This window comes from Collinsella sp. LCP19S3_B11, from assembly GCF_052121915.1.
In the GTDB taxonomy this organism is placed as follows: domain Bacteria; phylum Actinomycetota; class Coriobacteriia; order Coriobacteriales; family Coriobacteriaceae; genus Collinsella.
Genome location: NZ_JBQKDI010000015.1, coordinates 1 through 55,255 on the forward strand (window position 1 = coordinate 1; position 55,255 = coordinate 55,255).

Below are 55,255 nucleotides of genomic sequence, written 5' to 3' on the forward strand. Positions count from 1 at the left end.
AAGCGCTCCGAACAGATTGGAGCCCATCGGCCGAAAGGCCTGGCGTTAGCATGTCGCGATTCAATCTCGAAAACAGCATTGCCCAGTTGACAAAACTATAGGAACACCCCCTAAAACCAAACGTCAGTACCTCATTATGGAATAACAGACCTGATGGGTTTGCCCCATGCTTACAGGAAAGCGCCCGCCGACCATGGCAGCCGACGGGCGCTTTCCTGAAGTACACCGTTGAATCGCACAGAGGGGAGGAATGCGAATCAAACTCAACAGGGCAGGCTTTTTCATCGCCTATTGCCTGCTCCGTTGTTGAATACAATATAGTTCGCCTTTGTTTACTTTACAGCGTCAAATCGTGCCGCCATACCTTCTCCATAAGTTAGCCACGGTAAACCTACCAAATAGGGACTGATTTATTTTGGCAGGTTTTTTCTGGGGAAACGTCAACGGCGCCGGCGTTCCACCGCAAAGGGGACAGGCACCTTTGTAGTGGTTTTAGCGCGAACGAGTCGCTATAACCCAGCCGGCCAACGACAAGCGGCCAAGTCGACGTGCATGGGGTCGACAAACGTCACGCCCTCCCCCAGCAGAAGTTCGCGCTGAGCATCGGGGCCGCCAAACGCAAAGCCCTCGCAAATGCTGCCATCGGCAAACACCACACGATGGCAGGGAATCTGACCAGGGCGCGGATTGCTGTGCAGGGCATACCCCACGTACCGCGCACTTCGTGGACGGCCGGCGAGCAGCGCCACCTGGCCGTACGTGGCAACCATCCCCTCAGGGATCTGCTCGACTACCTCGTACACCCGCTCAAAAAAGCCCTCAGACGCCATCGATGCTCCTTTCCGCCCGCAACAGCATAAATCAAATGATCCCTCGGGGACGGCAGGGTTGCGGATCATTTGCGGCCTCCGTGCGGCCGATGGTCCGCAAGCCCGTCATCGCCGAGGGATCACATGGCATGGCAGGTAGCGTTTGCCCAGATAAAACCTGCCAAAATAAACCTGTCCCTTTTTGGCAGGTCGGTTAGCTGGCAGGCTGGAAGAAGGCTACGGCTACGGCACCGGGGCCTACATGGGTGCCGATGGTGGCGCCGATGGTGTGAACGGGCAGCTCGCCCTCGGTGTGGCCAGCCCACAGCGCGGCGCTGTCCTCGATATACTTCTTGAGCACCGCATCCGAAAGGCCCGTATAGCCGAGCGCCAGCGGCATGGAAAAGTCGACGCCGCCCGCCTGTTCGACCTTTTGGTTCAGCAGGTTGCGACCGTTCTTGGAACCGCGCGCCTTGCCCAGCTGCACGATCAGACCGTCCTCGGCAGCCACCACGGGCTTTACGTTGAGCAGCGTACCCACGGCGCCGGCCGCAGCAGACAGGCGACCGCCGCGCACCAGGTACTCCAGCGTCTCGAGCAGGCCGATAACCACCACGCGGTCGCGCACGGCCTCGACCGCCGCCGCGATCTGGGCCGCGCTACGGCCCTCGTCCACCAAGCGCAGGGCATACTCGACCAGCACGCGCTCGCCCAGGGTGACGTTGTTGCTGTCTACCACGAACACATCGCCGCCCGAGGCCTCGGCAAGAGCGGTGCGGGCACTCTGATTGGTGCCGGAAAGCTTAGCGCCCACGGTAATAATCACGGCCTCATCGCCGGCTTCACGAACCTCGGCGATAGCCTGCGAAAACGCGTACGGGTTGACCTGGCCGGTCTTGGGCAGCTCATCGCGCTCCACGAGCATCTCGTAAAAGCGCTGGTGATCGATATCGACGCCATCCATGTACACATCGGTACCAAAGGTGACGGACAGTGGCAAAACAGCCAGTGCCGGGTGCTCCGCCGGCGACATATCGCTTGCGGAATCGGTAATAATGCGGACGGACATAGCGAATCCTTTCTTGCGCAGGTCCCGCGCAGGGAATTTTGACAGCAATGCCCCGGCACGGTATACGCGCTCAAACGGGACGATGCAGTTGTTAATGGGAAGCAAATGCCTAGGCTGCCCTACAGCTCGCGCAGGGTGTCGAGAATCGTACGCAGCGACGCGTACATCTGCTCGCGCTGCTCCACGCCCATGGCCTTGCCGGTGGCGTCGAGCACCTCGCGAATAATGCGATCGGCCTCATTCATGCTCTCGCCGCCCAACGTGGTCAGGCGAACCGGGGCACGATACTTAACGGCGGCATCGCCCGAATCGTCGACCTCGACGTAGCCGCCCTCTTCCAGATGCGCCAGCGTGCGCGAGACGGCAGCGCGGGTCACGCCTGCCATGCGGGCGAGGTCGGCACCAGTCAGGCCGTCCTTGCTGCGCTCAAGATAGTACAGGCACATGATATCGGAACCCTTAAGGCCCAGCCTTGCGCCCTCAGATGCCTTAATGCGCTGGATCTCCTTGTAGAGCCCGCTAATCAGTCCGACAAAGTCCTCAAAACGTGTCTCGTCGTTCTGCTGCATGGGAGACGACCGCCTTTCGCTTGCATGATGCTAACGGGTAAACATCTTAGCCGCATGCCCGAACCCCCGTACCCAAATATCCCAATTGTTAACTCATCAACATAAAAACCACCACAAAGGGGACAGCACCTTTGTGGTGGTTTGTGTGGTGGTTTGGCCCGAGCTAGAGTTCCACGCGCGGGTTATCGCGGGTCACAAGCGTCTTAACGACAACCGTCGCTCCCAGATAGCGCTCGAGCAGCTCGGCTAAGCGATCGATCGCGGCCTGACAGTCCCCCATTCGCTCGGGCTCTACACACTCAATCGCCAGGAACGCATCGGCAGAATCGTCGGACAGAGCCGTTCGAACGCCGTCGCGCCAGTTCCAGCAGCGGCACACGGCGCCCGCATCATCGATGTAGGCGAGCTCGCCGGGCAGCGTCGGATCATCTGCCTCCTCGCCAAGCGGCAAGAACGCATCGCCACCGTCGGTCACCTTCAAGCGAAGGTCTCCCTCAATCGCGTGCAAATCCTCGCCTCCCACGGGCAGCGCGTAGGTCAGCGACACCGTGTTGTAAATATCCACCGCCGGTGTGATATGACCGACCGGTTTGCCCTTGAGCACGCGCTTGAGCAAGTTCTCGATCGAGCAGCGGGCGCCCTTTTTGGTCTTGAACAGGCGATAGGCCTCGCGCCATGCCTTGACCGGCGCGTTCTCGCTGATGGTATCGCTTGTCAGATGACGCTCCGCATCGATATTGGCGCGATCGAGCAGCGCCGCAATCGCGTCCACGTCCTCTTGAGGAATCTGAGCCGCGGGCTTCATGCCCTCCACGACCACAACACCGACCGCCGCCTGTGGAAATAGCTCCCAAAATGAATCCTCGGCAACAAAGCTCTTCATACGTGCTCCTTTCGCAATTCGCGCCAACGCGAGCGCCTAAACAAAAAGCGCCCTTACAACGGCCACCTTCAAAGTCCTACGGTGCCGTCACAAGAGCGCTTACGCTGCCCCCATCCGGAGAAGGGGACGATATGTCAGGCGCATTGTAACCCGAGTCATCCACACGAGCAAAACCACCACAAAGGCGCCTGCCTCTTTGTGGTGGATATGAACTCGAGGCGACGCTAGTGGCGGAGTCCCAGCAGGCCGCGGCCGCGATGACGGGCCTCGGCGGACACCTGAGCGTGCGGGCCGGCGGCCTTGACGGACTCGGGCAGGTGCGAGTACTTCTTCTCGAAGTTCTCCTCGAACATCACCGCCAGGTTGTGCGCGGCCTCGTCGTAGCGCGCTGTGCTCTGCCAGTACTGGCGCGGCACCAGGATGCCGTCCGGCACACCGTGGCACGTAGTGGGAATGTCGACATTAAAGATATCGTCGTGCAAGAACTCGCTGTCCTCGATGGTACCGTCGAGGGCGCGTGCGACCAGGGCGCGCGTGTAGGCAAGCTCGATACGATGGCCCACGCCATAACCGCCGCCAATCCAGCCGGTGTTGAGCAGATAGACGCGGGTGCGACCGTCGGCGATACGCTCGCCGAGCATCTTGGCATAGACCATGGGGTCGAGCGGCATAAACGGCTCTCCGAACAGCGAGGAGAACGTGGGCGTGGGCTCGGTGACGCCGACCTCGGTACCGGGGATCTTGGCGGTGAAGCCCGTCACAAAGTGATACATGGCGGCATCGGCCGTCAGGCGCGAGATAGGCGGCAGCACGCCAAAGGCATCGCAGGTCAAAAACAGCACGACGCTCGGGGTGGTGCCCATGCCCTTGGTCCACGCGTTGGGGATATGCTCGACGGGATAGGCAACGCGCGTGTTGTGCGTGATCGAGACGTCATCGTAGTTGGGCTTGCGGTTCTCGTCGAGCACCACGTTTTCGCAGATCGCGCCAAAGCGAACGGCATTGAAGATCTCGGGCTCGTGAAACTCGTCCAGGCCCTCGCACTTGGCGTAGCAGCCGCCCTCGATGTTGAAGATGCCCATGTCGGACCAACCGTGCTCGTCGTCGCCGATCAGCAGGCGCGTGGGATTGGCCGAAAGCGTGGTCTTGCCGGTGCCGGACAGGCCAAAGAACACCGCGGTCTCGTGCGTGACGGGATCCATGCTGGCCGAGCAATGCATGGGCAGCACATCGTCCTCGACGGGCAGCAGGTAATTCATGACGCTGAAGATGGACTTTTTAATCTCACCGGAGTAGCCGGTGCCGGCAACCAGAATCACGCGCTCCTGGAAGTTGATGACCACGGCGGCGCTGGAGTTGAGGCCCTTGATGGCGGGGTCGCACTGGTACCCGGGTGCCGCGAGCACGCAAAAGTCCGGCTCGCCGGTGCGCGCAATTTCGCGAGCGAGCGGACGGGCGAGCATCTGCTTAATGAAGAGCGCCTGGCTCGCGCGCTCGCAGGCAACGAGCAGGCGACGCGTGTGGTTGCGGTCGGCACCCGCCATGCCGCGCGTGACGAACACGTCGCGCTCGTTGAGGTAGTCGACGATACCGACCTTGATGGCCTCGTAGCTCTCAATCGAAAGCGGGCGGTTGACGGCGCCCCAGGCGATCTTGTCGTGAACATCGGGGGTGTCAACGATAAAGCGGTCGTTGGGAGAACGGCCGGTGCGCTCCCCCGTCTCGATTACCAGCGCGCCGTTGGATGCCATGCGGCCCTCTTCACGGCGGATGGCGTGCTCGACGAGCTCCGCAGCAGGTAGATCGACCAGCAGACGCGGCTGATTCTCGGCGGGATCTTCGACCAGCGTAATACCAAAGTTGGACAGAACTTCTGCAGGGGTAACACCAGGCATGGGGCCTCCTTTAAAAGCGCGTCACGCGGGCGCGGCGCGCACTTTACTCACGTAAAGTTCGTTGTACCCGATATGCAAAAACGTTTTTGTGGCAAGGGCGGCAAGCCCGCCCAACGGTCAAAAATCCCAGGCAAGCGGCCTAGTCATTGGGTAGTCATTGGGGACGTTCTTAAACGACGAGTCGTTGGGGACACTCTTGAACAGGCAACATTCAAGGAGTGTCCCCGGATGCCAGCACAAAAGGAACGTCCCTAAGTGCCAACTATAGCGGCAAGCCTTGGCCGAGCATGGCGATGGCGCTCATAAGGATCAGCATGCCGGCGGCGTAGGGCAGGACCGCGCCCAGGAGCTCGGCATCCTTGCCGCGCACGTGCACGGCGGCCAGGCCGATGGCAAGCGTCTGCGGCGAGATCATCTTGCCGGCGGCGACGCCAAGCGCGTTCAGCGCGACCATCCAGTAGTCGCTCACGCCCAGCGCGGTGGCAGCCTGGCTCTGGATGGGACCAAACAGCATGCCAGAAGACGTGCCCGAACCGGTCACGAATGCACCGACCGCGCCGATCCACGGAGCCAGAACCGGGTACAGGCCACCGGCGACCGCAATGCAAAACGCACTGATCGAAGAGATCATGCCCGCATAGCCCATAACCTTGGCACAGCCCAGAACCGAAAGCATGGTAATGACCGTCGGCATCATCTGCTTGACGGTCGCGGCCAGTACCTTGCCCATCAAGCGCAGCGAAGCACCCTGAATGGCGCCGCCGACAAACGCCGCCAGGAAAATCCAGACGCCCGGCGTGTTGATCCACGAAAACGTGAGCGTGCCGGGGTTCTCGCCGCAATACACCTGCACCTGGCTCGCAAACGGTGCGAGCGCAGCATGCACGGCAGGCACCAGGTTAGACGTTCCCAACAGCAGCACAAAGATCAGGATGAAGCACGACCAAGCCGAAAGCGCCGACTTAGCGGTGAGCTGCTCGCCGGCCTCGATATTCATGTGGAAGCGTGCGTCCAGATGCCCCGACTTCTCGGCACGCATGGCAAGCGCAGCTGTCAGCGCGAGCGAAACGATGGAACCGACGACGACGGCAAGCTCGGGACCCACAAACATAGCAACGACAAGAGCCGCACCGGCAAAGGACACGCCGGAGAGCACGGCGATGCCCGCCACGCCGTTCAGGCGCTCGGCAACGCCCGCAACATTACCCTGGTCATCGGCGACACGACCCGCAACCAGCACGATAAACAGCGGCATCATCACAAAGAAAGGCGCCAGCTGCACCATCTGAACGGTCGCCAAATGCAGCGGGTCCAGGCCCACCAGACCGGCAACGGACACCGTGGGAATGCCAATGGAGCCGTAGGGCGTGGGCACGCCGTTGGCCAACAGACAGATGAGCACGGCGGGCACGGCCTCAAAGCCCAGGCCCGCGAGCATGCCGGCGGGAATAGCAACGGCGGTGCCAAAACCGGCCATGCCCTCCATAAAGCCACCAAAGCACCAGGCCACAAGCAGCGCCAGCAGACGGCGATCGCTGCTGATGGAGGTGATCATGCCGCCGATCACGTCCATGGCGCCCGTGCGAACGCACAGGTTATACGTGAACACCGCGGCGATGATTACCAAAACGATGGGCCACAGGGCCATCAAAAAGCCTTCGAGCGAGGCGGTCGCGATCTGCGCTGTCGGCAGGTGCCACCATGCGAAGGCAAGCACGCACGAAAGGACAAACGATCCGATGGCGGCTTTCCAAGCTGGCCATTTAAAGCACAGCAGCATCACGACAAGCCAAATGATCGGCACAAGAGCCAGCAAGAATGCGGCGACGTCCATAGGTAGAAGCTCCTTGGTACCGCGCGGGCGGCATCGGGATATCACATAACTTCAACAGGATACCGCACGCTCACCGACAATTTACTGCCGCCCCCCGAAAATATTGAACAATCCGTTCAAAAACATGAGTGACACCGTCGCGTCTATACTAGAACGCAGCAATAGAAAGGACCCGCCTTGAGCATCTCGCCCCTCGATAGCATCCGCCGCGCCATCGCCCGCCGCAACGGCATCGCCAACCCCACTGTATCGGGCGGGGCGCACGGACAGGGCGGACGCATCGAGAACGGCCTCTTCCCCGCCTCGCACACCGCCGAGGAGCTCGCGCGTATCCAGGAGCTGAGTCAGCGCAACGCCGGCGGGCCAAATAGCGGCCAAGCCACGCGTCGTCGGCGCGAGCGCGATCGCGAGCCCGGTCCCGTCCGCCGTATGGTCAACGCCTGGTGGAACCGCCTGCTCGGTGCCGTCTACGGCGGCGGTTTCTCCACGCAAGAAGCCGAATACGAGGAGCACGCCACCAGCCGCGACTACCTTTGGAATACCCTCGGCACCGCCGTGTGGGGCATGGCGTTTCCGCTGCTCACTATCGTGTCCACGCAACTCGTGGGCGCCGAAGAAGCCGGCAAGTTCTCCATCGCCTTTGTCACCGGCACGCTCATCATGATCGCGTGCAACTACGGCGTGCGCAATTTTCAGGTCTCGGACATCGACGAGAAGACGTCCTTTGCCTCCTACCAGCTCAACCGCTGGCTTTGCGGAGCGATTGCGCTGGCTTGCGGCCTCATGTACAGCAGCGCCCGCGGCTATGACGCGCAGATGGCGACGATCGGCCTGGGCGTCTACCTGTATAAGGTAATCGACGGCGTGGCGGACGTGTACGAGGGCCGCCTGCAGCAGGCCGACAAGCTCTATTTGGCCGGCATGAGCCAAACGCTGCGTTCCGCCGGCGTCATCGCGGTCTTTAGCGTGGCGCTGTTCCTTACGCGCAGCATGCCCATCGCGGCCATGGCCATGGGTGTTACAGCGATCGCCTCGCTTGTGCTGGTCACCGCCCCGCTCGCCCTGCTCGAAACCGAAAAATCGCGTCGCGTGAGCATACGCGAAGTCGGCCGCCTTTTTGCGCAGTGCGCCCCGCTCTTTGGCGCGCTCTTTTTGTTCAACCTTATCGAGAGCATGCCCAAGTTTGTGATGGAAGGCACACTGGCCTACAAATATCAGCTGTATTTTAATGCCCTATTCTTTCCGGCGCAGGCCATTTTGCTGAGCATTGGATTTATCTATAAACCGCAGCTCTTGCGTTTGTCGAGCATTTGGGCTAACCCGCGCAAGCGTCGCCGCTTTGACTTAATTATTGTCGCCGTCATGGCGCTGATCTTGGGTTTCACTGGCGCATGCGCCGCGTTTATGGCAGGCCCCGGCATTCCCCTTATGAGCTTTATGTACGGCCTCAACTTTGAGCGCTACCGCACATTGGCGCTGCTGATGGTCGTCGCCGGCGGCATCACCGCAGCCATCGATTTTATCTACGCCATTATCACAGTGCTGCGCCACGCCGACGATGTCACCAAGATCTACCTCATTTGCTTTGCCGTGAGCGTGGTGCTCCCGATGATCCTCATCAACCTACTGGGGCTGATGGGTGCCGTCGTGAGCTACCTGCTCATCATGGCCCTACTGCTGGTGCTATTGATTGTCGAGTACGCTCACATTCGCCAGCGCATAGAACGAGCCCGCAACCCGTACGGTGTCTAATTAGCTGCCTCGGCCACCGGAATTTGCGATGGAATTACCCGGGCTGGGGTCTCGTTGCGGACAATATGCATCACGCAAAACTAAGTGAGTAGACTTTTACCGAATCCCCGACCACGCCGACAAAGCACAAGTCTGTGACCTGCGGTTTTATTGAGGCAAATATGTTGGGTGCTCGGCATTTCCAAAAAAGTCTACTCACTTAGCCAGCGGGCAGCCAAATGATTATGTAATCCACGTCCCAGAAAAATCATTTGATGGGCAGAAGGGCAAAAGTAGTCAAAAAAGCCCCGTCCCAAATTAGCTACCCTTTGCACCGATTATTCGCCGGGCAGAATGTTCGCATAGAACTCCGCACCATCATCCAGGCGCAGGATGCCCACGCGGCCGAACTCGGAGCCGGTGGCGGCGGCACAGTCGATGTCGATACGGTCGGGAACACCGGCGGTATCCTCGCCACCCAGGCGCACAATCTGCCCGCGGCCCGACTCCTCATCGAGCCCTGCCAGGCCGCCAACCTCGCAATAGCGCCCCAGCGACACCGTGGGCGTGTGGCCACTCACCACGACCGGACCCTTGCCCTCGGCAGAAAGCAGCCCCGTCGGGGCATCCCAATAGCCATGCCGAATCCACAGCAGGTCATCGGACGACTGCACGGCGAGCATTTGCTGCAGCAACTCGCTATCGGCATCGACCGCTCCTCTGCCGTCACCGCAATCGACACCATGTTCAAGCAAAAACGCACGCGCCGCCTCGGTCTGAATGCCGGCGTGCACCAGCAAATACGGACGCTCAGCAGTCTCTGCCACCGCATAGAGTGGCAGGGCGGCAGCCCAGCGCACCAGCTCCTCGTATGCCTCAAACTCCATTTCGTTGAGCTGTTGGCGCGTGGTCCATCCGCCGTTGATGTCCCAGGTCTCGGCATCGAGCGGGTCCTGGCCAATGATCGCGTCGAGCATAATCTGCTCGTGGTTGCCCTTAAGCACGCGAGCGTTGGGCAGCGATCGCACCAAGTTGATGACGCCGACCGGATCGGGACCGCGGTCGATCATGTCACCCAACACGTACAGCGTGTCGTCGGACGTTAGCGAGATCTTGGAAAGGGCCTCGTCCAGCGCGCGCACGTGCCCGTGAGCATCGGATGTCACATAGATCGCCATGGAACGCCTTTCCCTGCATTACGGCCGAAGCCCGGAGCCACAACTAAAACTTCAAGTTGAACTTAAACGTTACCCATTGTACTCCGTTGCAATAAAGCTGGGAAGGGCCACGCGTCGCCAACGGTCGTTAGCAGCCGCACGCCCGCGCGCGCAGTTCACGGTGCACCGCCGGCAGCTGCTCCCCGACCAACGTCGCACACGCCGCAGCCTCGTGTCGAAAATGCGCACGCCCGCAATCCGTTCCCATAAACCCACCACCTTTGGGTACAAATAACCGCAGACAACTGACCGTGCCACGCCAACCACCCAGAAGCGGACACTATCCATGAACCAGATACTTCTTTTTATAGGCCTCGTCATCATTTTGTGCCTGACCATCAAGCCCGTCGGCAAAAAACTCCCCTTCCCCACCCTGCTCATCTTTATCGCGCTGGGCATGCTGCTGGGCGTCAACGGTCCGGCGCACATTGACTTTAGCGACTATGCGCTCACCGAAACCGTCTGCAGCACGGCGCTGCTGTTCATCATGTTCTACGGCGGCTTTAACACCAATATCGAGCGCGCCAAACCTGTCGCCGTGCCCGCGGTGCTGCTGAGCACGCTCGGCGTCGTCGTCACCGCCGGCATCACCGGCGCCTTTGCGCACTTCGCACTGGGCTTCGACTGGATCGGCGGCCTGCTGCTGGGCTCGGTCGTGGCGTCGACCGACGCAGCGAGCGTCTTTAGCGTGCTGCGCGAGCACAGCCTGTCGCTGAGAGGTGGCACTGACTCGCTGCTCGAGGTCGAATCGGGCTCCAACGACCCCGTCGCTTACATGCTCACCGCCGTGCTTGCAACCCTTGCGGCCGGCGGCGACATCAACATCCCCGTGCTGCTGGCCAAGCAGATCATCCTGGGTGTGGGCCTGGGCCTTGTCATCGGCTGGGCATCTGGCCGCCTGATCGAGCGCGCACACGCAACGGCCGAGGGCGCGCAGACCATCTTTTTGTTCGCCGTGGCGATCGTCGCCTACGCGCTGCCGAGCTATCTGGGCGGCAACGGCTTTTTAGCCGTGTACCTTGCCGGCATTGTGCTGGGTGCGAGCGACATCACCGGTAAGGTCGAGCTGGCGCACTTCTTTGACACCCTCACCGAGATGGCCGAAATGACCATCTTCTTTTTGCTCGGCCTGCTCGTGACGCCCGCGCGCCTGCCGCAAGTGCTGCTACTGGGCCTGGTACTCATGGCGTTTATGCTCTTCGTAAGCCGCCCCATCGCCGTCGGTCTGCTGCTGGCGCCCTTTAAGACAAACCCCCGCCAGGTGGCGCTCGTAAGCTGGGCGGGCCTGCGTGGCGCGGCTTCGGTCGTGTTTAGCCTCTTTACCGTGGTGGCCGACGTTCCCGGCGGTCACGACCTGTTTGACCTGGTGTTTGTAATTGCCGTGTCGAGCATTGTGGTGCAGGGCTCGCTGCTGCCGGCGGTGGCGAAGAAGCTCGACATGATCGATGCGGCCGGCGACGTGCGCTGTACGTTTAACGATTACCGCGACGAGGACGGCATGTCGTTTGTTAAGCTCAAGGTTGGCGCGGGGCATCCGTTTGCCGGGCGCTCGCTTGCCGATATTGGCAACGCTACGAACATGCTCGTTGTCCTGGTGCTGCGCGATGGCGCGCATCCGGTGCTGCCCAACGGCGATACCGTCATCGAGGAAGGTGACCTTCTGGTTATGGCCGCGCCGACGTTTGAAGAACGTGCCGAGGTTACACTGCGCGAGGTCACCGTGACACCCCACGGTCGCCTGGCAGGACTGCGCCTGCGCGACGTGCCGCAAGGCAAGCACCCCTTTATCGTCGTGATGCTCAAGCGCGACGGCCAAACGATCATCCCCGACGGCAATACCCTCATATACGCCGGCGACGAAGCCGTCATCGCCACGCTGGCATCGTAGCGGCCAGGGGCAGCCGTCCCGAATTGGCTACATTTGAGCACCAATCGCCCCGGCTGGGGTCTCGTTGCGAACAATTAGCGCCTCTCAAAACTAAGTGAGTAGACTTTTGCCGAATCGCCGACCACGTCACCAAAGCACAAGTCTGTGGCCTGCGGGTTTGTTGAAGCAAATTTGTCGGGTGCTCAGGATTTCCAGTAAAGCCTACTCACTTAGCCAGCGAGCAGTCAAAATAGAACGGTCGCGACCTCATTAGGCTCCATTGGGACGGTTTATCGTGCATTTTCGCGCAGCTGCGGGTGCAGACGACCGTCCCAAATTAGCTATCCTTGTCACATTCCTAGTCATCGTCGACGGCAAAATCGCGGAGGTCGAGGCCTTCGCGTTCGGCTCGGGCTAGGAGCTCTTGAGGGGACTCACCCTCGATATCCATCACGTCGAGCATGGCGGCCGGAAAGCCCACGCCTGCCGCACTCCCCGCGCGATCGAGCAGGCTCTCGCGCAGTTGGTCTACATCAACGTCGATCTTCATGGTGTAATCTCCTACCGGGCAATCGCGACCAAACAAACCTCACATCCCAAATGATGTGCAATAAACCCCAGATACGGCCATAATAAAATAATAAACATCAGGGAGGTTGCGGACGATGGATAAGCTCGACGCCATGACGGAACAAGTCAGGGACTATTGTGATGCACGCGACTGGCGCAAATATCACACGCCAAAAGAGCTTGCTATCGGCATGGCGACTGAGTCCTCCGAGCTCCTTCAGCTCTTTCGTTTTATGAGCGACGAGCGCATTGCAGAAATGTTCGAAGACACCGAGCAGCGCCAAGTCATCGAAGACGAAGTCGCCGACACGCTCCTTTTCCTTCTGCGTTTCGCAGATTTAAATGAAATCGACCTGCCAGCGGCGCTTTCGTCCAAGCTCAAGTGCAATGGCGAGCGCTATCCCGTCGACGCATCATCTAACGAATACAGAAAGTCGGACCATCATGAGTAATGAGTTCGCCCTTCGGCAATACACGCTTCCCCTGCCCCAGCCCTTTGAGACAAGCGAATCGCTTCAGGACTTTGGAACGCCAAAGCCTGGAGCCCATCATGACGAGAGTTGGCCCGTCCTTTACATTCTTACCAACAGCAGAAACAAGACGGCATACATCGGCCAAACAACCAACTACCAGCGCCGTATGAAACAACACGCTGCAAACGTGGACAAGGATTTCGATCGAACACTTCTGATCGACAACCCTACATTCAATCAATCAGCGACATTTGAGTTTGAAAACAGGCTCATCGAACTGTTCTGTGCCGACGAAAAATACCAGGTCACCAATGCCAACAACGGCTATGCCCAATTCGATTATTTTGAGCGGCCTCAATATCGCCAGAAGTTCCGAGACCTCTGGACAAAGCTTCGCGAAGAAAACTACGCGATTCATCCGATTGAAGAGCTCGAGAACTCCGACCTGTTCAAGTTCTCGCCTTTCAAGACGCTTACGCCCGACCAATACGAAACGATCGAGACGATTTATAAACGTCTCGAACAGGAGCATGAAGACACAAAACATGGCGGCTCAAAAAGAGAACGTATAACCGTCGTGAATGGCGCGCCGGGAACAGGTAAAACAATCCTCGCCATTAGTCTCATGTTCAAAATCAAAAATGAGCCCAACCTTTCCGGCCTGCGAGTCGGTTTTGTCACCCCGATGGATTCTCTGAAGAAGACCCTCAGGAAACTCACGCACTTCCTTCCAGGGCTAAAGCCTGGCGATATCTTGAGCCCCAGTGACGTAACCAAAAATGATCGTTATGACATCCTACTTGTCGACGAAGCACATCGACTGGGTAATTATCTAAGCATGGGCGCCGGCATTGGGGCTTTTTACAACACCTGCGATCGCCTCGGCCTTCCGCATACGAGCAACCAGGTTGACTGGATATTCAAATGCTGTGACAAGGCGTACCTGTTCTACGACCCCAAACAGCAGGTTCGCGCATCCGGACTCAATCGAGACGGCCTTGAGCGGCGACTCAATCAGCTCGAAGAAGCAGGCATTGAAACTGAAGAGTTCAGCCTAAGCACACAAATGCGCGTACGCGGTGGTGACGAATACCTCGATTTTGTCTATGACTTACTCAACAACAAGGCGTTTATGCATACCGGCATGAAGTTCAACGAACTCTTTTCATCGGAGCCTTACGATTCGCGAGCCGGGGATCCGGACAGCGATATCCCCAGATACCAGTTTGGAATCGTCGACCGATTTGAGGATTTCTGTTCCCTGCAGCAAGCCAAGGAAGAAGAAGTTGGTCTATCCCGCATGACGGCAGGCTTTGCGTGGAAGTGGGAGACGAAGAAACACAAAGACGCGTTCGACATCGTCATCGAGGGTATCCCCAAACGCTGGAACTCAACCCAAAAGGATTGGGTTAATTCTGCCAACGCCGTCAACGAGGTTGGATGCATCCACACGGTGCAGGGCTACGACCTCAATTACGGATTCGTCATTCTGGGGCCAGACATTTACTACGACACCGATAAAGGAGCCGTCTGCGTTAACAAAGCGAACTTCAAAGATGCCGTCGCAAAGAAAAAGGCGAGCGAAGATGAGCTACGGAAGATTATCGTCAACGCCTACTATGTCCTCATGACGCGTGGCATGCTGGGAACGTATCTCTATGTGTGCGACCCCGCGCTCAAGGAGTATTTGTCGCGGTATATCCCGGTGATTTAGACGCAGGACAGACGTCGCAAATCTAAGGCGTTACTCAAACGTTAAACACACGAACATATTTTCGTGTTTTATACTTGAGCTAGACAACCACAGCATGGTATAAAAGAGCTGCGTTCCGCTATGGAGGGCAGTCAAGGGCCGGGGGATCCCCCCGGCATTTTCTTTTTTGAAAGGCTGTTTCATGAACGAACTGCCCGCATTCCCCGACAAATCAAGGCGCCGCCCAGAAAAGATCAACTCGAGCGACGAGCGGGCACGAGTCCAGCAATCCATCGCCCGCGGCTACGATGACCTCGTCAACGGCCGCATGCGTCCTTGGAAACAAGCAAAAGCAGAGGCAGATCGGATGCGAGCCATCAGGTAAGGTCACCCCTCCCCCATGTAACCATCCTGTAAATCATAGCGGCGCAGTCGAGTTTTACCGTGATGCGGTCGCGCCTGGCGCTCCACTGTGCTAAAGTATCCCGAACGTTCAAACGACTACGAGGGGAACTAGAAGATGGCACGTGTGCACAACTTCTCAGCTGGCCCGGCCGCGCTGCCTACAAGCGTGCTCGCCGAGATCGCCGACGAGATGATGGACTACCGCGGTTGCGGCATGTCCGTGCTCGAGATGAGCCATCGATCTAGCATGTACCAGCAGATCATCGACGACGCCGAGGCAACCCTGCGCCGCCTGCTGAGCATCCCCGACAACTACCGTGTCCTGTTTTTGCAGGGCGGCGCCACGCTGCAGTTTGCGGGCATCCCCATGAACCTCATGCGCCGCGGCCGCGCCGGCTACGTCGTGACCGGCAACTTCGCCAACAAGGCGTACAAGGAGGCCGCCAAGTACGGCGAGGCCGTGCTGCTCGCGAGCTCCAAGGACACCAATTTCGACCGCATTCCCGCCATGGCCAATATCAACGCGCGCATTGCCGCCGAGGCCGCGGGCGACGGGCTCGACTACGTCTACATCTGCCAGAACAACACCATCTTTGGCACCATGTACCACGAGCTGCCCGCTTGCGGCGATGTGCCGCTGGTCGCCGATGTCTCGAGCTGCTTTTTGTCGCAGCCGCTCGACGTCGAGCGCTACGGACTCATTTACGCCGGCGCGCAGAAAAACGCCGGCGCCGCGGGCGTGACCGTGGTTATCGTGCGCAACGACCTCATCGCAGATGGCCCCGCCTTTGCGCAGACGCCGCAGTACCTGGACCTTAAGACCCAGGCCGCCAAGGGCTCCATGCTCAACACGCCCAACACCTTTGGCATCTACGTGTGCGGCAAGGTATTCCGCTGGGTGGAGCAAGCCGGCGGACTAGCCGCCATGGCCGAGCGCAACTGGGCCAAGGCCAACCTGCTCTATGACCTGCTCGAGCACAGCGAGCTGTTCCATGGCACCACGCAGGCCGACAGCCGCTCCATCGCCAACGTCACCTTCCGCACCGGCGACGCCGATCTCGACGCGGCCTTTGTCGCAGGCGCGGCCGAGCACCAGATTCAAAACGTCAAGGGTCATCGCCTGGTGGGCGGCATGCGCGCCAGCGTCTACAACGCCGTAACCATGGAAGATGTGCAGGCACTGGCCTCGTACATGAAGGACTTCGAAGCGCAGCATAGTTTGAGTCCGCGATCTAACTAGCCCGCAACCCGCGGGCCGACCAGCCACTTCAAACCACTTGTTATAAACAAACCCGCTAAGGAGTTTTTCATGCGCAAGATCAAAACCATCGACGACATAACCAAAGACGGCAAGGTCGAGTTTGGCGAGGGCTACGAGTTTGTGGGCACCGCCGAGGAGGCCGACGCCATCCTTATGCGCTCCACCGACCTGCACGGCTACGAGCTGCCCGAGGGCATCCGCGCCATCGCCCGCTGCGGCGCCGGTGTCAACAACATCCCCATCGAGGAGTACGCCAAGAAGGGCGTCGTCGTCTTTAACTCCCCCGGTGCCAACAGCAACGCCGTCAAGGAGCTCGTCCTGGGCATGCTGGTGCTTTCGAGCCGCGGCGTGGTGCAGTCGATGAACTGGGTGCGCGACAACGCCGACGACCCCGAGATTCAGGTCGATGCCGAGAAGGCCAAGAAGGCCTTTGTGGGCCGCGAGCTCAAGGGCAAGCGCATCGGCGTCATCGGTCTGGGCAACGTGGGTTCCAAGGTCGCCAACGCCTGCGTCGACCTGGGCATGGACGTCTACGGCTACGATCCGTTCATTTCCGTCGAGCACGCGTGGGTGCTGAGCCGCGAGGTGCAGCGCGTGGGCACGCTCGAGGACCTCTGCCGCGGCTGCGACTACCTCACCGTGCACGTGCCCAGCAAGGCCGACACCATCGGCATGATCAGTACCGAGCAGATCGACCTGCTGGCCCCGGGCGCCGTGCTCATCAACTACGCGCGCGAGACCATCATTGACGAGGACGCCGTTGACGCCGCCCTGCGCGAGGGCAAGCTGAGCTGGTTTAGCTGCGACTTTGCCACGCCCAAGACCGTCAAGATGCCCAATACGTTTATCACCACGCACTCGGGCGCCGGCACTGGCGAGGCCGAGGCCAACTGCGCCGATATGGCCATCAGCGAGCTCAAGGATTACCTGGAGAACGGCAACATCGCGCACAGCGTCAACTACCCCGCCTGCAGCATGGGCAAGGCGCGCGCCGCAAGCCGCATCGCCTGCCTGCATGCCAACGTGCCCAACATGATCGGCCAGATCACGGCAATCCTGGCCAAGGACAACGCCAACGTGCAGCGTATGACCAACGAGTCCGCCGGCGAGAACGCCTACACCATGTTCGACACGGACGAGCACCTAGATAGCAGCACCATCGAGGCGCTCAAGCAGATTCCGTCGATGTATCGCGTACGCGTGATCAAGTAGCGTCGGCGTCAAACCTGCCAGACAGGCAATGAAGCTCATTCGGCCCCCGTTTTCGCGAAACGGGGGCCGATTTCGTTGCTCCGGCTGGTTTTGAAAATGCTACCCAGAATAAGTTTTTTCGGATAATAGACAGTACTACCCAAATCACTAAGCACACCTGCTTTGATAAACACCTTTATCAGGGACTTTAGTAGGTAAATATCGATCTCTCTGTGCCGAATGTAAGTTGACTGTCTATTTTCCGAAACAACTTATTCTAGATAGCATTTTTAGGGCCCTCCAAAGGCGAAATTGACGCCTTTTTGCGACCAAAACTCTAGTCCGCGCGACCGTTTTCCACCCGCACGGCTACATTCCCGCCCAATCGATAAAAATCTCCTCACGAAGCCGCCGTTCGAGCTCCTGCTGCCGCGGCGTCTTGCCTTTCAACGGCACATCAAGATAGGACATGATGAGTTCCATCACCACGCGGAAGGCATCGGAGTCGACCAGCTGACCATAGGTCATCAGAACGACAGGATATCCCATCGCTTGAAGGGCCGTCGTTCGATCGGAGTCCGAGATCTTGGATTCTATGGATCCGTGAATGGCTTTACCTTGACATTCAACCAGGCACTCTCTGCTGCCGTCCTTATTTGACAGCAAGATATCGGCGTAGCGCCTATCAAGCCCCGAAATCAGGCGGGCGCTGCGCGTCATGCGAATCTCGACGTTATTGGTAAGGCGCAGCCCTTCGCCGCCGCGCAACCTCGTAAGGCCAAACAGCATCGAAGCCTGGACCTCGAGCGGCGATGCCACAACCCCCGTAATGCATTTCGCGGCACGCGTGAACGATTTAGCACCGCGGAGCCCCTGGATCTTATTGGCGAATTCTGTAAGTTCAGAGAGCTCAATCAAGGGAGGTCGCTTCCACAAGTCCGTTGGATTCCCCGAGGCATCCTTTACGTTTTCCCAGCCCGACCGTGCGTCACCCCACCGGCTCCCATACGCCTGCTCAAGTGCCGACTTTACCTGAGGCGCAATCTTGCACACGGCAAAAGTGCCGCACATCTCATACATGCACATGATCAGGCGCTCATTTGAGACCGAGGAAGCCAGGGTCAGCAGGGTAAAGAGCGGGGACGCGACATCAAGGCCAAACTCTGTCTGCCGCACGGAATCAAACGGCCTCTCCCCGTTCCAGACATGCCTGACAATGCGGACGCCCTTACGCCCGCAGCCGCCCTGCGCCAACACGTGTAGCGGAGTGCCCAGGAAATGCTTGACGAGCGGGTGTTCACAAAGATGCTCCCTGCGCGGATCGTCCACAGAATCGGGCAGGTCCGGCATTATTGCCAAGACCTGTGGAGGTATCCGGTGATACCGAAAGGCAGATATGTCGCACAGCATGTCATCCATGAAGGATACGTACCCATTGCGTCGTTTGTGAGCCTGCCCGGACGCCAAACGCGATGGCTCGGCCTGCGAACGGTTAATACTGCTACGCACACGTCGCGAATCTTCCAGGTGGCTTACAATCGGTTTTGGAAGCAAACTGATTGTGAGGTTACATATGGTTGATGAGAACTTTGCCTGGCGGCTTACGCAGGAGCTCGTGAAGATTGATAGCTCGGACCCGGGCGCCTACGAAGGCGAGATCGAACACTTCATTAAGAGGCTCATTGAACAGCAGCTGGCGCAGCTTGATAGTCCTGCGCTCGATGCCGTGCAGGTTGCAGAGCTCGAAGTACTCCCCGGGCGCCGCAACCTTATGGTCACCGTACCGGGTGTGAGCGACGAGCCGCGGCTGGTCTATATCTGCCATATGGACAGCGTCACCCTAGGAGATGGCTGGAACGCGGACACACCGCCACTCGGGGCGACCGTGCGAGACGACAAACTCTATGGCCGCGGCGCCTGCGACATGAAGGGCGGTCTGGCCTGCGCCATTGCCGCACTGGTCCATACGCTCGAGCGCGTGGCGGCGGATGGTGAGCTGCCCCACCGCGGCTTCTCGCTTATTTTCTCGGTCGACGAAGAGGACTTTATGCGCGGCTCCGAGGCCGCCATCGATGCCGGCTGGGTCGGCTCGCGCGAATGGGTGCTGGACACCGAGCCCACCGACGGACAGATTCAGGTGGCGCACAAGGGTCGCACGTGGTTCGAGATCGAGATGACCGGCGTCACGGCGCATGCGAGCCAGCCCTGGAAGGGAGCGGATGCCGTCGCCGCCATGGCCGAGGCCGTATGCTCGCTTCGTCGCGCGTTTGCGGCGCTGCCCGCACATGATGAGCTGGGGGCTTCGACCATCACGTTTGGACAGATCGAGGGCGGCTATCGCCCCTATGTCGTGCCCGACCGTGCCAAGGTCTGGGTCGATATGCGCCTGACGCCGCCGACCGATACGGCCGCCGCGACGCGCATGGTAGAGCAGGCCATCGCCAGCGCCGAAGCCGCAGTCCCCGGTTGCCATGGAAGCTATACCGTGACAGGCGACCGCCCCGCCATCGAGCGCGATCCGGTCTCTCCCCTTCTAGCCGCGCTCAAGCGTGCCGCCGATGACGTGACAGGCGCGGACGCAACCGTCGGCTTCTTTACCGGCTACACCGACACTGCCGTCATTGCCGGCAAGACGGGTAACCGCAACTGCATGAGCTATGGCCCCGGCTCGTTGGCGCTCGCCCATAAGCCCAACGAGCATGTGCCCCATGCCGATATCGTTCGCTGCCAGCGGGTGCTGATCGCGCTTACCGACAACACGCTCTGGGGCGCGAATAACCAAGTTGGGGCATAATAAGCCGCGAACAAACCGACTCGCGCGTTAGGACCGTCCATGAAAGCACTTCCGTTTCCCTGCATCCGCCCGGCTCAGGACCGTGCGCTCGAGGCGCTGCCGCAGATGGGCGACATCCTGAGCGGCAACGACGCCCTGCGCGGTGCGATTGCCGATGGGCTCATGCTCAAGGATCCGGGCGCGGCATACTACGTGTACGAATGCTCCGGAGAGCCAGGGCGCGTGACGGGCGTTGTGGCGATCTGCCCGGTTAACGTGCTGACGGGTAACGACGAGGCTGCCGCCGAGAGCGCCGACGCACTCGCCGCCGCGCGCGCGATCACCGAGCTCAAGGTGCAGCCGCGCCCCGTGTCGCTCGCCTACGAGGCGTCGCCCGTCATGGATATCATCCTGGGCGCCGCCAAAGAGGGCGCGTCGCTCTACGCCGTCACCGACCCCGCCGGTATTACACATCGCGTATGGGAAGTCAAGCGCGAGGACGCTGTTGCCGCCATCCGAGCCATGCTCGATCAGGCACCGGAGCCGGCGCCGGCAGACGACCCCGCCTACGCTGCCGCGCTGGCAGGGGCGGCGCAGCTCCTGGCAGACGAGGCCCGCGCAGCCGGCACCTACACGGGCAAAGAGCCGTTCAACTTTACCGTGGCCGTGCTGTTCCCCGCCGCGCAGGTCAGCGGCGGCGCGCCGCAGGTTCCGACGGGTCTGCTCACTCACCAGATCTCACGGTTCTAACGGGGCCTAAACGCCCAGCACAAAGACTCGGCAGCTCAACAAGCAAGGGGTGGGGATACATGCGCATGCATCCCCGCCCCTTTCGCATCAAACAATTACGCCGGCGACCCGCATCGCCGCGCCCGCGCTACCCACGCCGCGGGCCCGCTGCCGCCACGAGCGGCTCTAGCCCCAGCTCACGCGCGTAATCCTCCTGCGTAAAGACTTCGACCAGTTCAAACGCATCGGTTGCATCGTCAAACGCAAAATGCAGAACCGAGCAGTTGCCCGGCACGCGCTCGCGCTCGTCGGCCGCCGCTCCCCTAGAGTGGTCCAAAAACTCCTTGATGGCCGAGGCATGGCTCACCGCGAGCACGCACGAATGGTCCGGGCGTCGCATAAGATCGGTCAACGTCGTCACCATGCGCTCACGTACCTGCATCTGGCCCTCACCGCCAAACTGACGATAAAAGTCACGCCACGGACGCTCGGGCATCAGCATCACGCGCTCGGCCTCAAAGTCGCCAAAGAACCACTCGCGCAGGCCATCCAGACGCTCGTAGGCAAGGCCCGGCCACAGGCTGGCGATAGTCTGCTCGGTGCGGTGCAGCGTCGAGGTGTAGGCGTGATCGGGCTCAACGCCACGCGCACGCAAGAACATACCGGCACGCGCCGCCTGCTCGCAGCCCAACTGCGTGAGCGGCGAATCGCTCCATCCCTGAATAATGCGTTTAAGGTTGAATATTGTCTGTCCATGACGGACCAGATACAGATCTTTGTTCATAGGGGTCCTTTCGTTCGTTACCAATCAAGGAGCGAAAACGCCCCGTCGCAATAGCCAAAATGAAGCACGGCACCGTTGTCGGGCTGCTCTCCCCCGCCGGTCACGCATCTAAGAAACTCCTGGCAGGCAGAGCCATGAGAGACCGCAAGCACACGATCGTGCTGCGGTCGGGCCATAATACGGGACAGCGCCGCGACCATGCGCGCCCGAAGCTCGCCTTCCGACTCGCCATCAAAGGCCACCGGATAATCGCCCCAGGGCTGCGGCGGCATATCGCGATTTGATGTGCCCTCCAGCGTGCCCAGGCGCCACTCGCGCAAATCATCGACCGGCTCTATGGGAAGATCCTCGCCAACGATCAGCTCGGCCGTGTGGCGCGCCCGACCCAACGGAGACGTATACGCGTGGTCAAAGGAGATGCCGCGCGCCTCAAAAGCCGCGCGCGTCGCCAGTGCCTGATCGCGCCCGCGCTCCGTGAGCGGCGAGTCTTGCCAGCCCTGCAAAATGTTCTGCACGTTAAGCTCGGTCTGCCCATGCCGAACCAAATACAGATCGGACACACGCCCTCCCCTCGCACCACCACAAAGGGGACAGGCACCTTTGTGGTGGCTTGCCGCCGGATCGCGCCGCAACGACGCAACTACACCAGCACGTCGGCAAGCGGACGCTTGGGCACGTGATGCACCTGCGCCTCGTCGCGCCAGTAATTAATTGAACCGTCGGGGTTGGAATCGATCGCGTCGATAACCTGGGTCTCGGCCGGCACGCCAAAGGCCATGATCAGCTTGAGCTCGTACTTGTCGTTATCGAGCCCCATCGCATCGATCGCGCGGGGCGTAAAGGCCTTGAACATGCAAGCCGCCACCTCGGGCGTTGCGCTGCGCGCGGCGAGCATCATCGTCTGAGCCGCGATGCCCGTGTCGACCTCGGTGATAGGCGCGGCGGGCTTGCCGGGAGCGGTGCGCTCGGCAAGAATTGCAATGTAGCCGGTCGGACGCTCGCCCTCGGCAGGACCCGGCCAGTCCTTGAGCTCCCCGGCCCATGCGAGCTCGTCAAACACGCGAGCGCAGTCCTCGGCACCGCTCACCACATGAAAACGCAAGCGCTGAGCATTGGCGCCACAGGGGACCAGGTGCGCCAGCTCTGCCAGCTCGAGCAAAAACTCGCGCGGCACGCGCATGGACTCGTCAAAACGGCGGCATGTGCGGGCGCGACGGACCAGCGCATCAAACGCATCCAGGCCAAGCTTTTCGCAACCCTGCTTTGCCATCGACTCGGCGCTCGACGGCACCACGGGAACTGCTTCGTTCATAGGGACCCCCAAAAAGCCAATTGTTCTTAGGAAAATCTAACCTAAAACGCAGGCAATAACGAACAGAGCTGCAATGTTCTACACCTGTTGAATAGAAAATCGCAACGTGGGGAATAACGGAAACAAATCGGGGCCTTTGAGTTGCGTTTCGCCCTCCCCGGCCCATACGCCAGCGCCTTTAGGCGATACTGGTTGTAACGATCGCGGCTTACGCCGCACGGAAAGGAGGCCTCATGGGCATCTTTAAGAATGACGACCAACAATCGAGTCTGTTTGGATTTGACGAGAAAAGCATGGCAGGCAAGGCGATTAAAGCCGTGCGCTGGATCTACGCCGCCACGGGTGTCATCGCGCTCATCGCCGGCATCGCGCTGCTGTTTGCACCCGCCAAGACCCTCGTCTTTTTGACGACCGTACTGGGCTTCTACTTTGTGATCACGGCTGGCGTCAGGCTGTTCACCGCCATTTTTGAGCCGCTGCTGCCCGCCGGCTGGCGCGTCACGAGCATCCTCGCCAACCTGCTCATCATCTTGGGCGGCCTGGTGATCCTGCGCAACCAGGCGCTTTCGACCGCGACGCTCAGCACGCTTGTGGTGGTCGTGGCCGGCTTTGGCTGGATTGTCGAGGGCATCATGTCGATTCTGGAGTCCGAGCTTTCTTCCAACCGCGGCATTGCCATCCTGAGCGGCGCGCTCTCCATCATCGCCGGCGTGTTCGTGTTCATCTACCCGCTGTGGTCGGCAAAGATGCTCGTCATCTTTACCGGCGCTGCACTCCTGGTGTTTGGCGTGACGCTGGTTATTCGCGCTATCCGCTTTGGCAAGCTGGTGCACTAGATGCCGCGAACGCTGTTTATTGATGCCGACGCCTGCCCGGTCACGCGTGAGTCGATCGACTGCGCGCGACGGGCGGGTGTTGCCGTGGTTGTCGCCGGCAACAGCACGCAAAACCTGGAGCGGCACATTCGCCGTGACGACCCACGCGATGCCGAGCACGCGCGACGTGGCTTTTGGGTCACAACGCTCGACGTGAGCGTAGGCGCTGATAGCGCCGACTTTGCCATTATCGAGCGTCTGCAGGCGGGCGACGTGGTCGTGACGCAGGACATTGGCCTGGCGAGCATGGTGCTCGGTCGCGATGCCGCCGCCATCGGCGTGCGCGGGCGCGTGTACGACAAAGCCACCATCGATATGCAGCTGTTTATTCGTCACGAAGAAAAGAAAGTGCGCCGCGCCGGCGGTCGCACCCGTGGACCGGCAGCCTTCACCAGCGAGGACCGCGCCCGCTTTAAGCGCAACCTCACCGACCTGCTGCGCTAACCAAGGTAGATTTTTGGGACATGCCTAAAAATCTACCTTTTGTTTTGGCGATTGGCGCGCATCCAACGCCGGTCATGGCGGTAGATGTTTGAGGCATGCCCCAGTTTTTACGGGATACATCAAACATCTACTTAGAGGCCAAAGGCGGAAAGGATAAGGCCCCAGCCCGCGCCGATGACGTACATCATGACCAGGAACACGGCGTTTTCGCGGGCGCTGCGGTTGGTGCGGAACAGTACCAGGTAACCCACGCCGGCAGAAATGAGCGTGCCGGCGAGCATCGGTGCCAGCTGCAGCGCGCCTTCCAGATACAGCTGCGTAATGACCACGCTCGCCGAGCAGTTGGGAATGAGGCCGACAAGCGCCGAACCCAGGACAGCGAGCGTCTCGTTGCCGCGCAGGAACTGCTCGATCGCGGACTCGCCGAAGGTCTCGAGCACGGCGACCAGAATCAGCGTCACCAGGAAAATGAATACCGAAACCTGCACGGTGTGCGAAATCGCGCTGCGGATAATCGACAGGACGGGCGCGCCTTTGTGTGAGTGGGAGTGACCGTGGTGGTGTTCGTGCTCGCCCTCGTGTCCGTGGTCGTGGCCATGTCCGTGGTCACGCTCGTCCTCGTCTTCATCACAACCGCAATGATCGCGCTCGCACAGCTCATGGATGTGGTCGGCGCTCACGCCCGCCTCGGCCACCTCGTCGATGATGTCACCGCCGCTGTGATCGTCATGCGCGCAGTTAACGTGCACCGGATTGGCAGCGGTTCCCAACACGGTACGGCGGATCGCCGCGTGAGCACGGGCGTTGCGACGCAGGCCGCGAATGGCGGCATCCACGATAAAGCCCGTGACCAGCGCGATCAGCGCCTTCGAAGCCAAAAGCATCGCCATAGTCTGCACGGGAACCTGCTCGGCAAGTAGCAGTGGCAGCATCTCGTCGGAGGTCGAGAGAAACACCGCCACCAGGGTGCCCAACGTCACGACGCGACCGGCGTACAGCGTTGCCGCCATCGCCGAAAAGCCACACTGCGGCACCATGCCCAGCAACGAGCCAACCACGGGGCCAGCGGCGCCGGCACGCTTGATAGCGCCGTTGACACGATCGCCTGCCACATGCTCCAGCGTCTCGAGGGCCAGATATGTCACCAACAAGAACGGCACCAGCGAGAGCGTGTCCTTGCCGGCGTCGAGCAAAATATCAATCAGCAAATCCATGACGGATGGAACCTTTCGTGTCTTTCGGCAGCATTGTAAAAGTCCTAGCGGTCAACTAGGGTATTGTAGTTGTCCTAGGCGTGATGCCAATAGTTGCCTGTGGTAAACTATCATCTCGCCACATCTCAATGACCCCGAGCCGCACGACGCGGCCCGTCCAAGGAGCAGTATATGAACGTTTCGCAAGCACTCGAATACGAGCGGCAGCCGTTTATCCCCATGTTCATCTATGGCGATCACGCCGCCATGGAATCCGAGCGTCAAAAAGGCGAAGAGGCCCTCAAGGTGCTCGAGACCGAGTACTTTACCGCCGAGGGCGACCCTGGCTTCGACTTTGCCACCGTGCGCGACCTGGCCGACCGCAACCGCGACCTATGCGACCAGATTGGCGAGGCGCGCCTGCGCAACGTGACGCCCGCGACGCTTTCGCGCGGCCTGTCCGACGCCGATACCTGCGCCGGCATCGGCAAGATGCAAAAGCGCACCGCCGCGTCCGTCATGCGCGAGATCCGCGGCGACCGCGACGCGCTCGGCGTGGCGTACGCCCGCAAGCCCATCCAGGGCACGGTGCTCGGCATCGACATCGAGACCACCGGCCGCGCACCCGAGCGCGGCTACATCATCAACGTGGGCTGGGAGATCATGGAGCTCACCAGCGACGCCGTCCCGCACGACGCCGAGGCACACTATTGCGGCCTGCCCGATATCTACCGCGGCGAAGATGTGCCGCTGTCGAATATCCATCACATCACCTGGGACGACATCGACGGCAAAACGCCCTTCCGCGAGAACAAGGAGCTGCAAAAGCAGCTGCTCAAGCTCATGAAGAAATACCCGTACATGGCGCACAACGCCGCCTTTGAGGACAGCTGGTTCAAGATCCATCTGGACGGCTATGCCGAGGCGCGCCGAGCCGGCAAGATTATCGTCATCGACTCGCGCCAGATCTGCCGCAGCCTGGACGCCGACGTTCGCTCGCTCCCCCGCGAATCCGCACCCGCCGCGCTCGAGAACTGGGCACGCCGTCGCGGCACCCTCGCGCCCGACGCCAACGAGCAGCACCTGGGCCTCGACGACACCGACCTCATGCTCCGCACGGTGCAGGCCGAGTTCAACCTCAAGAACCTGTTTGCCAAGTAGATTGCCAAGCAGAGGCGCCATTCGCGAGCAACACTTGCCGGACCATAGCGCCCCGCGCAAAAGCGACACGCCGAGGCGCTCCCCTCAAGCGACGCAATACGGGCCGATTTCCAAGCGGATATCGGCCCGTATTTCGCGCCGTACAACATGGCCCTCCAGCCCCCGATGTCTAGCCGCCGCATAACCAAGAACTTCATCTGCGCATGTTCAAGCCAAATTGCACATTTTTGTTGACGCCGTCTTTGCATCAAAACGACGCTGACCAGCATCAGTTGTGGAGGTCTGCGTAGTCAGCGAGCTGCGACAATGCTCCAAATAGCATCTTTCTCCATCATTGGCGTCAAGCGCTTGGACAGCTTTTGTTATGCCGCGACATTTTACCTTGGCGTTCATTGCGAACCCTGCCGCCTGGTCTGCCATGCTATCTGTATGAGTATCGTGCTTTCACATAACACGGCAAAAGCGGTCTACCAAGCCGCATACTCGGTATCCGCAATTGGCACCGAGCCCTGCAGCCCTGCCAAGATCTACGGGGCGCGCCCCAGCAAGGAGCTGCTCGACTCTGCCGCCGACTGGCTCGCCAGGCACAACGTCGCTCTGGATAACGATGCCCCGCTCGATACAACGGTGTTCGAGCGCGCAAACGTGCGCAGCATGACGGGCTGCAAGTGCCACGTATCATCCAAGCGATTCGCGGGCTCGCGCTTTATCAAGCTTACCGACGACATCTATATTGTCGGCGTCGAACTCTGTGCGCTTCAGGCCGCAACCTATCTTCCCTTTCGAGAACTTGTGGAGTACTACTTCGAACTGTGTGGCGCCTATTCCCTTGGGCACGATGCCTCGACATCCTATACCGAGCGCTTCGCGCTCACCTCGACTTCGAGCCTTAAACATTTCTTTAACTCCCTCATCGACTGCAAGGGCCTCGAACTTGCCCGAAAAGCCATCCAATGCGTGCGGGACAGATGCCGATCGCCGATGGAAACGGCGTTTGTCATGATGCTCACGCTACCCAGGCGCGAGGGCGGTCTTGGCATTAGCGAGATCGAGACCGACTACGAAGTAAAGGTCACAGCTGCTGCAAAGAATCTCACGCGGCGCGAAAAGTTCTATATGGATGCATATCTCAAGCGGTCCCGAACCGACATCGAATACAACGGATTTCAGCACGATGCCGAAGAAGACCGCGCCATTGACGAAGAACGCAAGAACGCGCTGGCGTCCATGGGCTACGGAATCATTACCGTCAGTCGCTATTCCTTTATGCACGCCAGCGCCTTCACCAGGGTTATGGAGGCAATCCAGCGAAAGGAGGGCATTCGCCCATCGCGCCTGCCCAAAGATTTCGCAACCAAGCAAGAAGAGCTGCGACAATTTGTTCTCAGGAGATTTATCGAGGAAAAGAAGCGTATTGAGGAGCTCCTCCGTCAAGACGCAGCGCAGGGTAATGCACTTGAGCTCGAGCGCGCAGTGCTCGAGGGCATCTCGCTGGACGACCCGACGATCAACAATGTCCCGGCCATCGACGACATGCAAGTCATCGAGCTGGATTGCCCGGAGTTCGCCCAAACAAGCACCTCCACACCCGAAGGCAGGGTGTACGGGGCCAGAACAGAGGCGGACTGACAGGGTGGGTACCCCGGCGACGTGCAAAAACGGGAGTTTTCAGCAGAGCCGAGTATCCGAGGGCGGCCGAATTGCCCCATTTTGCACCGAAGCCGCTGTTTTCGATGTAAGTTAGGCAACAGCTGGGGAATATCTATTGCCATTTGCACTCCAGTAAAGCCCTGTGGCGGCAAACGACGCCGTATCATGCAATAAATAACCCCTCGTCGATGCTGAAAACTCCCCTTTTTGCACGTCGCTAGGGTACCCACGTTGGCATCGGCGGCCTTATCAGCACCAACCAATGCCCTTAGCCGCCTCTAGAGCCATCCGATAGCAAAAAATTTCGCAAATTATATTGACATATGAACATGCGCTCATATACTCGGAAGTAAGTTATATGAGCACATGTTCATATGAAAGGATATTGCAATGAGCGAACACGCCGATGAAATAAGGACCGACATCGACACCACCATCGTGCCCGACATCCCCACCACTTGCTCGCCCGAGGACCTTCCCGACGAGGAGCTGCTGTACGACCTTGCCGACTTGTTCAAGGTTTTCAGCGACACCACGCGTATCAAGATCCTCTACGCCCTCATGGGCCGCGAACTCTGCGTGGCCGACATCGCCGAGGCGACTGCGACCTCGCAGTCCGCGGTGTCGCACCAGCTGCGCACGCTCAAACAGTCGCACCTGGTTAAATTCCGGCGCGACGGGCGCAACATCCTCTACTCGCTCGCCGACGATCATGTCTACACCATGCTCAACCAAGGCATGAGCCACATCTGCGAATAGCGACCAACCACGGTACCAGCGCGGTCTGCACCCAAGCCGCAAATACAGGGAAAGGAACCCATCATGAAAAAGCAGTTCAAGCTCGACGAGATCGACTGCGCCAACTGCGCGCGTAAGCTTCAGGACGAACTCGCCAAGCTCGAGGGCGTCAAATCCGTTTCGGTCAACTTTATGACCCAGAAGCTGACGCTTGAGGCCGACGACGCTGAGTTCGACGAGGTCCTTGATCGCGTCGTGGAGTTCACCGCCGACGCTGAGCCGGACTGCGAGATCATTCTCTAGCCCAGGTTTACGCCAACCTGCAAGGCCGCGCTTGCCGCGGCCTTTGCTCGCGAAATTACATGAGCGAGTGTTCATACATTCAAATGGGAGGATTGAGTCATGGCCACCGCCGACCCCAAGAAGAAAAATAAGAAGCGCAAGAAAAAAGAGTCACTCGAGCATAAACGCAACCGCATCCTGGTAGCGCTGGGTATTTTTGTCGTGGTGTACGCCCTCGATGAGCTCGGCGCCCTCACCGCCGCATTCGGCACCCCAGGCAACATCTACGCCAGCTTTGTGCTGTTCCTCGTGCCGTTTTTGATTGCCGGCTACGACGTGCTCCAAAAGGCATTCAGTAACATCCGCCGCGGCAAGGCGTTCGACGAGAGCTTTCTCATGGCCGTCGCGACCATCGGCGCGTTTGCCACGGTGCTCTTCCCCGATACCGACCCGCACATGGCCGAAGGCGCCGCCGTTATGATGTTCTACCAGGTCGGCGAGCTGTTCCAAGCCTACGCCGTGGGCAAGAGCCGCAAATCGATCAGCGCCATGATGGACATCGCGCCCGATTACGCCAACGTTGAGCAGGCTGACGGCACGCTCGAGCAGGTCTTTCCCGATGACATCGCCGTCGGCACCGTCATTGTCATCAAGCCCGGCGAGCGCGTGCCCATCGACGGCGTTATCGTCGAGGGCGTAACCCAGCTCGACACCGCCGCCCTCACCGGCGAGTCAGTCCCCCGTACCGCCAAGACCGGCGACGATATCATCAGCGGCTGCATCAACATGACGGGTCTTATCCGCGTGCGCACCACCAAACCCTTTGGCGAGTCCACCGTCGCGCGCGTCCTGGAGCTCGTGGAGAATGCCAGCGAAAAGAAGGCGCGCACCGAAAACTTCATCACACGGTTCGCCCGCGTCTACACGCCCGCCGTCACCGGCGCGGCAGCGGTGCTCGCGCTCGGCGGCGGCCTGGTGACCGGTGCTTGGTCCGATTGGATCCTGCGCGGCCTGACCTTCCTCGTCGTCAGCTGCCCGTGCGCACTCGTAATTAGCGTGCCGCTGAGCTTCTTTGGCGGCATCGGCGGCGCGTCCAAGCTGGGAGTTCTCATCAAAGGCTCCAACTACCTCGAGGCGCTCGCCGATGTGGATACCGTCGTCTTCGACAAAACCGGCACGCTCACCAACGGCACGTTCTCGGTCGTCGCGGTGCACCCCGAGGGCGGCTATACCGAGCAATCGCTGCTTGAAGTCGCAGCCCTCGCCGAGTCGTTCTCCGACCACCCCATCGCGCAGTCGGTGCGCGCCGCCTTCCAGGGCGAACTCGACCCCAAGCGTGTATGCGACTCCGCCAACGACGCGGGCCATGGCGTGACGGCGAACATCGACGGCAAGCACGTCGTCGTCGGCAACGCCAAGATGCTCGCCGCGTCCGGCGTTGAAACACCGGACTGTGAGGTCGTCGGCACTATCCTCCATGTGCTGGTCGATGACGTCTATGCCGGTCACATCGTAATTGCCGACACCGTCAAAGCCGATGCCGAGCAAACGATTCGCGAGCTGCACGCCGCCGGCGTCAAGCGCACCGTCATGCTCACGGGAGACCGCGAGGAAGTGGCCACGTCCGTTGCCGAACAGTTGGGGCTCGACGAGTTCCACGCGCAGCTTCTGCCAGGTGACAAGGTCGAGCGCGTCGAGGCATTGCTGGCGACCGAATCGGGCAAGGGCAAGCTCGCCTTTGTGGGCGACGGTATCAACGATGCGCCCGTGCTCACCCGTGCCGATGTGGGCATTGCCATGGGCGCCATGGGCTCCGACGCCGCAATCGAGGCAGCGGACGTTGTGCTGATGGACGACAAGCCGTCCAACATTTCCCGTGCAATCCGCGTGGCTCGCAAGACCATGACGATTGTTTGGCAGAACATCATCTTTGCACTGGGCATTAAGTTGCTGATTCTGGTGCTCGCGGCGCTTGGCATCGCCAACATGTGGCTCGCCGTCTTTGGCGACGTGGGCGTGGCGATCATCGCCATCCTGAACGCCATGCGCGCGATGGGTGTCAAGAACCTGTAGCATGCGTGGCTGTCCGGCCGTGCGACGCGGCACACCACGCGCAAGGGGCGTCCCCAACTGCCGGCAGAAAAGGAACGTCCCCAAGTGCCGAGCCGCAGCTATAGCAGCCCAAAGTGCTTTGCGGCGTTGTAAATTCCGTCGTCGTCCACGGCGGTCGTCACGTAGCTCGCCGCAGCCTTTACCGTGTCTTGCGCGTTGCCCATGGCCACGCTCGTACCCACGGCGGCAAACATCGACAGGTCGTTCTCGCCGTCGCCAAAGGCAATCGCCTCGCTCGCGTCGATACCCAGGCGCTCCAGCGTCGCCGCCACGCCCAGGTCCTTGCCGCCGTTGGCCGGAATAATGTCGCAGAACAGGTCGCACCAGCGCGTGGTGAGCGAATGCGACACGGCATCGGTCACGATATGCTCGTCGGCCGGATCCACAAAGGCGCAAAACTGGTAAACCGGCGCATCGAAGGCGTGCTCAAACGGCTCCTCGTGGTAAACGATTCCCGCGTTGTTACCGGCCGTCACCACGCGCTCGGACAGGCGGTTCACAAACGAGTTCTCGCCCTGCATGCACAGTGAGTCATAGCGCCCCTCGGCCACCTGGTCCACAATCACCGCAACGTCCTCCGGATCAATCGGGCAGCTGCGGTAGACGCCCTCGGCATCAAAGCAGTGCTGGCCCGAAAGCGTAATGTACGCATCCCAACCAAGATCGAACAGCCAATCCGGCATCTGGTAGGTCGGGCGGCCCGTGGCGATCACGCACGCAATCCCCTGCTCGTGAAAGCTGTCGAGCACTTGCTGCGCCGACGCCGGAATCCGGTGCGTCTTAAAGCTCAGTAGCGTGCCGTCGATATCGAAAAACGCGGCTTTGATCATCCTCGTCTACTCCTCGCCCTCGAGCTTCTCGCTCGCCTCGAGCCACGCCATCTCCAGCTCGTCCATAGCGGCGTGAGCCTCGTCGATCTTTGCCTGCTGCTCGCCCAGCGCCGTGTAGTTGGTGGGATCGACCTGAGCCATCGCGGCCTCGGCCTCCTCCACGCGAGCGCGCTGCGTCTCTATCTTGCGCTCGAGCGAGCTCACCTCGCGGCGGAGCTTCTGGCGCTCGGCGTTGGAAAGGCCATTGGGCTGACCGCTCGCCTTGGGCTTTTCGGCCGCAGCTGCCGCGGCACCGGTGTCGAACGTGCCGGTCTTGGCGCTCGGTGCACCCACGGGCTCGCCCTCGGCGGTGGCATTGCACAGGCGCAGGTACTGGTCGACGCCGCCGGGCATGTGCGTCAGGTGGCCGTCGAGCAGCGCCCACTGCTGGTCGGTCACGCGCTCCATCAAAAAGCGGTCATGCGTTACCAGAATCAACGTGCCGGGCCAACCATCGAGCAGGTCCTCGACAATCGCCAGCATGTCGGTATCCAGGTCGTTGCCGGGCTCGTCCAGGATGAGCACATTGGGCTCGTCCAGGATCGTCAGCAGCAGCGACAGGCGACGGCGCTGTCCGCCCGAAAGATCGCCGATACGACTCCAGAGCTGCTGCGTCGTAAAGCCCAGACGCTCGCAGAGCTTCTCGGGCGAGGTCTCCTTGCCATCGATAACGTAGTACTTCTTGTAGTTGCTGAGCACCTCGCGGATCGTGTCGCCCATGTAGGGCTCGAGCTCCTCGAGCTGCTGCGACAGCACGCCAAAGCGCACCGTCTGGCCAATCTTCACGCGGCCGCGCAGGGGCGCGATCTTGCCCTGAATCACATCGAGCAGTGTGGACTTGCCGGCGCCGTTCTCGCCCAAAAGACCATAGCGGTCGCCCGCACCAATGAGCCAGGTCACATCGGTGAGCACTTGCTTGGACGCGCCGTCGGTATCGGCATAGCCGGCGTCCACGTCGACCACGTCGATAACCTGCTTGCCCAGGCGACTCACCGCCAGGCGCTTGAGCTCCAGCTCGTCGCGCACGGGCGGCACGTCGGCGATGAGCTCGCGAGCGGCCTCCACACGAAACTTGGGCTTGGTGGAGCGCGCCTGTGCGCCGCGGCTCAGCCACGCGAGCTCCTTGCGCGCCATGTTGCGACGGCGCTCCTCGGTAACGGCGGCCATGCGGTCGCGCTCTACGCGCTGTAGGATATATGCGGAGTAGCCGCCCTCGAAGGGGTCGACCTGGCCATCGTGGACCTCCCACATGCTGGTGCAGACCTCGTCCAAGAACCAACGGTCGTGCGTGACCACGAGCATGGCGCCCTGGCCGCGCTGCCAGCGGGCCTTTAAGTGGCGCGCGAGCCAGTTGATGGTGCGCATGTCCAGATGGTTGGTGGGCTCGTCGAGCATGAGCACATCGTAGTCGCCGATCAGCAGGCGCGCGAGGTCCACGCGGCGGCGCTGACCGCCCGAAAGCTCGCCCACCGTGCCCTCCCAGGGCACATCGCTAATAAGGCCGGCCAGGATCTGGCGCGTACGCGGGCTCGACGCCCATTCGTACTCGGGCGTGTCGCCGACGACGGCATGATGCACGGTGTCGGTATCGACCAGGTTGTCCTTTTGGCCGAGCAAACCAATCGTCGTGTCGCGTCGATGCGTCACGCGGCCGTCGTCGGGCTCCAGCGTACCGGCGAGCACACTCAGCAGCGTCGACTTGCCGTCGCCGTTTTTACCGACGATGCCGATGCGGTCACCCTCGTCCACGCCGAGCGTCACGCTATCGAAAATATGCTTGGTGGGAAACTCTAGGCTGACAGAATCGCATCCCAAAAGAATCGCCATATGCCCTGCTCCTTCGTAGAAATTCAACGTTGTCCATGATAGCAGCGAGCCCCACCCCAAAACCTACCAAAAAGGGACAGGTTTATTTTGGCAGGTTTTATCTGGGCAAACGTCAGAGCAGTCCAAGGGCACTCCGTGGTAAAACGTTAAACCTGCCAAAATAAACCTGTCCCTTTTTGGTAGGTTGACGGCCGCACACGACACAAAAAGGCGGGCCATCTCCCGCAGGAGATGACCCGCCTCTCCAATCAGTCCCGCGGCAACCATGGCCGCCGCGGGCCTCAAGCATGTCCCGGACTAGGAGAACATGCCGGTGAGGTAATCATTCAGCCGCTTATCCTTGGGCCGTTGGAAAATCTCGTCGGTCTCGTCGTACTCGACCATATCGCCCATGTAGAAAAACGCCGTGCGGTTGGACACGCGCGACGCCTGCTCCATGTTGTGCGTCACGATGACGATGGCGCGATCGGCAACAATCGATGACATCAGGTCCTCGATTGCCAGCGTCGAGATGGGGTCGAGCGCCGAGCAGGGCTCGTCAAACAGAATCACATCGGGATTGAGCGCCAGCGTGCGCGCAATGCACAGGCGTTGCTGCTGGCCGCCCGAAAGCGCGTAGGCGCTCTTGTCGAGCTTGTCCTTGACCTCGTCCCACAGCGCCGCGCCGCGCAGGCTTTCCTCGACCATGCGATCGAGCTCGTCGCGGTCAGTAATGCCGTGTCGTTTGGGCGCAAACGTGATGTTGTCGCGAATGGACTTGCGGAAAGGGTTGGGCTGCTGAAACACCATGCCAATGGAGCGACGCAGCTCGTAGGTGTTCTCGGTCTTGGTGTTCACGTTGCGCCCGCGGTAGTTGATCTCGCCCTCCACGCGGCAACCGCGAATCTCGCGATTCATAAGGTTGAGGCTGCGCAAAAAGGTCGACTTACCGCAGCCCGAAGGCCCGATGAGCGCCGTGATCTCGCCCTTGTGAAAGTCGAGCGACGTATCGTGCAGCGCATGGTGGTCGCCATAGTAAACGTTGACGTCCTTGGTGGAAAGCACGACCTCGTCGCTCACGGCTTTGCCGCTTACGCGCACGCGCTTCTCGCTCTCCCCCACGCTCGACAAAAAGTCCTGGGTCTCGGACGCGGCCGCCTCGGTTGCGGGCGTTGCATTTATCTCGCTCATTCGGCCGTCATCCTCCTTGCCAGTTGCTTGCCCACGATACGGGCGACTACGTTAAACAGCAGCACGCAGATCATCAGCAGTGCCGCAGTGCCCCAAACAATCTGCTGTGCCTCGGGGCTGCCCTCGCCGTAGATCTTATAGATGTGCACGGCGAGCGACTCGCCGGGGCGGAACACGTTCCAGGCGCAAGTGGGACTCGACAGGTTAAAGCTCAAGAAGTTCAGACGCACCGGCGAGCTCATGCCCGAGGTAAAGAGCAGCGCCGCGGCCTCGCCAAACACGCGGCCGGCCGAAAGCACGATACCGGTCACGATGGCGGGCATGGCCTCGGGGATCAGGATGTGCAGCGTGGCTTCCCAACGGGTGAGGCCCATGGCCAGGCACGCATCGCGCTGGGCCTGCGGCACGTCCTCGAGCGCCTGCTGGATCACGCGCACCAGGATGGGAATGTTGAACATGGTGAGCGCGACGGCGCCGGAGATGATGGAGTACTTCCAACCCAGCTGCACCGAGAACACCAGAAAGCCGAACATGCCGACGACGATGGAAGGCAGCGAGGACAGCGTCTCGATGGCGGTGGAGGCGATGTCGCGGATGGGTCCGTCCGGTGCGTACTCAACCAGGAAGACCGCGCCGCCCAAGCTGATGGGCACCGAGATACCTAGGGTGATCAGCAGCAGATAGAACGAGTCGAACAGCTGGTAGAGCACGCCGCCCTGGGTTCCGTTGGCGCGCGCGGGCTGCGTGAGAAATCCCGGCTGGAACAGCGTCGAGATGCCCTCGAACAGAATATAGGCCACCATGGAGACGACGATGAGCATGACGATGGCGACGATTGCCGTCAGCACGCCCGTGGCGATGCGGTCCTGTTTTTGGACGCGCCTGAGTCTCGCCTCGTCGATATGAATGCGCGTGCTAGCCACGAGCCTTCGCCCCCTTGCGGCCGATAAGGTGGATGATCAGGATAAAGATGAGGCTCATGCCCATCAGCAGCAGACCGAGCGCCCACAGGACATCGTCTTGGGCCGAGCCCTCGGCATAGACCGCCATGGACGTGGTGAGCGTGGTGGTGATGGTGGACGCCGGCGACAGCAGCGACGTCGGCATGGCCTCGATGCCGCCGATAACCATGCGCACGGCGAGCGTCTCGCCAAAGGCACGGGTCATGCCGAGGATGACCGCGGTCATGAGCGACGGCATGGCGGATTTGAGCACCACGTGCCAGATGGTCTGCCAGCGGGTGTAGCCCAGCGCGAGCGAACCCTGACGGTAGCTATCGGGCACGGCACGCAGGCCATCGACCGAAAGGGTGGTCATCGTCGGCAAGATCATGACGGCCAGCACAATGGCGCCGGGCAAGATGCCCAGGCCCGTGCTCACGTGGAAAACGCTCTTCATAAGACCGACGACCACGTGAAAGCCGACCAGGCCAAAGACGACCGAGGGAATGCCGGTCAAAAGCTCAATAAGCGGCTGAAACACCTTGGAGCCAAACTTAGGGCTAATCTCGACCGCAAAGATAGCAGAGCCGATGGCGATGGGCAGCGCGATAAGCGTGGAGAGCACCATGACCGCAAACGAGGTGACGATCAGGGGCAGGGCGCCGGTATAGGGCAGGCCGTTTTTGGCCGTGTTGGCCAGGTCCCACTTGGTGCCGGTAAAGAACTCGACGACCGAAACGCCGTCCTTGAGAAAAGCCGAGAGGCCCTTTTGGGCGACCATAAAGATGAGCGCGGCAACGACAAGCGTCACGAGCGCTACGCACGCGCCCGTGACGCCCAGGCCCACGTTCTCAAGGTCGCGCTTTGGCAGCTGTTTTGCCATTGCAAACCTTTCCGGGGCGATTACTTATTTAGCGGAGACCTTGCCGCTGGCGTCCTTGACGACCTTCATGGCAGAGACAGGGATAAAGCCCTGTTCCTCGACAAGTTTGCCCTGGACGTCGTCGGAAAGCATGAACTCCAGGAAGGCCTTGGTGGCATCGTCGGCGTCCTTTGCGCAGTACATGTGCTCGGTCGCCCAGATCTTAAAGGAGTCGTCAGTGACGTTTGCGCTCTTGGGCTCCACGCCCTCGACCTTGATGGCGTTGAACTTGGAGTCGTCGAAGTGCGAGAAGTCGAGGTAGGAGATGGCGTTGTCGGTGCTGGCCATCTGAGTCTGGACGTCGCCGGACTTGTCGAGCTCGGCGTCGCCCTTAAAGTCGACGGCCTCGTCACCAAAGACGGCGGCCTCGAAGGTGGCGCGGGTGCCGGAGCCGGCCTTGCGGTTGAGAACGACGATGGTGGCGTCGTCGCCGCCGACCTCCTTCCAGTTGGTGATCTGGCCGGAGAAGATGCCCTTGAGCTGCTCGAGGGACAAGTCGTCGACCTTCACGTTCTTGGAGACGACGGGACCCATGCCCACGACGGCGACCTCGTGGTCGACGAGGTTCTTGACCTGGTCGGCCTCGAGCTTGGTCTCGGCGAAGACGTCGGAGTTACCGATGGTAACGGTACCGGCGGCAACGGCGGTCAGGCCCTTGCCCGAACCGTTGCCCGAGCCAGAGACGGAGACGTCCGGGTTGGCGTCCATGAACTTCTCGGCAGCGGCCTCGACGAGAGCCTGGAACGAGGAGGCGCCGTCGTAGGTCACCTCGCCGGAGACGGACTCGGCAGCGGCGCTGCCCTTGTCGGCGGCGTTGGAAGCGCCTGCGCCGCCGCAACCAACGAGGCCGAGGCCCACGAAGCTGGCAAGACCACCAGCGAGGCCGAGGAACTGACGACGAGAATAAGCCTGATCGAGCATAATCTTCCTTTCATACATGCGACTCGCGGGCACCCTGCCCGCTTTGCTGTTTGGAAAGATACGGCCTCGATCGGGCGGTGCCCGCGCCAACTGCGGATTCTTACGGGCATTTGATAGACCATTACCTCAAGCGCGACTCGGCTTTACAAACGAATAACAAACCCGCCCCCAAGCATGGCCCGCCTTTTACACCAATAAAAACAAAGTTGCGGTGAAATAGTCCCTGCTTGGCCATCAAATGGCCCATTCTAGGAACTATTCCATCGCAACTTAGATTAGGAAACCGCGAAACCTTAAAGCTCTAATTCATTCAAACGGAGGATCGCCACGATGTAGATCTTGAGCGCCTGCTTGAGCTGTTCCTCGTTGGCGCACTCGTTGGGGCCGTGCATCTGGCCGCCCCATGCGGGCAGCTCCAGGCCGGTTTCCTCGGGTCCAAACGACACGGCGCGGGCAAAGTTGCGCGCGTACGTGCCGCCGCCCATGGCAAAGGGCTCGGCATGCTTGCCCGTAAACTCGTTATAGGTATCAATAAGCGCCTTCACGGCCGGATCGTCGGCGGACACCGAGAACGGCACCTTTGCACGACCCACGCGGCACGTCACGCCAAAGCGGTCCACGAGCGGCTCGAGCTGCTCGCAGATGGTATCGGCGCTCGTGCTGTCGGGGAAACGTACGTCGATGACCTGCTCAATATGGCCATCCATCACACGGATAACACCGGGGTTGCACGTGAGCGGGCCAAACGCCGGGCTCGTCGCGTCGATACCTAGGCCGTGGCCATAGGCATCCGCATGTACAAAGGTCAGAAACTTGACAAACTCGTGCTCGGCGGGCGTCAGCAGGCGCTCGTCGCGTGCACCAAACGCGTCCTCGGCCTCGCGCAGATACGCCACGATGAGGCCGACGGCATTGATCGTTCCCTCGGGCATCGAAGCGTGGCCGCCAATACCGTGGGCGAAAATCTGCGCATGCCCGTTATCGAGCGCCGCGATCTCCAGGCGGTCGGCGTTCTCAACGGGCGCCGGCAGCGCATCGGCGGCAATCGCGAGCTCGCAGATAGACTGCGACGGAATGGCGTTGCTCGCCTCGGCACCGCTCCACGATACGATGCGCCCGCCGTCGATCTTGGAGCTCACAAACGTCGCCCCAAACTGGCCCTTCTCGGCATTGCAGACCGGGAACTCGGCATCGGGCGTAAACAAAAAGTCGGGGTCTGCGTGGTTCTCCAGATAATGGTGAACGTCGGACATGCCCACTTCCTCATCGCAGCCCAGCAGCGCGCGGAAGGTATAGCGCGGCACAATGCCGTGCTTGATCAGGTAGGCACCGGCGTAGAGCGACAACACGGCCGGGCCCTTGTCGTCGATCACGCCACGACCGAGCAGCCAGCCCTCGCGGCGCTCCATCGCAAACGGGTCGGTGTTCCAACCGGGACCGGCGGGCACCACATCCACATGGCAGATGGTCGCAAGCTGCTTATCGCCGCGGCCGGGAATGTCGGCGATGCCCACATAGCCCTCGTCGTCGCTCGTCTGGTAGCCGAGCTTTTGCGCAATGCCGAGCGCACAATCGAGCGCATCACGGACCGGGCGGCCAAACGGCGCACCGGGCTCCGCATGGGCAGCAACGGCCACGGACGGATAGCTCACCAGCTGCTCGATATCGGCAACGACATCTTCCCAGATCTCGTCGACATACTCGGTAACGCTCTGCTCCACCTGATTCATGGACGACCTCCTTACCAATGAGCGACGGCCACACCCGCCTCTCGCATAACGTCATTAGATGGCGAAAAGTTTAGCAAGCTCGGCCACCGAGTGCACCACTGCATCGGCACCCGCCGCCTCGTGCTCGCCCGGCACCGCCGCGCCCGAATAGATGCCAATGCACGGCACGCCCCTTGCGTGCGCGCCCTCCACATCGTTAAAGCGATCGCCGATCATCACGGCATCGTCCGCCGTCGCGCCGAGCGCCGCCAGGGCATCGCGAACCGAATCGGCCTTGGTCTCGCGCCCCTGCGGCGGATTCATACCGACCACCGCCTCAAACTGCGAAAGCCCCAGCTCGCCCACCATGTCGATGCACTTTGCCTCCATGCGCGACGTCGCCACGGCCAAGTGATGCCCCTGGGCGGCCAGGCCATCGAGCAGTTCGGGAATTCCATCGAATACGGGGTACTCTTCCGGTCCCAGCTCATCAAAAAAGGCACGGTACTCGTCGGCCACCACAAGCGACTCCTCGCGCGAGAAGCCGTAAAAGTCGTGGAAGCTCTTCCACAACGGAGGCCCGATCATGCGGCGCAGGTCACCCATCTGCGCCTCAGAAAACCCGCGCGCAGCCAGCGTTTTACGCGTCGAGGTCATCACCGCCCGGCCCGTATCGGCCACCGTGCCGTCAAAATCAAACAGCACGACCGGCCGCTTGCATATCTCCAGTGCCTCCATCGACATCCCTCTTCCCCAGTTGACGATTTCCACACCGACACTTCAAACTGTTGACTATTCAACAATTGAACCTAGCAATGTGGAGCGACTCTACTATACTTGTCGCACTTTGCTCTCAGAAGGCGGCGCGCAAGCGCCCCAACGAAAGGTGCAATTATGTCTTTTGCCATCATAACCGACTCCACGTCGGACATCTCCCCCGCCCGCGCCCAAGAGCTCGGCATTTACGTGATTCCACTTCATGTGATTATCGAAGGCGAAGACCTGCTCGACCAGGTGCAGATTACCGCCGAGGAATACGTCGCCCGCATGGCCGGATCCGAGCAGCTGCCGCACACCTCGCAGCCAAGCGCCGGCGAGTTCAAGGCACTCTTTGACCGCGTGCGCGCCGACGGCCACGATAGCGCCATCTTTATCTCACTGTGCAGTGAGTGGTCCGCCTGCTATGCCAACGCCAGCCTGACGGCCGAAGCGCACGAGCTCGACGTGCGCTGCATCGATTCGCGCACCGGCTCGGGTGCCGAGGGCCTGCTGGTGGAGTACGCGCTGGCCATGCGTGAGGATGGCCGCAGCCTGGACGAGACCGAAGCGCAGATCCGCGCGACGCTGCCCGACGCCCATCTGCTGCTGATTCCCCGCACGCTCGAGAACCTCGTTAAGAACGGCCGCGCGCCCAAGCTCGCCGGCCAGCTCACGCAGATGCTCAATATTCGCCTGGCCGTTTCGCCGGAGTGGAAATCGGGCGAGATCAAGGCGATCAAAAAGGGTCGTGGCGCCAAGTGCATCGTCACCAACACCATGGCAGATTGCCTCGCATTTTTGGCCGAGCACCCGGGCTCCAGCGTACGTGTGCTCACGACCGGCGCCGCCGAGGAGCAGGAGCTCGTCAACCAAGCGCTCGCAGGCCAGAACTACGTAGACGCCGGCACCGGCCCCATCGGCTGCACCATCGCCACCCACGTAGGCGTCGACGCCATCGCCATCAGCTACTGTCCCCGCTACCAGCCCATCCACTAGGGGCACCTTTACCACTTGCGGTGGAATAGGGACTGTTTTTGGCTTATCAACCGCAAATCAATCCCTATTCCACCGCAACTTGGAAGCAGTTCATTTGGGACGGGGCCAAAAAGACTGATATCAAACGTTTCAGACCAGTCTTTTTAGCCCCGTCCCATTTTACCTACCCTACATCAGCCCGCTCAGGACAATATCGACGGCCTCGTTGAGGTCATCGGTGATGTGGACGAGGTCTGGATCGAGTGGGCTGATCATGCCGGCATCCATCACCGGGCCGTTGAGCCAGTCGAACAGGCCCTGCCAGTATTCGCTGCCCACCAAAACAAGCGGCATGCGCTTGACCTTGTGCGTCTGCACCAGCGTGAGCACCTCAAACATCTCGTCGAGCGTACCAAAACCACCGGGAAACACGATGGCGCCCGAGCTGTATTTGACAAACATGGTCTTGCGCACAAAGAAGTAACGGAAGTCCATGCCGAGGTTCACGTATTTGTTGAGCCCATGCTCGTGCGGAAGCTCAATACCCAAGCCGACCGACTTGCCGTTGGCGCTCGCCGCTCCCCTGTTGGCCGCCTCCATAATGCCAGGACCACCGCCGGTGATAACCGCCACGCCGCGCTGCGCGATCTTGCGGCCGACCGTGCGCGCCGCCTTGTAAAGCGGATCGGTCTTGGGCGTACGGGCACTGCCGAAGATGGTCACCGCGGGCCCGAGCTCGGCAAGCGCGCCGAAGCCATCGACAAACTCGGCCTGAATGCGCAGCACACGCCACGGGTCGGCGTGCAACCAGTCAGTCGAGTCCTCGGGCGCCAGCAGGTTGGCGTAGGTGTTGTCCTTAGGAATCATAGGGCCGCGCATAACCACGGGGCCGCGTCGGTACGTCTCGTCGTAGGCCGGCTCGCCCTCGACGTTCTCATTCTTAATCATGGGATACTCCTATCGAAAATAGAAACGGGCGGGGTCGACGCCATGCGTCAAACACCCGCCCGAACATCAACCATTCGGTATGGTACCCACGATGCATCAAGCGCTTGCAAGGCATCGGTCAGAGGTCGTGCAAGCGATGCCGACGCATGCGATGCCCGGCGCCGGGTACGCACGGTCGATTGGCACGTAGCCTCGACACCGCGCGAGCGCCCCCGTAAGCGAACCCGCAGCTCTTAGTAATCCACTGCCGCGGGGCTGTTCATCCAGTCGCTCACGAACGCACCGTAACGGCCCTCGATAATGGCCTGGCGGGCACGCTGCATAAGGTTGAGCAGGTAGTAGATGTTGTGCATCGAAAGCAAAATGCCGCCGAGCATCTCCTTCTGCGTGACCATGTGGCGAATGAGCGCACGGCTGTAGCCGCCCGTGCACACCGGGCAGGTGCAGGTGGGATCGATGGGGCCGTCGTCGTGCGCAAAGCGGGCATTGCGGAAGTTAAGGCGACCCTCGCTCGAGAACGCCGTCCCCATGCGGCCGGTGCGCGTCGGCAGCACGCAGTCGAACATGTCGATGCCCACGCCTACACCACGCACGAGCGTCGTCGGGTTGCCGACGCCCATCAGGTAGCGCGGCTTATGTTTGGGCATGTACTCGCTCGCGAGCGGTGCCAGCGTCTCAAACATGGTCTCGTGGTCCTCGCCCACCGAGTAGCCGCCAATGCCGTAACCGGGGAAGTCACCGCACTCCTCCAGATGGCGCAGCGAACGCAGGCGCAGGTCCAGATGCATGCCACCCTGAACGATGCCAAAGAGCGCCTGGTCGTCGCGGGTATGAGCTTTATAGCAGCGCTCGGCCCACATGCTCGACAGCTCAACGGCGCGCTCAACGTAGGCGCGCGTGGCGGGATAGCCCGGGCACTGATCGAGCTGCATGCAGATGTCGGAGCCGAGCTTCATGGCGATTTCCATGTTGTCCTCGGGCGTCCAGAACACGTGGCGGCCGTCGTAGTCGTTGACGATAAAGCGCACGCCCTCGTCGGTGAGCTTGACGGCGTCGTTGTGGCTGAACACCTGGAAACCGCCGGAATCAGTGAGGATGGGGCCATGCCAGTTCATAAACTTGTGCAGGCCACCCAACTCGGCGATGGTGTCCTCGCCGGGGCGCATGGACAGGTGATAGGTATTGGCGAGCACGATCTGGGCGCCGAGCTGCTTGACAGTCTCGGCAGGAATGCCCTTGACGTTTGCCTTGGTGCCCACGGGCATAAAGATCGGCGTCTCGATGTCGCCGTGCGGAGTGTGCAGCACGCCGGCACGCGCATGCGTCGTCGGATCCTCGGCGATCAGGTCGAATTTAAATAGGCTCTGGTCCATAAACTGGAACTCCTTGGTTGCGGTTCATACGCAAACCATTATAAAGACCGCGGCAGGTGAACGGCATAACGTCTTTCGGAGAAGGGAATGTCAAGCGCAAACTGAATAGAGCGGCCGAATTTTTGCTATCCAAGCGAGCCATCGAACACGTTTTGAAACTTTGCTGCGGCGCGCGGGATGCCGGCGCGAGACTTTATCATAGGGTGACAATCAACGATGAGGAGCACATGCCTATGACAGACGAGCTGGACCCCCAGACTCAGCAGCATATTGATCATTCCGCAGACGCCGTCGACGACTGCAGCACTCCTACCTGCGTCGCCACTTCCGTCGATGCATCCGCCGAAGATGCGCACGCCGGTGCGGATAAGGCAACATACACAGGCGATACTGTCGAGCATGACGAAGGCGAGCAACCGGAGTCGAACGACGCCGAGCCCGACACGGATCCCGCGTCACAGGCGGCAGGACCCATCGAGGTATCTTCGGAAGAAGAGCTCGATGCCGTCATGGACTCCATGATGGATGCCGTCAAAGCGATGAAAGACGCCGTGGCCGACGCCGATGTGGACGCCGAAGAAGAGAAGGCCGCCGAGGCCGCATCGACCTTCGTGCCTGGCGAGACCCCCGTTGCCGACCAAGGCAGCACCGTACCTTCGTTCTTACAGCTCGAGCACCCTACAATTGGCGCAGATGCAGTTGACCCGCACACTGCCGGCTTTTCCGTGATCGAGGGTGGCACCGGCAATATCGCCACGTCGCAGGCGCCCGATGCGGGTACGGCCGACGCCGGTCACCCGACCGCTCCACACGCCCCTGCAGCCAGCTGCGATCTGGGAACTGCCGTCTCAAATACAGCAAACGCCGTAGGCACTTTTATCGCCCAGGGCGCCTCTGCCATGCGCGAGATGAACGCCGCAAAGAAGGCGCTCGCGGACGCTCGTGCCCACCTGGCCGAACTTGATCAGCGCATCGCCGATCAAGGAGAGGAGCTCGAGACGCGCCAGGATATCGCAGGGCGTTACGACCAGATTGTCGCCGACCAGCGCCAGGCAATCGCCACGGCACAAAAGACCATTGCGGCCGCCGAGATTGACCGCGATACCCATGCCGCCAAGACAACAGAGCTCAAAGCGCAGCTCGAACAAATAAAAGAAGAGGACGACGCCACCGAGCGGCGTCTCAAAGCCGCACTCGATGCCGTCGAAGCGCGCGAAGCCAGCTCGCGCGAGACCGGTAACCGCCTCGTACGACGTCTCGAGGATTCCAAGCGCATCCGCGACAAGGTGAAGGCCGAGCGCGACGCCGGCGTTGCCGCAGCACAGCAAACCGTCGACGCCACGCGTGCTCAACTCGAAACGTTGCGCCGCGAGTATGCCGAGCTGCAACGCAATCCCTCGGCAAATCCCGCCAACTATACGGTGCGCACCAGCGAGCTTTCGATGCAGATCTCCGACACGGCTGATGCCCTGCGTAAAGCCGAGGAAGATGTCCCGCGCATCACCGCCGATCTTGAGCACTCGCTCGCAGCCGCCGAGCACGCCGTCGAGCAGGCGCAAGCCCCCATCGCCGACGCCAAACGCGCCCATCAGGCCGTGACGGCCGAGGCCGATGCCGCGCGCGACGAGCTGCAGACCGCAAAGGCGGCCGCTGCAACGCGCCAGCGCGAATTACGCGAGAAGATCGTCACCGAGGACAAAGCGCGTCAAGAGCAAGAGCAGGCTATCGCCAATGCCCAGGCGGACGTCGCGCATGCGCAGTCGATCATCGAGCAGGCGACCGAGGTGCACAACCATCCCGAGATCACCGAATCGCTCGCGGGCTCCTTGGCTCGCGATAAGGACGAGCGTGCCGAAACCGAGCGCGAAGTGGCTCAGCTCGAAGCCGCCGAGAACGACGTGCGCGAGCGCACCCGTGACTCACGCGTTAAATTCACCGGCGCAATCGTCTGCATTCTCACCGTAATCCTCGTGATCGTCCTAATCTGGCTGTTCGCGAGCAAGTAAACCAGCTGCCAAAAAACACTCACCGCAACTTTTTGATTGGTGCAAAGGGGCCAGGCTACTTTGCACCAACTTGGTGCATATAAAGCAGTCCCCATTGCACCAACAACGTTTGCCCAGATAAAACCTGCCAAAATAAACCTGTCCCTTTTTGGCAGGTTGAACCACGGCAACGCCAATGTTTTGGCGAAGTCAGCGAAAACCCGCCAGAACGGCAATCTCTTGACAACCAAAGAAATGCCGATGTTTTGCCAGCGACAGCGAGCGGGTCGCATTTGAGGCAAGGTGACGTGAAACGAAAGGGCGCTGACCTTCTGGTCGCGCCCTTGAAGTTGAACGTCAGATTGTCCAAATGCGGCCCGCGCAGCGTCGGCCGGTCCGCCGTTCGGCAGAACGGCGGAACCTACAAAATGAGCATGGCGTCGCCAAAGCTGAAGAAGCGGTAGCGCTGCTCGATAGCGGCGGCATAGGCATCCATGATCTGATCGCGGGTGGCAAGTGCGCTCACGAGCATCATGAGTGTGGAGCGCGGAACATGGAAGTTAGTGATCAGCGCGTCGACCACGTGATAGGTCGAGCCGGGCATGAGGTAGAGCTGCGTCGTCGCGTTCTCGCGCGCCACGATGTCACCACGGCCGAGCGTGTCGGCCCCGTCCTTACGGCCCTCAAAATAGCGCGCCGTCACAGCCGGATCGGACACCGGCGCGTCCGCGTCAAACGCACTCTCGAGCGAGCGGACTGCGGTGGTACCGACAGCAATCACGCGATGCCCCTCGGCCTTAGCCTTATGCACGGCGTCGACAACCTCCTGCGACACGTGATAGCGCTCGGTGTGCATCACGTGCTGCGTGGGGTCGTCCTCCTCCACCAGACGGAAGGTATCGATGCCCACCTCGAGCTCGACAGCGGCAAACTTCGCACCCTTGGCCTCGATAGCGGCCATGAGCTCGGGAGTAAAGTGCAGGCCCGCCGTGGGAGCGGCAGCTGAGTGCTCCTCCTTCATGGCGTAAACGGTCTGGTACTTCTCGGGATCGCCCTCGTAATCGGTAATGTAGGGCGGCAGCGGCACGTGGCCGGCAGCATGGATAGCCTCATCGAGCGTGCGTGGCTCGCCGGCGGCATTGCAACCGGCTGGCTCAAAACGCACCAGGCGGCCGCCGCGGCTATCGGTGACAAAGTCGACGACCTCGGCCGTCAGCACCACGGGCGCGCCCTCGGGCGCATGGGCGCCACCGGCGCGATACTCAATCTGAGCGCCGGGCTTTAAGCGCTTGCCCGGCTTGACCAAGCACTCCCAAACGTGACCCAGCGGATCCACGTCCTCGCGGCGCTTGAGCAGCAGCGTTTCGACCGCGCCGCCCGAGCCGGCCTTGCGACCGATAAGGCGGGCCGGCATCACGCGCGTCTGGTTGATGACGAGCACGTCACCCGGCTCGATATAGTCGATGATGTCGCGAAAGATGCGGTGCTCGACGGTGCCGCCATGCTCCAGTGGCGTTCCCGCCTGGGAGCCCTTGCGATCCACCACCAGTAGGCGGCAGGAGTCGCGCGGCTCAGCAGGAGCCTGGGCAATCAGTTCCTCAGGAAGGTTGTAGTCAAAATCATCGGTACGCATAGACACGTCGAATACTCCTTATATAGCTAAAATCCGCTCTACATCCTAGCAGGCTGCCAGCCCAAAAGAACTACTTTTTGGCGGCTTTGCGCTCGTCGCGGATGCGGGCGCGGTCCATGGCCGCCTCGACGGCCGAGAAGCGGCAACCACAGTAGTTCTGCCGATACATGCCCAGCTCGCGCGAACGGCGTGTCGCCTCGGGATAATACGGGCGAAAATCGCGAATCACCGGGGTGAGACCATGTGCCGCCGCCAAGCGCTCCAACACATCATTGCAGGTGTCGAACAACTGATACGGCGAGACGGCGAGCGTCGTACCCACAAACTCAAACCCGCGCTCCTGGGCCACACGGCATGCCTCGGCCAGGCGCAGGGCATAGCACGCACGACAGCGACGGGGTCGATCGGCGCCCAGCGGGGCCACGCCGGCCTCCCAGCGCTCGCGGTCCTCCCCCGCCTCGATGAGCTCGATGTCGCCATCGGCACACCACCGGCGCAGCTCGTCCAAACGCCGCTGCCATTCATCGCGCGGCTGAATATTGGGGTTGGTCCAGCAAATCGTGGGCTCAAACCCCTCCTCACGCAGCAGACGAACCGGCTCAAGCGAGCACGGCGCACAGCACGCATGCAGCAGCAGCGGCTTCATGGACATCTCCTCCCAATCTTTACCCAGGGTAGTCTTTTTGGGACGGGGCTATTTTGACTACTTTTGACATAAAGCAGTCAAAATACCCATCTCCAAAAAGTAGTCAAAATAGCCCCGTCCCAAAAAGACTAAAAATAGCCCCGTCCCAAAAAGACTACTGACCAAAAAAGCGCACGCCAAAGGACGTGTCCTCGCAGGCGACAATGCGGCGGTCGCGCAAAATGGTCCGCACGTAATACCAGTCGCCCACACAGCCCGACAAATGCAAGCCGGCTGACAGGTAGCACAGCAGCGGATAGCCCAAAAACGCAAACCCCAAGGCAAACGCCGTCGTCACAACAACCGTCGGCGCCAGACAAACTGCCACGTACCGCCGGCGCGAATACACCACGCCCTCGGCGCAGGCGTAAATCATGCACGTCTCGAGGTTCGCCCCAAAGGTAACCTGCGCGCCCGCAGGAGCCAGCAGCTTAAAGAACACGCCGTGCACCAACTCGTGCACGGCAAATGACGCCGCCGAAACCGCTGCCAAGCCGACTATCCAGCCCAAGACAGCCATCCAGCCACCCGCGTCAGCCGCGTCCAAGTCCGCGGGCCCACCCAGCAGCATAAACACCGGCACCAGGCACACGGCAAATGCGCCAAGCACGGCCATCCCCCACACAAAGCAAGCGTGCAGGAAATCCTCGTCTTCAAACGCATGTATGTTGGAAATCTCATTCATAGCATCTTAGGATAGCGCCCCTGCCACGTACCCGTCCGCATGTGCGATAATGTCGAACGATATGCACGAATTGACCACCGCGTCGCCGAGCCCCGCGCCCGGCCACGCTCTCACCATATGCGAAGGAGTCCCATGGCATCCAAATACTCCATGAACGACCGTCCCAGCTGGCCTCGCCGCGCCATCGTAACCGCCGGCGAGCCCTATGGCAACAAGGGCCTTCACTTTGGCCACGTTGGCGGCGTCTTTGTCCCGGCCGACTTCTTCGCCCGCTTCCTGCGCGACCGCCTGGGCCGCGAGAACGTCATCTTCACCTCGGGCACCGACTGCTACGGCTCGCCCATCATGGAGAGCTACCGCAAGCTCAAGGAGAACGAGGGCTACGATAAGTCCATTAGCGAGTATGTCGAGTCCAATCACTCTCGTCAGGCCGCGACCCTCAACAACTACAACATCAGCTGCGACATCTACGGCGGCTCGGGCCTTGAGCCGGCGGCCCAGATTCACAACAAGGTGACCGCCGAGATTATCGAGCGCCTGCACGAGCAGGGCACCATCTCCAAGCGCTCTACCCTTCAGTTCTACGACGCCAAGGCCGGCACGTTCCTCAACGGTCGCCAGGTCATCGGCCGCTGCCCCATCCAAGGTTGCAAGTCCGAGAAGGCTTATGCCGACGAGTGCGACCTGGGCCACCAGTTTGAGCCCGAGGAGCTCATCGCGCCCAAGAGCCAGCTCACCGGCGAGGTGCCCGAGCTGCGCCCGGTCGACAACCTCTACTTCGACCTGCCGGCCTACCTCGACTTTATGAAGACCTACACCGCCAAGCTCGCCCAGAACCCGCAGGTTCGCTCCGTGGTCTCCAAGACCATGGAGGAGTGGCTGCTGCCGGCACAACTCTACATCCAGAACAAGTTCCGCGAGGCCTTCGATGCCGTCGAGGACCAGCTCCCCGAGCACACCGTGCTGGAGCCCGAGGGCAACAAGAGCAGTTTTACCGTCACCTTCCCCAGCTGGAAGGAGCGCGACGACGCCCACGCGGTGCTCGCCAACGGCGGCGTGCGCTTCCGTAGCGGCAAGGCGCTCGTGCCCTTCCGCATCACCGGCAACATCGACTGGGGCGTTCCGGTGCCCGAGGTCGATGGCGTGACCGATGTCACCTGCTGGTGCTGGCCCGAGAGCCTGTGGGCGCCCATCAGCTACACCCGCACCGTGCTCGCCCGCGACGCCCGCGCCGCCGGCGTGACCGAAGGCGTCGCCGCCCAGGATGCCGCCCTCATGGGCGAGCCCGCCGCCGATTCCACGCAGGTCCCCGCGCCCACCTACCAGCACAGCTCGCTCGACTGGCGCGACTGGTGGTGCTCTGACGACGCACAGATCTACCAGTTTATCGGTCAGGACAACATCTACTTCTACTGCATCGCGCAGACCGCCATGTGGGAGGCCCTGGGTTGGAACCTCACGCAGAGCACCGTCAGCGCCTGCTACCACCTGCTCTACATGGGCAAAAAGGCAAGCTCGTCCTCGCAGACGCCTCCCCCGCCGGCAGACGACCTGCTCAACCACTACACCTGCGAGCAGATGCGCGCGCATTGGCTGTCGCTCGGCCTGTCCGAGAAGCCGGTGAGCTTTAGCCCCAAGGCATACGACACGCGCGTGACCGGCAAGGACAAGGACGGCAACGAGGTACGCGCCTGCGACGACAAGCGCGTTATCGACCCGGCCCTTAAGGAGAGCGCGCTTTTGACCGGCGTGTTCAACCGCCTGGCCCGCAGCTGCTTTTACGGCGTCGCCGTCAAGGAGGGCGACGAGAGCCCCTACCGCAACGGCTGCATCCCCGCCGGCGCCGCCTCCGCCACCGTGATCGAAGCCGCCCAGCAGGCAGCTCTCGCCTTTGAGCAGGCCATGTACAAGTTCGAGACGCACCGCGCGCTCGCCGTGTGCGACGACTACCTGCGTGCCGCCAACAAGCGCTGGAGCGACGCCTCCAAGGCTGCCAACAAGCTCGAGGGTAGCGAGGCAAACGCCGCAATGACGCAGGCACTGGTCGACGCCTTTACCGAGCTGCGCGTGGCGACCGTGCTCATGCACGGCATCGTCCCGGCCGGCTGCGAGCTCATCTGCGAGTACTTCGACATCGATCCGGTCGCCTTCTTTAGCTGGGACAACATCTTTGCCTCCACGGATGAGTTTGTGGAGAGCCTGGGCGAGAAGCCCGGCGAGCACCGCGTAAAGCCGCTGCCCCCGCGCTTCGACTTCTTCAGCAAGCACGAGAGCCAGTACTAGACAAACGCCAAGGCAGAGTAGTCAATTTGGGACGGGGCTATTTTAGCTACCCCGTCCCAAATTTAACTGCAACGCCTGCCGAAACGGACGGGCAGCTAAAATAGCCCCGTCCCAAATTGACTACTTTTAATGGAATGGGAAGGAAAGACGGATGTCCAAGCCGCGTCGTCGTAAGCAGAAAAAGCAGGTTAAGCCCGAGCTCAAGCTCAGGCAGTTTGCCGCTACCGAGCTTTCCGACCAGCTTGCCGCCCAACACTCCGCCGCCGACCTGCCGCGCTTTATGGTCGATACGGTCGCCGGCGCCTATGCGCCTGCCGATGCCGAGCTCATGATTGAGGGCTTTGGCGCCGCGGCGACACGCCCGGTCACGCTGCGCGCCAACACGCTCAAGGCGACCGCCGAGGACATCGCCGCCGCGCTCGACGCAGCCGGCATCGCCCACCAAACCGTTGCCTGGTACCCGGACGCTTTCATCCTGCCCGAGGCCCAGGTATCCGACCTGTGGGATCTCGACATCTACCGCAACGGCATGATCTATCTGCAGAGCCTGTCGTCCATGATGCCTCCTTTGGTGCTGGGCGCTCAGGCCGGCGAGGATATCCTGGACATGTGCGCGGCCCCTGGTGGCAAGACGACGCAGATCGCCGCCCTCACCCAGGGACAGGCGCACCTCACCGCCTGCGAGATGAGCATTCCCCGCGCCGAAAAGCTCGAGGCCAACTTGGGCCGCCAGGGCGCCAAAAACGTGCCCGTCATGCGTATCGACGCACGCGAGCTTGACGAGTTCTTCCGCTTTGACCGCATCCTGCTCGACGCCCCCTGCACCGGCACGGGCACCGTCATCAGCGGCAACGAGAAAAGCCTGCGCGGCCTGACCGAGCAGCTGCTCTGCAAGTGCGCCCGCTCACAGCGCGCGCTTCTGGACCGCGCCATGGGCGCCCTCAAGCCGGGCGGCACGCTCGTCTATTCGACTTGTTCGATCTTGCCGCAGGAAAACGAGGACGCCCTGCAAGAGGCCCTCGACAAGCACATGGACTGCGAGCTCATTCCCCTCGACGGCACGCCGAGCGAAAGCGAAGCGCGTCGCGCCCAGGAAGCTGGCGAAGAGCCACGCGTCGAGAGCAACGCCCTCACCGAGGCCATCGCCACCGGCCACGTCTCGACCGTCGCCAACGGCATGCCCGGCACGCTGACCATCCCGCCCAGCCGCGACTTTGAGGGCTTCTACATCGCTCTGATCCGAAAACGCAGTTAGCGCACGGACCAACTCAACAAGCTATCTCCGTGCGCGCTTGTCCTGCTGGTCCTTATGCCGTGCAAACGCTTCACGCTCCTTGCGCTCGGCCTTTTTGCCCTTAATGGCCGTAACCACAAAGTAGATGACCGCGGCGGCTACGATTGCGCCCACGCATAGGCCAATCGAGCCCAATAATGTCGAGATTTCCATACCGCGTCACCTCTCTTTTGTATACGGGACATCCAAGATAGCACCTCGATTCCCGCCACCACAGCTCCTTCACGTTCGCGGCCCTTCGGTCTAACGGATAGCGCGGCGGGGAAAAATCAACTCGTCAAACGTTTTAGCAACGTAGCGCCGGTCGCACGCTGCCGACCGCACATTATAGAAACGGACCGCAATGGATTCTCTCAACGATTTGAACGAGCGTGTTGACGCTTTTGTCGCCACCAGCTCCTTCGACACGCCCGCCGCGACGAACGACCAAGCCCCCATCGATGTTCCCGCCGAGGTTCACGAGGACATCGTCGCCTCGGTCGATTTCTCAGAGGTTGAGCTTGCGGACGAATTTACCGAGCCCCAGGTGGCCGTAACCCCCAGCGGCCTTTTGCCCATGGAGCCGCTGCCCATCGACGGGCGCCTGCGCAAGGCGGCCCTCCGCATGCCCGATGAGATTGAGGAGGCCAGCGGCTTTACGCTCTTTGGACGCCGCATCAAATCGCTCATCTACACCACCGACGTGGCGGTCATCCGCAACTCCAATGCCGACGCCGTGTTTGCCGTCTACCCCTTCACGCCGCAGCCCGCCATTACGCAGGCGCTGCTGACTGTTGCCGAGTGCCCGGTCTTTGTGGGCGTTGGCGGCGGTACCACCACCGGTAAGCGCTCCGTGCAGATGGCGGCAGTCTCCGAGATGCAAGGCGCGGCGGGCTGCGTGGTCAACTCCCCCGCTACCGCCGAGATGGTCGAGCACATCACCAACATCGCCGACATCCCCGTCATCGCCACGGTCGTTCGCTGCGATGACGATGCCCACGCCAAGGTGCGCGCCGGGGCCAAGATCCTCAACATCGCCGCCGGCAAAAACACGCCCCAGGTCCTGCGCGAGCTGCGAGAGCACTATCCCAGCCTGCCGCTCATCGCACCGGGTGGCAAGACGCCCGAGAGCATCCGCGAAACCATCGCCGCCGGCGCCAACGCTATCATCTGGACGCCGCCTTCGGCCCAGCAGCTGCAAACCGACATGATGGAGCGCTACCGCAAGATGAAGGAAGACGCCACGCCTGTCATCTCGCGCGACGATGTGCCCATTATCGACCAGGTCGCCGCCGCCGAGGTCAGCCAGGTCGAGAACATGAATCCCGACGTGCCGATTCCCGACGAGGTCATCGAACGCGTCGCCTCGATCCACGATCATATCGAGGAGCGTCGTGCCAACCGCGGACTCAAGCCGTCACTGCACGGCTTTTTCTTCCGCGGAAAGAAACGCTAGCCGCAACAGCAAGGCCCGCCCCGCAAACAACGGGACGGGCCTTTTTCTGTTATCAAATGTCAGGAGGACAGGCGTAGCCGTTAAAACCGTCAGCCAGCCCACAAACGTTAGTCCACGCGCTTGTCGCCCATAAAGAAGAGCGCCACCGTACCAGGTCCGGTATGCGAGCCAATCAGAGTACCGATGTCATTAATCTCAATCTTGCCTTTAAGCTGCGGAACCTGTTCCTCGATCAGCGCCGCAACTGCCTCGGCATCCTCGCGACACGCCGAGTGCGACATGATGCACTTACCCGAATAATCCGCACCGCCCTGCACGTGTGCCATCATGGTCTTAGCCATCTCGGAAATCGCACGCTTCTTGGTGCGAATCTTCTCACGCGGCGCCAGCTCACCTTCGCAATCGACCGTCATAAGCGGGCAAATCTTGAGCGCCGTGCCGATGATCGCGCTCGCGGCCGAAATGCGGCCGCCGCGCAGATAGCTCGACAGATCGGTCGAGAAGAACCAGTGGTGCAGGTTGAGTTTATGCTCCTCAATCCAAGCGGCCGTCTCGTCGAGCGAAGCGCCGCTATCGCGAACGTCGGCGGCACATTCCGCCAGCAGGCCAAGGCCCGAAGACGCCGCCAGCGAATCGATGACGCGCACCTTGCCGCCCTGGGGATAGCGATCCGCGAGCATCTGCGCCGCAACGCAGGCCGATCCATACGTGCCCGAAATGCCCGACGATAACGTCAGGTGCAGCACGTCTTTACCCTCGACAATAAACGGCTCCCAAAACTCCTCGTACTCACCCACGCTCACCTGAGACGTCTTGGGCATAGCGCCCGCGGCAATCTGGGCAAAAAACTCGTCCGGCGTAATCGACTGATACAGATCGTCCGTATAGACAACATCGTCGATCTCGTAATGAAAACACACGACAGGAATATTGCGCGACGCAAAGAACTCACGGGTTCGATCGGCGGCGGATTCACAGGTCAGGACAAAATCACTCATATGAGGCTCCTTACTCATTGTTGCGCAAATTATCGCACAGCATGCGTGAATACGGTACAAATGTCCGTTATTTACCAAATTGAACCAAAGGTAGTGAACATCTTTACCGTCATCATCTCTAGCGATCCCGGAGGTATGCGCCTGCAAAAACGACCCTACGTCTCCACTCAACCGCCATATCTACCTCGACTAAATCGATTTAGCAAACCGTTCGGTTGATTTCCGATCTCAGCCGAACACATTGAGCTGATGGCACGCTCCCGCAGTCAACCGAACGCCCCCGAGGTCCTATCCGGGACCCGGGGGCGGCATTTTCCCAGTTG

The 55,255-nt window shown here is 60.9% G+C and carries 49 protein-coding genes; 21 read left to right on the forward strand and 28 right to left on the reverse strand.

From position 1 onward, the window contains the following. Positions 1–509: 509 nt before the first annotated feature. The 6 genes from ACTQV4_RS08115 to ACTQV4_RS08140 form a co-directional block, all read right to left on the reverse strand. Entirely contained in the window at positions 510–830 is a 321-nt protein-coding gene (locus ACTQV4_RS08115; RefSeq protein ID WP_427747461.1) for an MGMT family protein, read from the reverse strand. A gap of 193 nt (positions 831–1,023) precedes the next feature. After that, positions 1,024–1,878 (reverse strand): DegV family protein, encoded by an 855-nt coding sequence (locus ACTQV4_RS08120; RefSeq protein WP_441569600.1) that lies wholly within the window; start codon positions 1,876–1,878, stop codon positions 1,024–1,026. Between the two features lie 119 nt (positions 1,879–1,997). After that, positions 1,998–2,447 carry a MarR family winged helix-turn-helix transcriptional regulator gene (locus tag ACTQV4_RS08125; RefSeq protein ID WP_154515655.1) on the reverse strand — a complete coding sequence of 150 codons (450 nt, stop codon included), beginning with the start codon at positions 2,445–2,447 and terminating at the stop codon, positions 1,998–2,000. 163 nt (positions 2,448–2,610) lie between these two features. Further along, complete coding sequence (locus ACTQV4_RS08130; RefSeq protein ID WP_441569601.1) at positions 2,611–3,330, reverse strand: B3/B4 domain-containing protein; 720 nt, start codon at positions 3,328–3,330, stop codon at positions 2,611–2,613. Positions 3,331–3,554: 224 nt separating this feature from the next. After that, the gene (gene pckA / locus ACTQV4_RS08135; RefSeq protein WP_441559674.1) at positions 3,555–5,225 is read right to left on the reverse strand and encodes a phosphoenolpyruvate carboxykinase (ATP); all 1,671 of its coding nucleotides are present in this window, start codon (positions 5,223–5,225) and stop codon (positions 3,555–3,557) included. A 262-nt stretch (positions 5,226–5,487) separates the two neighbouring features. Then, on the reverse strand, positions 5,488–7,059 hold the full coding sequence (locus ACTQV4_RS08140; RefSeq protein ID WP_441569602.1) for an L-lactate permease: 1,572 nt from the start codon (positions 7,057–7,059) through the stop codon (positions 5,488–5,490). 177 nt (positions 7,060–7,236) lie between these two features. On the opposite strand from ACTQV4_RS08140, the gene ACTQV4_RS08145 reads away from it, so the two are divergent. Then, entirely contained in the window at positions 7,237–8,811 is a 1,575-nt protein-coding gene (locus ACTQV4_RS08145) for a lipopolysaccharide biosynthesis protein (RefSeq protein WP_441569603.1), read from the forward strand. Positions 8,812–9,128: 317 nt separating this feature from the next. On the opposite strand, the gene ACTQV4_RS08150 is transcribed toward ACTQV4_RS08145, so the two are convergent. Beyond that, positions 9,129–9,968, reverse strand: a complete 840-nt coding sequence (locus ACTQV4_RS08150; protein ID WP_441537797.1) for a metallophosphoesterase — start codon at positions 9,966–9,968, stop codon at positions 9,129–9,131. 325 nt (positions 9,969–10,293) lie between these two features. Here ACTQV4_RS08150 and ACTQV4_RS08155 point away from each other — a divergent pair, with 325 nt between their 5' ends. Next, on the forward strand, positions 10,294–11,895 hold the full coding sequence (locus ACTQV4_RS08155; RefSeq protein WP_441569604.1) for a potassium/proton antiporter: 1,602 nt from the start codon (positions 10,294–10,296) through the stop codon (positions 11,893–11,895). A 337-nt stretch (positions 11,896–12,232) separates the two neighbouring features. On the opposite strand, the gene ACTQV4_RS08160 is transcribed toward ACTQV4_RS08155, so the two are convergent. Next, positions 12,233–12,424 carry a hypothetical protein gene (locus tag ACTQV4_RS08160; protein ID WP_441559678.1) on the reverse strand — a complete coding sequence of 64 codons (192 nt, stop codon included), beginning with the start codon at positions 12,422–12,424 and terminating at the stop codon, positions 12,233–12,235. Between the two features lie 115 nt (positions 12,425–12,539). Here ACTQV4_RS08160 and ACTQV4_RS08165 point away from each other — a divergent pair, with 115 nt between their 5' ends. The 5 genes from ACTQV4_RS08165 to ACTQV4_RS08185 all read left to right on the forward strand — a co-directional run bounded on the left by ACTQV4_RS08165 (position 12,540) and on the right by ACTQV4_RS08185 (position 17,488). Continuing rightward, positions 12,540–12,896 carry a nucleotide pyrophosphohydrolase gene (locus tag ACTQV4_RS08165; protein ID WP_441569605.1) on the forward strand — a complete coding sequence of 119 codons (357 nt, stop codon included), beginning with the start codon at positions 12,540–12,542 and terminating at the stop codon, positions 12,894–12,896. After that, the gene (locus tag ACTQV4_RS08170) at positions 12,889–14,631 is read left to right on the forward strand and encodes a DNA/RNA helicase domain-containing protein (RefSeq protein WP_441569606.1); all 1,743 of its coding nucleotides are present in this window, start codon (positions 12,889–12,891) and stop codon (positions 14,629–14,631) included. Before ACTQV4_RS08165 ends, ACTQV4_RS08170 begins: the two co-directional genes overlap by 8 nt. A 181-nt stretch (positions 14,632–14,812) precedes the next feature. Then, the gene (locus ACTQV4_RS08175) at positions 14,813–14,995 is read left to right on the forward strand and encodes a hypothetical protein (protein ID WP_441540557.1); all 183 of its coding nucleotides are present in this window, start codon (positions 14,813–14,815) and stop codon (positions 14,993–14,995) included. A 135-nt stretch (positions 14,996–15,130) separates the two neighbouring features. Further along, positions 15,131–16,255 carry a 3-phosphoserine/phosphohydroxythreonine transaminase gene (gene serC, locus ACTQV4_RS08180; protein ID WP_441569607.1) on the forward strand — a complete coding sequence of 375 codons (1,125 nt, stop codon included), beginning with the start codon at positions 15,131–15,133 and terminating at the stop codon, positions 16,253–16,255. 69 nt (positions 16,256–16,324) lie between these two features. Further along, complete coding sequence (locus tag ACTQV4_RS08185; RefSeq protein WP_427796062.1) at positions 16,325–17,488, forward strand: phosphoglycerate dehydrogenase; 1,164 nt, start codon at positions 16,325–16,327, stop codon at positions 17,486–17,488. 348 nt (positions 17,489–17,836) lie between these two features. On the opposite strand, the gene ACTQV4_RS08190 is transcribed toward ACTQV4_RS08185, so the two are convergent. Then, entirely contained in the window at positions 17,837–18,886 is a 1,050-nt protein-coding gene (locus ACTQV4_RS08190) for a hypothetical protein (protein ID WP_441569608.1), read from the reverse strand. A gap of 154 nt (positions 18,887–19,040) precedes the next feature. Between ACTQV4_RS08190 and ACTQV4_RS08195 the strand changes: the two genes are divergently transcribed. Continuing rightward, positions 19,041–20,261, forward strand: a complete 1,221-nt coding sequence (locus ACTQV4_RS08195; protein ID WP_441569609.1) for a M20 family metallopeptidase — start codon at positions 19,041–19,043, stop codon at positions 20,259–20,261. Between the two features lie 39 nt (positions 20,262–20,300). Beyond that, positions 20,301–20,990 (forward strand): DUF1015 family protein, encoded by a 690-nt coding sequence (locus tag ACTQV4_RS08200; protein ID WP_441569610.1) that lies wholly within the window; start codon positions 20,301–20,303, stop codon positions 20,988–20,990. 127 nt (positions 20,991–21,117) lie between these two features. Here ACTQV4_RS08200 and ACTQV4_RS08205 read toward each other — a convergent pair whose 3' ends face one another. The 3 genes from ACTQV4_RS08205 to ACTQV4_RS08215 form a co-directional block, all read right to left on the reverse strand. Next, entirely contained in the window at positions 21,118–21,753 is a 636-nt protein-coding gene (locus tag ACTQV4_RS08205; protein ID WP_441031479.1) for a histidine phosphatase family protein, read from the reverse strand. Positions 21,754–21,770: 17 nt separating this feature from the next. After that, positions 21,771–22,313: a histidine phosphatase family protein gene (locus tag ACTQV4_RS08210; protein ID WP_441569611.1), complete on the reverse strand. Its 543-nt coding sequence runs from the start codon at positions 22,311–22,313 to the stop codon at positions 21,771–21,773. Positions 22,314–22,393: 80 nt separating this feature from the next. Then, positions 22,394–23,065 carry a nitroreductase family protein gene (locus tag ACTQV4_RS08215; RefSeq protein WP_441569612.1) on the reverse strand — a complete coding sequence of 224 codons (672 nt, stop codon included), beginning with the start codon at positions 23,063–23,065 and terminating at the stop codon, positions 22,394–22,396. Between the two features lie 233 nt (positions 23,066–23,298). Between ACTQV4_RS08215 and ACTQV4_RS08220 the strand changes: the two genes are divergently transcribed. Both ACTQV4_RS08220 and ACTQV4_RS08225 read left to right on the forward strand, forming a co-directional pair. Then, on the forward strand, positions 23,299–23,901 hold the full coding sequence (locus ACTQV4_RS08220) for an HdeD family acid-resistance protein (protein WP_441569613.1): 603 nt from the start codon (positions 23,299–23,301) through the stop codon (positions 23,899–23,901). Continuing rightward, positions 23,902–24,384: a YaiI/YqxD family protein gene (locus ACTQV4_RS08225; RefSeq protein WP_154515742.1), complete on the forward strand. Its 483-nt coding sequence runs from the start codon at positions 23,902–23,904 to the stop codon at positions 24,382–24,384. It begins immediately after the preceding gene. Between the two features lie 131 nt (positions 24,385–24,515). Here the strand turns inward: ACTQV4_RS08225 and ACTQV4_RS08230 are convergent, their stop codons facing one another. After that, positions 24,516–25,598 carry a putative manganese transporter gene (locus ACTQV4_RS08230; RefSeq protein ID WP_441569614.1) on the reverse strand — a complete coding sequence of 361 codons (1,083 nt, stop codon included), beginning with the start codon at positions 25,596–25,598 and terminating at the stop codon, positions 24,516–24,518. 171 nt (positions 25,599–25,769) lie between these two features. On the opposite strand from ACTQV4_RS08230, the gene ACTQV4_RS08235 reads away from it, so the two are divergent. The 5 genes from ACTQV4_RS08235 (at position 25,770) to ACTQV4_RS08255 (ending at position 31,481) form a co-directional block, all read left to right on the forward strand. Then, positions 25,770–26,738: a 3'-5' exonuclease gene (locus ACTQV4_RS08235; protein WP_441031470.1), complete on the forward strand. Its 969-nt coding sequence runs from the start codon at positions 25,770–25,772 to the stop codon at positions 26,736–26,738. A 438-nt stretch (positions 26,739–27,176) separates the two neighbouring features. Then, entirely contained in the window at positions 27,177–28,367 is a 1,191-nt protein-coding gene (locus ACTQV4_RS08240) for a hypothetical protein (protein ID WP_441569615.1), read from the forward strand. A gap of 411 nt (positions 28,368–28,778) precedes the next feature. Continuing rightward, complete coding sequence (locus ACTQV4_RS08245) at positions 28,779–29,147, forward strand: ArsR/SmtB family transcription factor (RefSeq protein ID WP_117794534.1); 369 nt, start codon at positions 28,779–28,781, stop codon at positions 29,145–29,147. 63 nt (positions 29,148–29,210) lie between these two features. Beyond that, the gene (locus tag ACTQV4_RS08250; RefSeq protein ID WP_195363207.1) at positions 29,211–29,429 is read left to right on the forward strand and encodes a cation transporter; all 219 of its coding nucleotides are present in this window, start codon (positions 29,211–29,213) and stop codon (positions 29,427–29,429) included. Positions 29,430–29,528: 99 nt separating this feature from the next. After that, complete coding sequence (locus ACTQV4_RS08255; RefSeq protein WP_441545486.1) at positions 29,529–31,481, forward strand: heavy metal translocating P-type ATPase; 1,953 nt, start codon at positions 29,529–29,531, stop codon at positions 31,479–31,481. A 98-nt stretch (positions 31,482–31,579) separates the two neighbouring features. Here the strand turns inward: ACTQV4_RS08255 and ACTQV4_RS08260 are convergent, their stop codons facing one another. The 8 genes from ACTQV4_RS08260 to ACTQV4_RS08295 form a co-directional block, all read right to left on the reverse strand. After that, entirely contained in the window at positions 31,580–32,350 is a 771-nt protein-coding gene (locus tag ACTQV4_RS08260) for a Cof-type HAD-IIB family hydrolase (RefSeq protein WP_441063030.1), read from the reverse strand. 6 nt (positions 32,351–32,356) lie between these two features. Continuing rightward, the gene (locus ACTQV4_RS08265; protein WP_441545487.1) at positions 32,357–34,216 is read right to left on the reverse strand and encodes an ABC-F family ATP-binding cassette domain-containing protein; all 1,860 of its coding nucleotides are present in this window, start codon (positions 34,214–34,216) and stop codon (positions 32,357–32,359) included. Between the two features lie 297 nt (positions 34,217–34,513). Beyond that, a complete protein-coding gene (gene pstB / locus ACTQV4_RS08270; RefSeq protein WP_427719562.1) occupies positions 34,514–35,386 on the reverse strand; it encodes a phosphate ABC transporter ATP-binding protein PstB in 873 nt (290 codons plus the stop codon). After that, positions 35,383–36,309 carry a phosphate ABC transporter permease PstA gene (gene pstA, locus ACTQV4_RS08275; protein WP_427795763.1) on the reverse strand — a complete coding sequence of 309 codons (927 nt, stop codon included), beginning with the start codon at positions 36,307–36,309 and terminating at the stop codon, positions 35,383–35,385. The genes pstB and pstA overlap by 4 nt, the downstream gene beginning before the upstream one ends. After that, positions 36,302–37,210 carry a phosphate ABC transporter permease subunit PstC gene (gene pstC, locus ACTQV4_RS08280; RefSeq protein WP_427795762.1) on the reverse strand — a complete coding sequence of 303 codons (909 nt, stop codon included), beginning with the start codon at positions 37,208–37,210 and terminating at the stop codon, positions 36,302–36,304. Before pstC ends, pstA begins: the two co-directional genes overlap by 8 nt. A gap of 24 nt (positions 37,211–37,234) precedes the next feature. Beyond that, positions 37,235–38,170 (reverse strand): phosphate ABC transporter substrate-binding protein, encoded by a 936-nt coding sequence (locus tag ACTQV4_RS08285; protein WP_154515770.1) that lies wholly within the window; start codon positions 38,168–38,170, stop codon positions 37,235–37,237. 293 nt (positions 38,171–38,463) lie between these two features. Further along, on the reverse strand, positions 38,464–39,900 hold the full coding sequence (locus tag ACTQV4_RS08290) for a M20 family metallopeptidase (RefSeq protein WP_441569616.1): 1,437 nt from the start codon (positions 39,898–39,900) through the stop codon (positions 38,464–38,466). Positions 39,901–39,954: 54 nt separating this feature from the next. After that, the gene (locus ACTQV4_RS08295) at positions 39,955–40,617 is read right to left on the reverse strand and encodes an HAD hydrolase-like protein (RefSeq protein ID WP_441031453.1); all 663 of its coding nucleotides are present in this window, start codon (positions 40,615–40,617) and stop codon (positions 39,955–39,957) included. Positions 40,618–40,773: 156 nt separating this feature from the next. On the opposite strand from ACTQV4_RS08295, the gene ACTQV4_RS08300 reads away from it, so the two are divergent. Further along, entirely contained in the window at positions 40,774–41,634 is an 861-nt protein-coding gene (locus tag ACTQV4_RS08300) for a DegV family protein (protein ID WP_441546387.1), read from the forward strand. A gap of 168 nt (positions 41,635–41,802) precedes the next feature. Here the strand turns inward: ACTQV4_RS08300 and ACTQV4_RS08305 are convergent, their stop codons facing one another. Both ACTQV4_RS08305 and tgt read right to left on the reverse strand, forming a co-directional pair. Beyond that, on the reverse strand, positions 41,803–42,561 hold the full coding sequence (locus ACTQV4_RS08305; RefSeq protein WP_154515782.1) for a TIGR00730 family Rossman fold protein: 759 nt from the start codon (positions 42,559–42,561) through the stop codon (positions 41,803–41,805). 233 nt (positions 42,562–42,794) lie between these two features. Further along, positions 42,795–43,934 carry a tRNA guanosine(34) transglycosylase Tgt gene (gene tgt, locus ACTQV4_RS08310; protein ID WP_441014862.1) on the reverse strand — a complete coding sequence of 380 codons (1,140 nt, stop codon included), beginning with the start codon at positions 43,932–43,934 and terminating at the stop codon, positions 42,795–42,797. 233 nt (positions 43,935–44,167) lie between these two features. On the opposite strand from tgt, the gene ACTQV4_RS08315 reads away from it, so the two are divergent. Next, positions 44,168–45,940, forward strand: a complete 1,773-nt coding sequence (locus ACTQV4_RS08315; RefSeq protein ID WP_441569617.1) for a hypothetical protein — start codon at positions 44,168–44,170, stop codon at positions 45,938–45,940. 400 nt (positions 45,941–46,340) lie between these two features. Here ACTQV4_RS08315 and queA read toward each other — a convergent pair whose 3' ends face one another. From queA to ACTQV4_RS08330, 3 genes are all read right to left on the reverse strand, one after another. Beyond that, positions 46,341–47,552: a tRNA preQ1(34) S-adenosylmethionine ribosyltransferase-isomerase QueA gene (gene queA / locus ACTQV4_RS08320; protein ID WP_441569619.1), complete on the reverse strand. Its 1,212-nt coding sequence runs from the start codon at positions 47,550–47,552 to the stop codon at positions 46,341–46,343. Between the two features lie 70 nt (positions 47,553–47,622). Continuing rightward, positions 47,623–48,198 (reverse strand): epoxyqueuosine reductase QueH, encoded by a 576-nt coding sequence (locus ACTQV4_RS08325; protein WP_441055709.1) that lies wholly within the window; start codon positions 48,196–48,198, stop codon positions 47,623–47,625. Between the two features lie 154 nt (positions 48,199–48,352). Beyond that, positions 48,353–48,922, reverse strand: a complete 570-nt coding sequence (locus tag ACTQV4_RS08330; protein WP_441569618.1) for a DUF3267 domain-containing protein — start codon at positions 48,920–48,922, stop codon at positions 48,353–48,355. 132 nt (positions 48,923–49,054) lie between these two features. On the opposite strand from ACTQV4_RS08330, the gene ACTQV4_RS08335 reads away from it, so the two are divergent. Together ACTQV4_RS08335 and ACTQV4_RS08340 are read left to right on the forward strand one after the other, a co-directional pair. Further along, positions 49,055–51,205: a methionine--tRNA ligase gene (locus ACTQV4_RS08335; RefSeq protein WP_441546385.1), complete on the forward strand. Its 2,151-nt coding sequence runs from the start codon at positions 49,055–49,057 to the stop codon at positions 51,203–51,205. Positions 51,206–51,356: 151 nt separating this feature from the next. Beyond that, positions 51,357–52,460 (forward strand): RsmB/NOP family class I SAM-dependent RNA methyltransferase, encoded by a 1,104-nt coding sequence (locus ACTQV4_RS08340; protein WP_441546384.1) that lies wholly within the window; start codon positions 51,357–51,359, stop codon positions 52,458–52,460. A 21-nt stretch (positions 52,461–52,481) separates the two neighbouring features. Here ACTQV4_RS08340 and ACTQV4_RS08345 read toward each other — a convergent pair whose 3' ends face one another. Continuing rightward, entirely contained in the window at positions 52,482–52,652 is a 171-nt protein-coding gene (locus tag ACTQV4_RS08345; protein WP_441546383.1) for a hypothetical protein, read from the reverse strand. Between the two features lie 190 nt (positions 52,653–52,842). On the opposite strand from ACTQV4_RS08345, the gene ACTQV4_RS08350 reads away from it, so the two are divergent. Continuing rightward, on the forward strand, positions 52,843–53,934 hold the full coding sequence (locus ACTQV4_RS08350) for a hypothetical protein (protein ID WP_427728970.1): 1,092 nt from the start codon (positions 52,843–52,845) through the stop codon (positions 53,932–53,934). Between the two features lie 107 nt (positions 53,935–54,041). Here the strand turns inward: ACTQV4_RS08350 and ACTQV4_RS08355 are convergent, their stop codons facing one another. Further along, on the reverse strand, positions 54,042–54,932 hold the full coding sequence (locus ACTQV4_RS08355) for a DegV family protein (protein WP_441546381.1): 891 nt from the start codon (positions 54,930–54,932) through the stop codon (positions 54,042–54,044). Between the last annotated feature and the right edge of the window lie 323 nt (positions 54,933–55,255).

What these genes read in the sequence shown, in the direction of transcription:
- ACTQV4_RS08230 (WP_441569614.1), bottom strand. Translation starts at nt 25,598, where the DNA reads ATGGATTTGCTGATTGATATTTTGCTCGACGCCGGCAAGGACACGCTC.
- ACTQV4_RS08305 (WP_154515782.1), bottom strand. Translation starts at nt 42,561, where the DNA reads ATGATTAAGAATGAGAACGTCGAGGGCGAGCCGGCCTACGACGAGACG.
- ACTQV4_RS08130 (WP_441569601.1), bottom strand. Translation starts at nt 3,330, where the DNA reads ATGAAGAGCTTTGTTGCCGAGGATTCATTTTGGGAGCTATTTCCACAG.
- queA (WP_441569619.1), bottom strand. Translation starts at nt 47,552, where the DNA reads ATGCGTACCGATGATTTTGACTACAACCTTCCTGAGGAACTGATTGCC.
- ACTQV4_RS08165 (WP_441569605.1), top strand. Translation starts at nt 12,540, where the DNA reads ATGGATAAGCTCGACGCCATGACGGAACAAGTCAGGGACTATTGTGAT.
- ACTQV4_RS08125 (WP_154515655.1), bottom strand. Translation starts at nt 2,447, where the DNA reads ATGCAGCAGAACGACGAGACACGTTTTGAGGACTTTGTCGGACTGATT.
- ACTQV4_RS08175 (WP_441540557.1), top strand. Translation starts at nt 14,813, where the DNA reads ATGAACGAACTGCCCGCATTCCCCGACAAATCAAGGCGCCGCCCAGAA.
- ACTQV4_RS08170 (WP_441569606.1), top strand. Translation starts at nt 12,889, where the DNA reads ATGAGTAATGAGTTCGCCCTTCGGCAATACACGCTTCCCCTGCCCCAG.
- ACTQV4_RS08355 (WP_441546381.1), bottom strand. Translation starts at nt 54,932, where the DNA reads ATGAGTGATTTTGTCCTGACCTGTGAATCCGCCGCCGATCGAACCCGT.
- ACTQV4_RS08290 (WP_441569616.1), bottom strand. Translation starts at nt 39,900, where the DNA reads ATGAATCAGGTGGAGCAGAGCGTTACCGAGTATGTCGACGAGATCTGG.
- pstC (WP_427795762.1), bottom strand. Translation starts at nt 37,210, where the DNA reads ATGGCAAAACAGCTGCCAAAGCGCGACCTTGAGAACGTGGGCCTGGGC.
- ACTQV4_RS08115 (WP_427747461.1), bottom strand. Translation starts at nt 830, where the DNA reads ATGGCGTCTGAGGGCTTTTTTGAGCGGGTGTACGAGGTAGTCGAGCAG.
- ACTQV4_RS08255 (WP_441545486.1), top strand. Translation starts at nt 29,529, where the DNA reads ATGGCCACCGCCGACCCCAAGAAGAAAAATAAGAAGCGCAAGAAAAAA.
- tgt (WP_441014862.1), bottom strand. Translation starts at nt 43,934, where the DNA reads ATGGACCAGAGCCTATTTAAATTCGACCTGATCGCCGAGGATCCGACG.
- ACTQV4_RS08200 (WP_441569610.1), top strand. Translation starts at nt 20,301, where the DNA reads ATGAAAGCACTTCCGTTTCCCTGCATCCGCCCGGCTCAGGACCGTGCG.
- ACTQV4_RS08140 (WP_441569602.1), bottom strand. Translation starts at nt 7,059, where the DNA reads ATGGACGTCGCCGCATTCTTGCTGGCTCTTGTGCCGATCATTTGGCTT.
- ACTQV4_RS08250 (WP_195363207.1), top strand. Translation starts at nt 29,211, where the DNA reads ATGAAAAAGCAGTTCAAGCTCGACGAGATCGACTGCGCCAACTGCGCG.
- ACTQV4_RS08160 (WP_441559678.1), bottom strand. Translation starts at nt 12,424, where the DNA reads ATGAAGATCGACGTTGATGTAGACCAACTGCGCGAGAGCCTGCTCGAT.
- ACTQV4_RS08225 (WP_154515742.1), top strand. Translation starts at nt 23,902, where the DNA reads ATGCCGCGAACGCTGTTTATTGATGCCGACGCCTGCCCGGTCACGCGT.
- ACTQV4_RS08265 (WP_441545487.1), bottom strand. Translation starts at nt 34,216, where the DNA reads ATGGCGATTCTTTTGGGATGCGATTCTGTCAGCCTAGAGTTTCCCACC.
- ACTQV4_RS08205 (WP_441031479.1), bottom strand. Translation starts at nt 21,753, where the DNA reads ATGAACAAAGATCTGTATCTGGTCCGTCATGGACAGACAATATTCAAC.
- ACTQV4_RS08220 (WP_441569613.1), top strand. Translation starts at nt 23,299, where the DNA reads ATGGGCATCTTTAAGAATGACGACCAACAATCGAGTCTGTTTGGATTT.
- ACTQV4_RS08195 (WP_441569609.1), top strand. Translation starts at nt 19,041, where the DNA reads ATGGTTGATGAGAACTTTGCCTGGCGGCTTACGCAGGAGCTCGTGAAG.
- pckA (WP_441559674.1), bottom strand. Translation starts at nt 5,225, where the DNA reads ATGCCTGGTGTTACCCCTGCAGAAGTTCTGTCCAACTTTGGTATTACG.
- ACTQV4_RS08190 (WP_441569608.1), bottom strand. Translation starts at nt 18,886, where the DNA reads ATGGATGACATGCTGTGCGACATATCTGCCTTTCGGTATCACCGGATA.
- ACTQV4_RS08120 (WP_441569600.1), bottom strand. Translation starts at nt 1,878, where the DNA reads ATGTCCGTCCGCATTATTACCGATTCCGCAAGCGATATGTCGCCGGCG.
- ACTQV4_RS08185 (WP_427796062.1), top strand. Translation starts at nt 16,325, where the DNA reads ATGCGCAAGATCAAAACCATCGACGACATAACCAAAGACGGCAAGGTC.
- pstB (WP_427719562.1), bottom strand. Translation starts at nt 35,386, where the DNA reads ATGAGCGAGATAAATGCAACGCCCGCAACCGAGGCGGCCGCGTCCGAG.
- ACTQV4_RS08285 (WP_154515770.1), bottom strand. Translation starts at nt 38,170, where the DNA reads ATGCTCGATCAGGCTTATTCTCGTCGTCAGTTCCTCGGCCTCGCTGGT.
- ACTQV4_RS08335 (WP_441546385.1), top strand. Translation starts at nt 49,055, where the DNA reads ATGGCATCCAAATACTCCATGAACGACCGTCCCAGCTGGCCTCGCCGC.
- ACTQV4_RS08235 (WP_441031470.1), top strand. Translation starts at nt 25,770, where the DNA reads ATGAACGTTTCGCAAGCACTCGAATACGAGCGGCAGCCGTTTATCCCC.
- ACTQV4_RS08245 (WP_117794534.1), top strand. Translation starts at nt 28,779, where the DNA reads ATGAGCGAACACGCCGATGAAATAAGGACCGACATCGACACCACCATC.
- ACTQV4_RS08330 (WP_441569618.1), bottom strand. Translation starts at nt 48,922, where the DNA reads ATGAATGAGATTTCCAACATACATGCGTTTGAAGACGAGGATTTCCTG.
- ACTQV4_RS08155 (WP_441569604.1), top strand. Translation starts at nt 10,294, where the DNA reads ATGAACCAGATACTTCTTTTTATAGGCCTCGTCATCATTTTGTGCCTG.
- ACTQV4_RS08315 (WP_441569617.1), top strand. Translation starts at nt 44,168, where the DNA reads ATGACAGACGAGCTGGACCCCCAGACTCAGCAGCATATTGATCATTCC.
- ACTQV4_RS08350 (WP_427728970.1), top strand. Translation starts at nt 52,843, where the DNA reads ATGGATTCTCTCAACGATTTGAACGAGCGTGTTGACGCTTTTGTCGCC.
- ACTQV4_RS08295 (WP_441031453.1), bottom strand. Translation starts at nt 40,617, where the DNA reads ATGGAGGCACTGGAGATATGCAAGCGGCCGGTCGTGCTGTTTGATTTT.
- ACTQV4_RS08340 (WP_441546384.1), top strand. Translation starts at nt 51,357, where the DNA reads ATGTCCAAGCCGCGTCGTCGTAAGCAGAAAAAGCAGGTTAAGCCCGAG.
- ACTQV4_RS08215 (WP_441569612.1), bottom strand. Translation starts at nt 23,065, where the DNA reads ATGAACGAAGCAGTTCCCGTGGTGCCGTCGAGCGCCGAGTCGATGGCA.
- serC (WP_441569607.1), top strand. Translation starts at nt 15,131, where the DNA reads ATGGCACGTGTGCACAACTTCTCAGCTGGCCCGGCCGCGCTGCCTACA.
- ACTQV4_RS08325 (WP_441055709.1), bottom strand. Translation starts at nt 48,198, where the DNA reads ATGAAGCCGCTGCTGCTGCATGCGTGCTGTGCGCCGTGCTCGCTTGAG.
- ACTQV4_RS08260 (WP_441063030.1), bottom strand. Translation starts at nt 32,350, where the DNA reads ATGATCAAAGCCGCGTTTTTCGATATCGACGGCACGCTACTGAGCTTT.
- ACTQV4_RS08345 (WP_441546383.1), bottom strand. Translation starts at nt 52,652, where the DNA reads ATGGAAATCTCGACATTATTGGGCTCGATTGGCCTATGCGTGGGCGCA.
- ACTQV4_RS08300 (WP_441546387.1), top strand. Translation starts at nt 40,774, where the DNA reads ATGTCTTTTGCCATCATAACCGACTCCACGTCGGACATCTCCCCCGCC.
- ACTQV4_RS08150 (WP_441537797.1), bottom strand. Translation starts at nt 9,968, where the DNA reads ATGGCGATCTATGTGACATCCGATGCTCACGGGCACGTGCGCGCGCTG.